The organism is Shewanella sp. MBTL60-007, assembly GCF_019654915.1.
GTDB lineage: Bacteria > Pseudomonadota > Gammaproteobacteria > Enterobacterales > Shewanellaceae > Shewanella.
On record NZ_BPET01000033.1, the window covers coordinates 1 to 57671 of the forward strand.

Sequence of the window (57671 nt, forward strand, 5' to 3'; positions counted from 1 at the left end):
CTCCCTTGTGTTACCGCTCGACTTGCATGTGTTAGGCCTGCCGCCAGCGTTCAATCTGAGCCATGATCAAACTCTTCAATTAAAGTTTTGATGGTCCGAAGACCTGCTCAATGAATTATACTGTTTTTCATCAACCTTAAGGCTAATGAAGTTTACATATTGCTATGGTCACTCAGTGGTTCATCGAGAAAATTTTTGATTACATCTAAGATGTAATTTCGATTAACTCAACACCTGTGAGTGCCCACACAGATTTGCTTGTCATATTGTTAAAGAGCGTTGCTAATTCTATTAAGACTAGGTCTTTCAAACTAGCGCCTTAGACGCTTAGGTCGTTTGGCTGAGGAGGCGTATTCTACACTCTCCGGTGTTGGCGTCAAGCGTTTATTTTAAGAAGTTTTTCAAGCGATGATTCTTTATACAAGGCACATCAAATGAAGCTCTTAAACCGCTTGTTACCAGAGCTAAACCTTCCTAAGAAGTTTAACTCACTAACTCTGCTTGCTAGGCGTGTTGCCTGCTGCGCCGTGTCAGTGGGGTCGCATTATAGGGAGATTCGAAAAGAGCGCAAGCGCTTTTTCCTATAATTTTAGACTTTTTTTAAGGTATTTAGTTAGGCACAATTTAGTCACTAGTTACCCTCAGAGTTATCCACAACCCTCTTCGGAGTTGTCGCTTTTTTTACACTTCCAAGCGATTCTAGCCCTTCATCTAAATGGTAATAGTTCCTCTTAGGCTATAAGCCCCTGGTGACTCTTAACTCTCTAGTCCGCTTTAACCTAGCCAGTATATATAGCTTAACTTTCTCTATACTGCCAAAACTGACAACTTCACTCAATATATATGAGCAATAAAAAAGGGGGACTCATATTAAGTCCCCCTTCTATCTATAGCTCTATTCGGTATAGCACTCTTATCAGCTTAGCTTACCGTGGCATTGTTTATACTTCTTACCAGATCCACATGGGCATGGATCGTTACGGCCAACTTTCTCGCCATCGCGAACAACTGGCTGAGTAGCAGCTAGCGCAGCACTTTCTTCTGCGCCAACTAACGCTTCGGCTTCGGCGTGCTGATAATCACGACGGATCTTTGCGTCTTCTTGACGACGGCGCTCTTCCATCTCTTCTACATCAGATTGTGCCTGTACTTGTACTTTAGACAACACACTAATCACATCGTGCTTTAATGACTCAAGCATTTGCTGGAATAGCTCGAACGACTCGCGCTTATATTCCTGCTTAGGATTCTTCTGTGCATAGCCACGTAAGTGGATCCCTTGACGAAGGTGATCCATCGCCGAAAGGTGTTCTTTCCAAAGGCCATCTAGGGTTTGTAGCATTACCGCTTTTTCGAATTGACGTAGAACTTGCTCGCCTACCATCTCTTCTTTGGCTTTATATGCATTAACCCAAGTCTCAACAATACGCTCACGTAACGTCTCTTCGTGTAGGTCGTCTTCTTTATCTAACCATTCTTGAATAGGCAGACTCATCGCATATTCTTGCTGAAGACGCTTCTCTAGACCTTCTACGTCCCAAAGCTCTTCTACAGACTGACGTGGAATATACTGATCGATTAGGCCATTAACCACATCTTCTTGAATATTAGTAATCGTATCTTTGATGCTTTCAGCATCCATCAATTCATTACGCTGGGCGTAAACAACTTGACGTTGGTCATTGGCAACATCATCGAACTCAAGTAGCTGCTTACGGATATCGAAGTTACGCGCTTCAACTTTACGTTGTGCGTTTTCGATAGCACGTGACACCCATGGATGCTCAATCGCTTCGCCCTCTTCCATACCTAACTTCTTCATCATTGAAGAAACACGGTCAGAAGCGAAGATACGCATTAGGCTATCTTCCATAGATAGGTAGAAACGTGATGAACCCGCATCACCCTGACGGCCCGAACGACCACGTAGCTGGTTATCGATACGGCGAGATTCGTGACGCTCAGTACCAAGAATGTGTAGACCACCCGCCTCAACCACTTCATCATGACGAATTTTCCAGTCGGCCTTAATCTTAGCCTTCTGTTCGTCAGTAGGATTGGTTAATGCGTCAACCTCCATGTTCCAGTTACCACCTAACACGATATCGGTACCACGACCTGCCATGTTAGTGGCAACAGTTACCGCACCAGTGCGACCAGCTTGAGCAACGATGTCTGCTTCACGCTCGTGGAACTTGGCGTTCAAGATCTCATGGGGGATCTTTTCCTTTTTCAGTAAGCTGTGTAGTAGTTCTGATTGCTCAATCGAAACCGTACCCACCAATACTGGCTGGCCGCGTTCACGACAACCAACGATATCTTTTACGATCGCCGCATATTTTTCTTGAGCCGTTAGATAAACCAAGTCCGGATGATCTTTACGCACCATTGGACGGTTTGTAGGAACAACTACTGTATCTAGACCGTAGATGTGTTGGAATTCGAACGCTTCTGTGTCAGCTGTACCCGTCATACCGGCAAGCTTTTCATACTGGCGGAAGAAATTCTGGAAAGTGATCGATGCTAATGTTTGGTTTTCATTTTGAATATGAACGCCTTCTTTAGCCTCAACTGCTTGATGCAGACCTTCAGACCAACGACGGCCTGGCATAGTACGGCCAGTGTGTTCATCGACAATAATGACTTCATTATCTTGAACAATATAGTCTACGTCTTTTTCAAATAGAGTATGTGCGCGCAATGCGGCGTTAACATGGTGCAGCAATGAGATGTTAGCAGCAGAGTATAGTGAATCACCTTCAGCTAGCATGCCACGTTCAGTTAAAAGTACCTCGACCTTCTCTTGGCCGCGCTCCGTCATATGAACTTGCTTTGATTTCTCATCAACAGAGTAATCGCCTTCACCCACATACTCTTCAGTATCTTCTTTCTCTTGAGCGATAAGGTTAGGGATCAATGTATTGATCTTGATATATAGCTCAGAGCTATCTTCAGCTGCACCAGAAATAATTAACGGCGTACGTGCCTCATCGATAAGGATTGAGTCGACTTCATCGATTAGGGCATAGTGAAGCGGACGCTGTACACGTTCAGCTGGTGAGAACGCCATGTTGTCACGCAGGTAATCGAAACCGAATTCGTTGTTTGTACCGTAGGTGATATCGGCATCATAAGCGGCTTTCTTTTCAACTTGACCAAGACCCGCAACGTTAATACCAACTGTTAAGCCTAGGAATTCAAAAAGAGGACGGTTATTTTCAGCATCACGAGCAGCTAGGTAGTCGTTCACTGTAATAACGTGTACGCCTTTACCTGTTAGACCATTTAGATATGCAGGCAGAGTTGCCGTTAGGGTTTTACCTTCACCGGTACGCATTTCAGCGATGCGGTTACTATCCAAAATCATACCACCGATAAGCTGCACATCGAAATGACGCATCTCAAAGACACGCTTCGACGCTTCACGTACTGTAGCAAATGCTTCAGGTAAAACACCTTCTAATGATTCACCACCGTCTAAACGCTCGCGGAAGTGGGCGGTTTTTGCTTTTAATTCTTCATCTGATAGCTTTTCATACTCAGCTTCTAGTGCGTTAATCTTATTAACGACTTTACCAAATGCTTTAAGTGTACGATCGTTGCGACTACCAAATACTTTTGTCAGTAATTTACCAAACATCTGAACCACTTCTATGTTATTGGCCAAGTCCCTTTTAGAGCCTGAAAGCCGATTTTACGATTACCCTGCCTTGCGGTAGACATATTTTTGCGGATCTATCTGTTGTCCACCGCGCAACACTTCATAGTGTACATGAGGCCCAGTTGAGCGCCCAGTACTCCCCATAACTGCGATTTTATCGCCTTTAGCGACCACATCACCCACATTTACTGACAAAGCTTTATTGTGACCATAGCGAGTGCTTAGACCATTTCCATGATCAATTTCGACTAACTCACCATAACCAAACATCTTGTCTGCCCATGTAACCACGCCACCTGCGGTTGCGATTACATCGGAGCCCTCTTTCCCGGCAAAGTCGATGCCTTTATGCATCGTGCGTTTACCGTTAAAAGGATCATTACGTAAACCGTAGGGCGAAGATAACCAACCTTTTTGAATTGGTCGCCCAGATATATAACGTTCTTCATCTATATGGAGATTAGATGCTACTGTTTCAAGTAGTGAAAGCTGAACATTATTATTATCTATTCGAGATACCAGCTCATCCATATCGGCGATAAGCTGATCGAGTTCGATGTTAGTACCTAATTCACTGATACCACCAACACCGACTTCTGAAGAGAAATCAAATTGATCTTCTAATTGATTATTTACTGCAACTTGTTGGCCCAGCGCTTCTAAGCGCGTAAGTTTAGCCTGCATACGAGCAACATGAGTCACCAACATCGAAAGCTGAGTTTCAGTCGCACTCTTCAGTGCAATTAACTCATCTTTTTGTTCTTCACGAGCCATACGCTCACTATCGACATTAGCTTGCTGCTGTGTAAGTTGCTTAGCACTGTGCTGATAAAGGCCTGTACCCGCTGCGATGAGCAGTATAGGTAAAAGCAGCCAACGCTTTCCTGGTTGCCAGCGGGTGGCACCATTTCGACCTTGAATAAAAACTGTTACACTCATAGCCTAATTAAGCCATTTTATTATCATATGAAAAAGCCCCCTCAGGATCTCAGTCAATTACTGCATCAGCAAGGCACTATGCCTAATCTAGCTGAAAAAGCAGAACTGTTACTACACTTAGATCACTACGTGAAACAAGTGCTAACTGGTCCAGTGACAGAGCAACTAAAGGTTGCCAATTTACGTCAAGGGATCTTGGTTATTGAAACAACTACGGCTGCATGGGCGGCAAGAATAAACTTCCAAAAACCCAAAATACTACAATTGCTACAAGCCGAAACGCTACCCATGCTTACCGCAATCGAAGTTAAAGTCAACCCAAGCTTGTTAATGTATGAAACAAAACCCAAGGCCGCTCACAACCTAATTAGTGAAAATGCCGCCGCTCATATAGAGGCGTTAGCTGAACATACAGAGGGGACATTAGCGCTAAAACTAAAACGGCTGGCTGCATTAGCCAGCCGTTCAAGGCAATCTTAGTTCGCAGTTAAGCGAATACAGCCCCAGCGGGAACTGAGAAGCTGACTGGTGCGTCGGCTTCTTTTTCAAAGCTCACGATTTCCCAAGCGTCTTGCTGTGCAAGCATAGCACGCACTAACTGGTTGTTAAGTGCATGTCCTGTTTTATAAGCACAGAACTCACCCACAATTGCATGACCAGCCACATATAGATCACCAAAGGCATCAAGAATCTTGTGCTTAACGAACTCGTCCTCATAACGCAGGCCATCGGGGTTGAGGACGCGATATTCGTCAAGTACAACAGCATTTTCCATGCTGCCGCCTAGTGCAAGATTATTTGCTCTTAGGTATTCAATATCACGCATAAAACCAAAGGTTCTTGCACGGCTGATATCTTTAACAAAAGCAGACGATGAAAAATCCATAACCATATGCTGCTGACTACGAGCGATCTCTGGGTGGTTAAAGTCAATTGCGAAATCGACTCTGAAGCCTTTAAAAGGTTTCAACTCTGCCCATTTATCACCGTCTTCAACGCGGATTGGTTTAGTGATTTTGATGTATTTTTTAGCTGCGCTCTGCTCTTGAATACCAACTGATTGTAGTAGGAAAACAAAAGGACTCGCACTGCCATCCATAATAGGAATTTCAGGCGCGTCAACTTCGATAACTGCGTTATCAATGCCTAGTCCGGCTAGCGCTGCAAATAGATGCTCAATTGTTGAGATACGAACACCATCGTCATTAACCAAAGCGGTACACATAGTTGTCTCACGCACTTGATCGGCAACAGCTGGAATTTCCACTGCTGGCGTCAAATCGGTACGAACTAGCTTAATGCCGGTATTAACTGGTGCGGGCTTAATGATCAAAGTCACCTTGTTGCCGGAATGCAATCCAACACCAGTAGTCTTAACCATTTCTTTCACAGTTCTTTGAAAAATCATGTACTTACCCGTTTATTATCTCAACAAAAAAGCACTAACCACACACTTTTCAGTCGTGCGTAGGCGATGCTGGTCGGATATCTTAGCATATCTTTGCAAATTCACCAAAACTCACTCAGCTTTTCGACAACACTTTAGTATTGCCTTATATTTCTTAACTATTTATTAACACTTAAGTTAATCAGCTTGCTTACGCAAAAATGCTGGGATATCCAAGTAGTCAAGTTCGTTCTTTTTCTCGGTCACAGGTGTCGCCACTTGTGGCTGAGCTGCTGGTGCCGTATTACCATGAGATACAGTCGGTGTAATCGTATCTTCAGGGGTAATGTTTTCAACGCGAGTTTCAGCAGGAACGATTGGTTCTGGACGCGGAGCAGGCTTTGAAACCAACTGAATATCAGGCTTCTTCTCTGCGCCGATACCCGTTGCAACAACCGTTACGCGTAGCTCGTCAGACATTTCTGGATCGATAACCGCACCCACAACGACTGTAGCGTTATCAGACGCATAAGCCTTAACATGGTTACCCACAGTCTCGAACTCTTCGATACTCATATCCATGCCAGCAGTGATGTTCACAAGCACGCCGCGAGCGCCAGCAAGATCGATATCTTCTAATAGCGGGCTAGCCACAGCAGCTTCCGCCGCTTCTTCTGCACGGTCTTCACCACTTGCGACACCTGTGCCCATCATGGCATTACCCATTTCTGACATTACGGTTTTCACGTCGGCGAAGTCGACGTTGATTAGACCTGGGCGAGTAATAAGCTCTGCAATACCTTGAACAGCACCAAGCAATACGTTGTTAGCTGCGGCAAACGCATCTAATAAAGAAGTACCGCGGCCTAGCACTTTAAGTAACTTCTCGTTAGGGATGGTAATTAACGAGTCCACGTGCTTCGCTAACTGCTCAATACCTTGGTCAGCGAAGGTCATGCGCTTCTTACCTTCAAATGGGAAAGGCTTAGTCACAACAGCAACCGTTAGAATGCCTTCTTCACGAGCAATCTCTGCTACCACTGGAGCTGCACCAGTACCAGTGCCACCACCCATACCTGCAGCGATAAAGATCATGTCTGAACCTTTAATCGCATTACGAATGCTTTCTTTGTCTTCTTCTGCCGCTAGACGACCGATTTCAGGGTTTGCGCCAGCCCCTAAACCTTTAGTTACGTCACGACCTAATTGAATTGTGGTTGATGCAGCAGACTTACGCAGCGCCTGTGCGTCAGTATTTGTTGCCACAAACTCAACACCTTCGATGTTGTGTTTAACCATATGCTCGACAGCGTTACCGCCGCCACCACCGACACCGATGACCTTAATCACCGCTTCGTCTGAATGACTATCCATGATCTCAAACATGGTCTTTTCTCCGTTCTGCCTGCGTTATTAACTAAAACTCACCTTTAAACCAACTCTGGACCCGATTCCAAAGACTGGTGACCCCTTGTCGCTCAGGGCGCTCGAACTGACGCTCGATGACTCTGCGCGCACCATAGTGAAGCAACCCAACTCCGGTAGAGTAAATAGGCTGATCCACATATTCATGTAAACCTTTCACTGGTAGCGGCTGCGCCATTCTTACTGGCATGCCAAATGTCGCTTCGGCAATATCTACCGCACCTTCAATCGATGCCGTACCGCCAGTAATAACAATGCCCGCCGCAACTTGATCTTCTAAACCGCTATCGCGTAACTGCTTTAAGATCAGTTCAAATAATTCTTGGTATCTAGGTTCAACCACTTCCGCCAGCGTATGACGCGACATGCTACGAGACGGACGACCACCCACTGAAGGGACTTCGATACTGTCTTCACGGCTCACCATTGAACTACGAGCACTAGCATGCTGTACCTTAATCTGTTCAGCGTGAGATAAGGGGGTACGGAATATCTTAGCGATATCATTGGTCACCTGATTACCCGCAACTGGAACCACTGCGCAATGACGCAGTGCACCGTTGGTATAAACCGCGATATCAGTTGTACCACCGCCCATATCGACCAAGCAGACACCTAAGTCTTTCTCATCGTCGGTCAACACCGAGTCGGCCGAAGCTATCGCTGAGAACACTAGATCATCGACTTTCAATCCACAGCGCTCAACGCTCTTGGTTATGTTCTTAGCCATATCGTTAGCACAAGTCACGATGTGTACCTTGGCTTCCATACGCATACCTGACATGCCTATTGGGCTCTTAATACCATCTTGCACATCGATTGCGTACTCTTGCGGTAACACATGCAAAATACGACGTTCCGTTGGGATCTTTACCGAGCGTGCCGTATGGATGACATTATCAACGTCTTCCTGCGTCACCTCTTCGTCATTGATCGATACCATGCCGTTTTCATTCTGACATTCGATATGTTTACCCGAGATACTCAAGTAAACCGAAGAGACTTGGCAATCTGCCATGAGCTCAGCTTGGTCTAGTGCTCTTTGTACACTACGTACGATAGAGTCGAGATCGTTAACGCCACCTTTATCCATCCCTCTTGAAGGGTGATTTCCAAGGCCGACAATACTGATCTCACCGTCAGGCAACACTTCACCAATGATCACAGCGACCTTCGATGTCCCTATGTCCAATCCCACGATCAGATTTCTATCTAGATTCTTGGTCATTAATTAACGGCTCTCTTTCTTTGCATCATCCCAACCTACGGCCAAACCTGTGTCGTAGCGCAAATCCACAATCGCTACCTGCTTATCCTGCTTAGTAAGCTGCGGGTAGACGTGGATAAATCTTTGTATCCTTGCCATCTTGTCTTCGCGGCCCAATTCCAGCTTTATGCCGTTATTGAGCTGTGCGTGCCAAGCATGCCTTGGGCTCAAACTTAAACTCTGTAAGTTAAAGCCATTAATTCTTAATAATTCACCCAATTGCTGGTAAGTAGTTAGCACCGACTTACTTTGCTCTTCAGGGCCGGTCAAGAAAGGTAAGTTAGGTATACCTTCTTTCGCTGGCGCATCAAACACTTCGCCATAAATATTGAGCCAATCATCACCATTCCAATGTGCGACTGGCTTTTGTTCAACCAGATAGACCTTCAATTTCGCAGGCCACTCTCGTCTCACCGAGGCTTGATACACCCAAGGCAAACCTTCTAACGCATCTTGCACCTGATTAACATCGGCGGAGAAAAAGCTTCGCTGCATTAAATCCTGCAGTGCAACTTGGATCTCCTTGTCGCTGGTATATAACCGCTCTCCGCTAATCGCAACCGCTTCAATAGGTAGCGCATCGGCATCATTTAGCACGGAATTGAGTTTCATTACTGCCATCGACAAACCGATCAATACACACAGTAAAAACACCACTCCGAAACACAGATACCAATCGGCTTGCGAAAGCAAAACCCGAACACGCTGACCTTTATCGCGCCAAGACACCTTTAGGCTTCCTTTTGCAACCGTAAGCCCGAAAAATCGGCCATTATATAGCCCTTATTCCAAGCGTCAAAATTTGATGAGCAAGTTAAGCTATATAGCTCTAAATTACGCATTTTTTTCATCTGTCGATGCAGAATCAAACCCTAAATTCGACTCAGCGAGACTGCGTGACAGCATGCCAATACTGCCTGCCCCTTGGGTCAGCAACAGATCGCCGTCTTGCAAGATTTCCGGTAATACCGTCTCTAACTGCTCGGTGCTGGCAACAAATACCGGTTCAACCTGACCACGTACTCGAATCGAACGACATAGTGCACGGCTATCGGCACCGGGAATAGGCGCTTCGCCCGCAGAATAAACATCGAGCATCAATAAGCAATCGACTTGTGATAAGACTTCAACAAAGTCTTCATACAGATCGCGAGTACGACTATAACGGTGGGGCTGATAGATCATCACTAGACGACGTTCAGGCCAACCCAGTCTGGCTGCCTTAATGGTTGCAGCGACTTCGCTTGGGTGATGGCCATAGTCATCGACCAACTTAATCTCGCCTTTACTTGTCGCGAACTCACCGATCTGCTGGAAGCGACGACCGATACCTTGAAACTCAGCCAAAGCAGCAACAATCGCTTCATCTTCAATATCATCTTCAGTCGCAACCGCAATTGCAGCCAGCGAATTCAATACATTGTGCTCACCAGGCAGGTTGACCGATAACTGCAGATCCTCAAAACCAGCACGTCTAACGGTAAACTCGCAGCTATAGCCTGTCTGCTTGAAATCTAGTGCACGAACATCGGCATCTTCACTGAAACCGTAAGTAACAATGCGGCGACCGATACGCGGAATAAGCTCGCGCACGATAGGGTCGTCGATACACACCACTGCAACACCATAGAAAGGCAGGTTATGCAGGAAATCAACGAAGGTTGTTTTAAGCTTCTCTAGATCGCCTTCATAGGTATCCATATGGTCAGCTTCGATATTAGTCACTACGCTAACCATCGGCTGCAGATGTAAGAAGCTCGCATCACTCTCATCCGCCTCGGCGATAAGATAACGGCTGTGACCTAATCTGGCATTGGTGCCAGCACTATTGAGTAAGCCACCAATAACAAATGTTGGATCGCGTTCAGCCTGCGCATAAACACTGGCAATCAAGCTAGTCGTAGTCGTTTTTCCGTGGGTGCCGGCAACAGCAACGCCATGACGGTAACGCATCAGCTCCGCTAGCATCTCAGCACGGCGTACCACTGGGATCCTTAGCTCTTTTGCTGCCACTAACTCTGGGTTATCTGCACTAATCGCCGTAGAAACCACAACTACATCCACGTCTTTGATCTGACTGGCATCATGCCCAATATAGATAGTCGCGCCAAGTTGAGTTAATCGTTCAGTCACCGCACTTTCGGCGATATCAGAACCACTTAACTTGTAACCTTCATTAACAAGCACTTCCGCTATGCCGCCCATACCGGCACCACCTATTCCAACGAAATAGATGTGCTTAACCCTGCGCATTTCAGGGATCATGGATCTTAGCTGCGAATACTTCTCTGCTTTGTTACTCATCTCAACCCTTCTGTGCTAATCGAATACAGACGTTGGCGACTCTTTGCGTTGCATCTAAAATCGCTACGTCTCGAGCACGTTGGCCCATATTGCATAATTCTTGTTTGTCAGATGCCAGCATCGACAACTTAGTCATCAACTTGCTGGTATCTACGATCGGCTGTGGCAACAGAAAAGCTGCCCCAGCGTTAACTAAAACTTTGGCATTTTTCGTTTGATGGTCATCTACTGCATGTGGGTAAGGCACCAATAAGCTCGGCAAGCCTACGGCGGCCAACTCAGATACAGTTAACGCACCTGACCGGCAAACCACCACATCAGCCCAACGGTATGCCGCTTCCATATCATCGATAAACTCGGCAACACTAACGCTACCATCTTGGCCTAGTCGCTGGTATTCCGCCTTCACCGATGCCAGATTATCACGCCCGACTTGATGCCAAACTGTCATAGAGTGAGTCTTACTCACCCCCTGCAACACACTTGGCATCACATCATTAAAAATCTTCGCCCCTAAACTACCGCCAACAACGAGTACCTTTAGCGAGTCATCATCACAGGAGTGCTCGCGCTTATCTCCAAGGGCAATCAACTCTTTACGGATAGGGTTACCCACCGTTTCCGCCTTAATGTCGGTAAAGGTACCTTCAAAGGCGCACAGCACTTCAGATGCGATGCGCGACAATAACCTATTGGTCATGCCAGGAATGGCATTTTGCTCATGCAACACCAGTGGGATACCGCAAAGCTTGGCAGCGACGCCACCTGGACCACTGGCAAAACCGCCCATTCCCATCACCACATCAGGCTTAAAACTCTTAATGACGGCGCGCGCTTGCATCACTGAGCGCAAGATCTTAAAAGGCGCGGCCAACTTACGCATCAAGCCATTACCACGTACGCCCTTAATATCGATAAAGTCGATATCGAAGCCATGTTGAGGCACAAGCCTCGCTTCCATTCGCTCAGCCGTGCCTAACCAACGTACTTTCCAGCCTTGCTGGCTTAAATACTTAGCGACTGCCAACGCAGGAAACACATGGCCGCCAGTACCGCCTGCCATGATTAAAATGCGTTTTTCTTCAGCTTGGTTAGTCATCATCTCACTCATTATTTGTTTGCCCGGCCTTCGATGGCCTGGATAACACTCAATCTTCTTTCATGGTCAATTCGGATCAGCATCATAGCTGCCGCTGTCATCACCCATAAACTACTACCGCCATAACTAATAAATGGCAGGGTTAATCCTTTGGTTGGCAACATACCGATACTGGCACCGACGTTTACCACCGTCTGGAAACAGATCCAGATGCCGATGCCGTAGGCTAAATAGCCTTCAAATGCACGCTCCAGTGCCAAACACATATTACCCAGCTTAATCGCTCGCAGTGCCACAAACAGCAACACTGACAAAACAGCGATAATGCCGATAAACCCTAGCTCTTCGCCAATCACCGCGAAGATAAAGTCGGTATGTGCCTCAGGCAGATACTCCAACTTCTGAATACTGTTACCTAGCCCCTGACCAAACCAATCGCCGCGACCATAGGCCATCAGTGACTGAGTCAGCTGATAACCGCTGCCAAACGGATCTTGCCATGGGTCAAGAAACGAGGTGACTCGTCGCATACGATAAGGCTCTAGCAGTACAAGCGCCACGAATGCCAGAATCCCGGTTAAGATCAGCGCAAAGAAATCCAGTAATCGCGCCCCTGCTAAAAACAGCAAACCGACCGTGCCAACAAATAGCACCACCACCGTCCCTAAGTCAGGCTGCATCAAAATCAAAAACGCATACACGGCAAAAACAGCAATCGGCTTATAGAAGCCTTTAGCATTTTCCCTAATCTCTTGGTGGCGCCTTACCAAGTAACCCGCCATATAGATAGCAAAAGCAAACTTAGCTATCTCGGCAACCTGAATACGGATAGGCCCGATAGATAACCAACGAGTCGCCCCGTTTACCGTGGTTCCCACAATCAACACCGCCACCAACATGATCCCTACGAGCAACAGCAGCAGCGGGCTAAAATTTTGCCAATGACGCATCTCTACTTGCAAAACCACAGCAGCAATGATTACACAGCCCACAAGGTAAGCGCCATGACGCCAAACAAAATGAAACGGGTTTCCCGTTAAAGTCTGCGCCTCCGGCATAGAGGCTGACATCACCATAACAAAGCCAAAACAGATCAACGACAAAACAGCAAATAATAATGCTCTATCGTACAGCTGCATCCCAGGTGCAGCTCTGTCACTAAACAGATTTGGCAACGACCATTTAATGCGGTTGCCAAACAGGCTTAACTGCTTATCACTACTCGCCATGGATCGCTTCAACTAGGCTACGGAATTCATCTCCACGGGCCATAAAGTTGCAATACATATCTAAACTTGAGCAAGCGGGTGACAAGATCACGATATCACCAGCGGTGGCTAACTCATTAGCCTTCGCCACAGCCTCTGCCATGGTGGAGACTTTTATCGCCTCGGGTTTTAATGCCGCAATTTTGTCAGCATCTTTACCTAAAACAATTAACTGACTGACCTTCTCAAGCACTGGCTCTAGCGGTTTAAAGTCTGCGCCTTTACCATCACCACCGGCGATCAAAATCAATTCACCTAAGTGCTCACTTAAGCCGTCAATGGCGGCAACCGTAGCACCGATATTCGTCGCTTTAGAGTCGTTGACATAAGTCACACCGGCAATATCAGCAACCACTTCACAACGGTGAGCGAGGCCTAAAAATGCCTTAGCAACCTCTATCTGAAAATCACGTTCAATACCTGCCGCTGAGGCTAACGCCATCGCGGCGATAATGTTCGCTTGGTTGTGACTGCCAACAAGTGCAACATCACTCACAGGCATTATCTGGCTAGTGCCTTGTACTATCATGCCAGCAGAGATCCCCCAGTCATCAACTTCTGGAGCATCTAAACCGAAGCTTTGCTGGTTGGTTGGGTTATTAGGGATAGTTAACGCATCTTCGCGATTAAATAGCACCATTTTGCTCTGCTTATAGAGCTTAAGCTTGGCCTGACGGTATGACTCAAGGTCGCTGTAGCGATCCATGTGATCTTCACTAATGTTGAGGCAAGTTGCCGCAACACACTGCAAGCTATGGGTTGTTTCTAACTGGAAACTCGATAGCTCTAGGATATACAGATCTTTAGGCTCGATGAGTAGGTCCAGTGCTGGCACACCGATATTGCCACCGACAGCGTAAGAGCAGCCACTGGCTTTAGCCATCTCACCTACTAAGGTGGTGACAGTCGTCTTGCCGTTAGAGCCCGTGATACCGATAACCTTGGCTGACGTTTCGGCCACAGCGCGGGCAAACAGCTCAACATCACCGATCACCTCTATGCCCATATCAAACGCAACCCTAACCTCTGGGGTTTCGCACGCAATACCAGGACTAATAATGATCTGCTGTGCCTGCACCAAGTAACGACAGTCGAAGCCACCAGTGATAAGAGTCACTTGCGGAAACTCTGTAGCCAAGCTCTCAGCCCCCGGCGGTTGAATTCGACTATCCATGACTAAAGGAATAATTCCTTGCCCACACAGGTAGCGCACAACAGATAAACCTGTTGCACCTAAACCTAAAACTATGTGTGAATATTGCTGCGCCATATCAGACCTATCTACTCTTCTATATAAAATGAGTTAATTAATTTAACTCGATTATCTCAATTTCAAGGTTGCTAGCCCAAGCAAGACTAGGAACAAAGAGATAATCCAAAAACGAACAATGACTCGTGGCTCCGGCCATCCCTTCAGCTCATAATGATGATGAATGGGTGCCATACGGAAGATGCGCTGGCCGCGTAGTTTGTACGAGCCTACCTGCAAGATTACCGACACAGTCTCCATAACGAACACGCCGCCCATAATCACCAATAAGATCTCTTGACGCACTAGTACCGCGATAGCACCTAATGCCGCGCCTAAAGATAACGAGCCTACATCACCCATGAATACTTGTGCCGGATAGGTATTGAACCATAAAAAGCCTAGACCAGCCCCCACAATCGCCGTACAGACAATCACCAGTTCACCCGCTCCTGGCAGATAAGGCAGGTGCAAGTAGTTAGCAAACTGAACGTGACCAGAAAGGTAGGCTATCAAGGCAAATGCCGCAGCAACCATAACCGTTGGCATAATTGCCAAACCGTCCAGACCATCAGTTAGGTTAACCGCATTACTTGAGCCAACAATCGTGAAGTAAACCAATACGATAAAGAGGCCACCAAGCTGTGGCATCACATCTTTAAAGAATGGCACCACTAATTGGGTCTCTCCTGGGCTTTGCGCCGATGCGTAAAGGTAAACGGCAATCACCAGTGCAGCCAAAGACTGCAGCAGATATTTCCACTTAGCGATCAATCCCTTGGTGTCTTTTCTGACCACTTTACGATAATCATCGATAAAGCCAATCAAACCGAAAGTTGCCAGAACGAAGAGCACGACCCACACATAGCGGCTACCCAGATCGCCCCAAAGCAAGACACTGATAAACACACCCGCAAGGATCAGCAAGCCACCCATGGTTGGCGTGCCACGCTTACTGAAATGCGATTCAGGGCCATCGTTACGCACGACTTGACCAATCTGCATCAATTGCAAACGCTCGATCATCTTTGGTCCCCACCAAAGACTAAACACCATTGCCGTCATCAAGCCTAAAATGGCTCGAAACGTCACATATGAAAATACATTAAACCCACTATAAAATTGGGTTAAATACTCAGCCAGGTAAACCAGCATTAAACAAACTCCCCGCGACCAAAGGCCGTTGTTAAAGCTTCGACTACACGTTCCATTCTCGCACTGCGAGAACCTTTCACTAACACGGTAATTTCGGCAGGTAATTCGTTAATGTATTGAATTAACCCCGCAACCAAATCATCTATATCCGTGTAGTGTTTGGAACCAAAAGCGTGACTCGCACCCTCGCTTAGCGTGCCGACACAAAATAGCGCGTTGACGCCTTTCGCCTTGGCTAATTCCCCAAGCTCACGATGCAAAAGGGCGGCATTGTCGCCTAATTCGCCCAAATCGCCCAGTACTAAACAGCGATTTCCTTTAATTTCTTGAAGCCAGTCAATTGCAGCGCCTACAGAAGCCGGGTTTGCGTTATAGCTATCATCGATCACCGTCACCCGCCCAAGAGCGCTTGGTAACATGCGTCCCTTTACTGGCTTTAGCTGGCTAAGTCCTTGGCAAATATGGCTCAAAGATAAACCAAGCGCGAGACAGATGCTGGTTGCCGCTAGGGCATTTGAAACCTGATGACGCCCAGCTAAGGGCAAGGACACCTGTTTCGCATCGTTATGATGGTTAATTGTGAAACTGTAGCGGCCATAGTTATCGCTGCTCAATTCACTCGCCGAAATATCGAGATCTCGGCTAATGTCATTTTCTATGCCAAAACGCAGTTGCTTTAGATGAGCCGAAGCCGCAAGCATCACATCTGCAAATGGATCATCGGCATTGACTACCGCTGTGCCACCATTTGCGACATGATTAAAGATTTCAGATTTCGCCGTAGCAACGCCTTGCAGCGAACCGAACCCTTCAAGGTGAGCCGATGCAACGTTATTCACCATGGCCACGCAAGGTTTGACTAGGCTAGAGGTGTAATCAATTTCCCCAGCATGGTTAGCACCAAGTTCAAACACGCCAAACTCGTCACCTTGCTCTAATCTCAACAGAGTTAATGGCACGCCAATTTCATTATTGAAGTTACCCGCGGTATAGAGAACTTGGTGCTCTTGCGACAAGATAGTCGCTATCATCTCTTTGACGCTGGTTTTACCATTAGAACCAGTTAGTGCCACACAAGTAGGCCCAATCTGCTCGCGCACATAGGCGCCAATGTCACCCATCGCGCGCTGACTATTTGCAACGACAATTTGTGCAGCGTCTATCGGTAACTCTCTTTCTACCAACAATGCATTCGCACCAGCATCGACCGCCGCTTGAGCAAAGTTATGGCCATCAAAATTTTCACCTTTCAACGCCACGAAAAGCGTCTTGCTATCTACCGCTCGACTGTCACTAGAGACACTTTCAATCGGCAGATCGTCGCCAATCAGCTGGCCATTGAGGCGCGCCGCTAACTCGGCTAAAGAAACCCTGATCATGCATCACCTTCGGCAAGCGCTTTTGCGAATGCCCTTTCATCGTAATTCAATTTTTTACCATTAACTTCTTGATAGGTTTCATGGCCCTTGCCTGCCAGTAACACCATATCGCCTGCGTTTGCCTGAGCGATAATCTCTTTAATCGCTAGCTGACGGTCAACCTGCGACAAGGCAGCTTCAGGACGCTGCAAGCCCGTAAAAATATCGGCAATAATTGCCTTCGGATCTTCGCTTCTGCAGTTATCACTGGTGACCATCACACGGTCAGCAAACTGTTCTGCACTCGCCGCCATCATTGGACGCTTACCCTTGTCTCTATCGCCGCCGCAACCGAATAAGCACCACAACTGCCCTTTACAATGCACACGCAACGCTTTTAACGCCTGCTCGATTGCATCCGGCGTATGGGCGTAGTCAACCACAAGTGTGACACCATCTTTACCGGTGAAGCGCTCCATTCGTCCAGCCACAGGCTCAAGCTTGGCCGCAAGTGCTACGAGCACCTGCATATCTTCACCCAGCAGGTAAAGCGCACCGAGCGCCGCAACCAAATTGGACAAGTTAAAATCACCTAGTAGCGGTGAACGAAGCTGAGCTTCGCCAGTTGGCCACACTAAGGTGCAAGAAACGCCGCCATCATGAAAATGGTTGTCTTTGGTATAAATTGCAGCCGTAGCATCTCCTTTGACGCTAAAGCCTAATAACTTGTCAGAGGCTAAATCGGTCAGCCACTCACGACCGACTGGATCATCGGTATTGATTAAACCACCGCGCAGGTTGGCGAACTGGAATAGGCGCTTCTTGGCGATGCCATAAGCTTCCATCGTATGGTGATAATCGAGGTGATCTCGGCTTAAATTGGTAAACACCGCCACATCAAAGGGGACGGCTTCGACTCTGCCTTGCACTAAGCCGTGGCTAGAGACCTCCATCGCACAAGTATCTGCGCCTCTATGTTCAAATTCCTGCAACTGCTTGATAAGCGTGACAGGATCGGCGGTAGTGTTACCGCTATCGACAAGTTCACCCCATAGGCCATTGCCTAGAGTGCCCATCACAGCAGTGTGTTTATTTTGTAATAACTGCAGCTGAGCAATCAGCTGAGTCACCGAGGTTTTACCATTGGTTCCTGTCACACCGACAATCTTCGGCCGCGCTTTAGACAGAGGGTAAGCCTGAGCCGCCAAGGCAGATATTTGCCTGTTCAGCTGAAAAAATAAGATCTGGAGTCCACCGTCGTGAGTCACAGTGCCGTGTTTATCCGGAGAGTCGGTATGCACCAACGCCGCGATTGCCCCGCGCTCCAATGCCCCAGCAATAAACTGTCTGCCATCGACCTGGTAACCTGGAATTGCGACGAACAGGTCGCCTTCTCTTACTGCACGACTATCCAAAGTGATATCCAAGAAATCTTCAGATCCTGAATAATGAAACCATGGTGCCAGCAGATCGCGGATCAACATTACTCTACACTCCTAGAATGTGCAGCTAGACGCACCTTCTCTCGACTTGAAATAGGTTCTACATTGAGCATCTGCAGTGCTCCAGACATCACTGATGCAAATACAGGAGCAGCCACATCGCCGCCGTAATAACGATCGCCTTTAGGCTCGTTAACGACTACAGCAATGGCTAGCTTTGGATTATGTACCGGGGCAACGCCAGCAAATAGCGCGACGTAATCCTCACCATAACCGCCAGCAACCGCCTTACGTGCAGTACCCGTTTTACCTGCAACAGGGTAACCTTCGATATGTGCCTTACGTGCGGTGCCACCTTTCTCGGTAACGCCCACCAGCATCTCCATTACGCCTTGTGCTACCTCAGGTGAAAGCACCTGCGTACCTTGCGGCTCCTGCTTTAGCTTTAAAATTGAAACTGGGTAGAGTACGCCCTTGTTTCCTAAAATTGAGTACATTCTGGCAAGCTGCAATGGTGTTGCCATCAAGCCATAACCAAATGATAGCGTGGCTCGCTCAAACTCAGACCAGCGACGACGGTCGTGAATAAGACCTGCACTTTCACCCTCTAAGTTAATACCCGAATAGTTACCTAGCCCCATTGTCTGGTAGGCACCTAACAGCTCTTGCACTGGCATTGATAACGCAATCTTGGTCATGCCAACGTTACTGGAGTGCACCAAGATGCCGCTTAGGGAAAGATCGCCATAGTTGCGGCCATCACGGACAATTTTACCACCAATGCGCATGCGCCCTGGATTAGTCTTGATGATGTCATCCGCTTTAATGGTGCCCGCTTCAAGCGCGGCAGCCACCACAAATGGCTTAATGGTAGAGCCGGGTTCGTAAGAATCGGTTAATGCACGATTTCGCATGCGATAGCTCTGCAGCCCTTCACGAGAGTTAGGGTTATAGGAGGGCGTATTCGCCATCGCTAACACTTCCCCCGTGTGTACATCTAATACCACGATCGACCCCGATGTCGCTTGGTTGATCTCGGTGGCTTTTTTCAACTCACGATAGGCAAGCTGCTGAATACGCTGATCAATACTCAAAACCAAGTCGTTCGGGCTCTCACCTTCTTGCACCATATCGAGGCGCTCAACAACATGACCGTCTCGGGACTTACGCACTTTTTGCTTGCTTGGGGTTCCCGTGAGCCAATCGTTATAGGTGTTCTCTATCCCTTCGATGCCTTTGTCATCGATATTGGTAATACCGACTAGCTGCGCCGAGATCTCACCCGTTGGGTAGTAACGACGAGACTCTGACTTAAGGTAAACACCAGGCAGCTTTAGCTGCTTGATATAGTCAGCAACGGCTGGGGTCACTTGACGCTTAAGGTAGGTAAAACGCTTACGCGGATTTGATTGGACTCTATCTAGAATTTCATCTTTTGGCTCGTGCAATACATCCGCCAGCGCTTGCCAGCGACGCATATCTGCAAAGCCATTTTTATCATGCACCACTTTAGGGTCGGCATAGACCGCCTTAACCGGTACGCTAACCGCCAGCATCTCGCCATTGCGGTCGGTAATCAATCCACGCTGCACCTCACGACTGGTGGTACGCAGGGTGCGCATATCACTTTCGTGGCGTAATTTTTCAGGCTCAATAATCTGAATATAAGCCGCACGACCAACCAAACTGGTAAACATCAGGCAGACAAAAGCCACAACGACGTATAGACGCCATTGGATTAACTGTGGTTTTTGTTTACGCTTCGCTTGTTTACTCATGGCACTCTTACCACAACCTCATCTTTTGGTAATGGACGGTTCATGTTGAGCTCTTTAGTCGCTATCCGAGTTATTCGGCTATGCTCTGAACGAGACTGCTCTTCGAGTAGCAAGTTACGCCACTCAATATCTAGCCTGTCTCGCTCTTGTAATAACTGCTCCCATTGACTGGTGTACTTTCTGCCTTCATAGCTGGTATACACCACCGCAATCGCATTCATCATGACTAGCACAGCTAGCATCATGATCCATTTGTGGTGCCATAGATCCAGCAACACGATGCGGGTTAAATTCAATTGAGCTTTACTCACCTAAGCCTCTTATCGCTTATGCTTCGTATGGCAAACGCTCGGCTACACGCAGTACAGAACTTCGTGCTCTTGCATTACGTTCAACCTCTTCCGCCGATGGTTTAATCGCCTTACCCACGCCCTTTAGTTTGCGTGACTTATTAATCTCAGCCTCGGTAATTGGTAAGCCATGGGGTACGCTCTCACCTTGACTATTACGGCGAATAAAACGCTTCACCATACGATCTTCAAGTGAGTGGAAGCTGATCACCGATAGTCGTCCTTCCGGCGCTAAGACCGTCAACGCACCTTCTAGGGCTTGGTCGATCTGCTCAAGTTCACTATTGATGTAGATACGAATGGCTTGGAATACGCGTGTCGCTGGATGTTTATTGCGTTCCTTGCTCTTAGTGATCCGAGCAATTAAGTCAGCTAACTCTTTGGTGCGCAAAAATGGCGTCTTATCACGATCGGCCGCGATACAACGAGCGATATGGCGAGCATTCTTCTCTTCGCCATAGGTCTTAAATACCCATGCCATATCTTCAATTTCTGCGCGGGCAAGCCACTGTGCAGCGGTCTCACCTTGAGAGTTATCCATACGCATATCCAGAGGACCGTCACGTAAGAAACTAAAGCCACGCTCGGCATCGTCTAACTGTGGCGATGACACACCAAAGTCCAGTAGCACACCATCGATCTGGCCTTTCAAACCTAAATCTTCAACATACTCAGCTAACTGGCCGAAACCACCATGAACAATCTGAAAACGACTATCGTCTTTAAACTGCTCTGCCGCAGCAATAGCCTGCGGATCGCGGTCGATAGCAATCAGCCTTCCATTCGGTCCAAGCTCTTCAAGAACTTTTCGAGAATGACCACCGCGACCGAATGTGCCATCGATATAGATGCCATCGGGTCTTATGTTTAAGCCTGCAACGGTTTCCGTTAGCAGCACTGATAGGTGTTCAAATTCTTGTGTCATGGTTTCTTCTACTTTTAAGTATCACTGGTTACAGTGAGAAATCTGCCAAACGTTCGTTAGCAGCCAAGTCTTCATTAAGAATCGCTTCGCGACTCTGCTCAATCTGTTGCTGCCATGCAGCTTCGTCCCATAACTCAAACTTATTGAGTTGGCCCACTAACATTGCCCGCTTATCTAAGTTGGCATATTGACGCAATGGGGTCGGCAATAACATACGGCCATTACCGTCTAATTCACACTCATGAGCATATCCGAGCAATAATCTTTTCATCGCTCGTTCGGTAGGCTGTGTGTCGGAAAGAGATGCGAGTTTAGCAGCCACTTGCTCCCACTCATGAATGGGATACAGCAGTAAACAAGAGGATTGAATATCTACAGTGATAACAAGTTGATTATTATGGCGGGCATGCAAGGTCTCACGGTATCGCTTAGGTATTGCGATCCGGCCTTTTGCATCTAGATTAATAGCGCTTGCCCCTGAAAACACCTTATATCATCCCTGTTGCTCTATAAAATATCCCACAAATATCCACATTTCCCCACAACAGCTAAGTTTAGGGATAGAACGCAAGGCTTGTCAAGGAAAGCCGCAGATTTAAAAATCCAGTAACCAAGCGGCCTAGCAGCCAATTTTGTTTCATTTTAACCAAAGCTGTTAAAGGGGATTTATGTGGGGATTTAGGACCCTATAAAGCTTAAAAAGCAGCAAAAACAGACAGAAGAGTGGTGTTAACTGTAATAGTTAAGGCCATATTGTGGACTTTTTTCCCATAATGATAATGTTGTTGAGAGGAAGAATTAACCCGATAGAGCCATTTACCTCTTAGAAGCTGCACTACAAATACAGAAAATATTAAACATAATTAATTAACTAGCCAAATTTACTTCCAGCTCTCGTGAACGACTCCCCCCTCCCTTCACTATAAACGGCTAAACTTTGACCACAAGCGGTCGATATATAGGTAACTCCATAGAAAATGAGGAGCTGAAAATGATTAGCTTAGATAGTGTTTACGCCATGCTCGCTAAGCCTGTTACGTCAAAGCTTAAACCAAAACTGCAAGTTAAAAAGCTCGACAAAAGCGCGCCAATAGCAGCTGACAGCCATGAACAACCACAGTCACAATTGCCACCGCATTTGGAGAGACGCACCTCAACTAGCGATAGACGTAAGAACCAGAGAATTGCTTATCAACTAGATCCAAGGCTTGAGAGAAGAAAAAGCTCAAGGCGAGATAGGCATGCCCAAAAAGAGCCTGAGGAAAAGGTAGAGCAAATGCCACTACGATCGAGTCAAAGCACAGAAGCTTCTGACTCGACTCATACTCGAATCGACATCAATGTCTAACCGAGGCTTCCACTGCTTTAACGAGTTCTTTCAACCGCGCTTTGCCAGCCTTGATATAGACTTTCTCGCTTTTGTGCACTTATCTGTGGTGTAAAGTTACGCTCTATTCCCGCCTTATGTTTTAGCTCATCGGTTGATCTCCAAAATCCGACTGCTAGGCCCGCAAGGAACGCGGCACCCAGCGCAGTGGTTTCAGTCAATTCAGGGCGCATCACCTCAACGTTAGTAATATCTGCCTGAAATTGCATTAAGAAATCGTTGGCCACCGCGCCACCGTCAACCTTGATCTGCTTAAGCTCGACACAGCTATCTTTAGACATGGCGTCTAATAGATCGCGGCTCTGATAGGCGATAGCCTCAAGCGCCGCTCGAATAATATGATTACGATTAGCGCCTCGGGTTAACCCCACTAACGCTCCTCTCGCCTCTGGATCCCAATAGGGCGCTCCCAATCCGACAAATGCAGGGATCAGATACACGCCATTGGTATCTTCCACCTTTTTGGCAAAGTATTCGGTATCTTGCGCATCACGGATCAGTCCCAGTTCATCTCTGAGCCACTGCACCGTTGCTCCCCCCATAAATACCGAACCCTCTAGCGCGTAGTTAACTCCGCCATCGGCTCCGATCGCTATGGTGGTTAATAACCCATGCTGAGACAGAACGGCTTCAGTCCCCGTATTCATCAACAAGAAGCATCCGGTACCGTAGGTGTTTTTTGCCATCCCCTCTTCGATACACAGCTGACCAAATAGTGCCGATTGCTGATCGCCCGCCATTCCCGCTATCGCAATATGACTGCCTTCTCCCGCGATACGGGTATAACCATAAATTGCTGAAGAGGGTTTTACCTCAGGCAGAAGTGAGCGGGGAATATCGAATGCCTGCAACAGCTTCTCATCCCACTCTTGGGTATGAATATTAAATAACAGAGTGCGTGAAGCATTGGTCGGATCCGTGACATGCACCTTGCCCTCGGTAAGTTTCCAAACGAGCCAAGTATCTATGGTGCCAAACAACAGTTCACCTTTCTCAGCTCGCTCGCGCACGCCTTCAACGTTATCTAAAATCCACTTTATTTTTGTGCCAGAGAAATAGGGATCGAGTAATAATCCCGTGGTTTGTTTAACGTAATCCTCTAGCCCCCTCGCCTTGAGTTCATCACAGATGCCACTGCTGCGACGACACTGCCACACAATGGCGTTATAAACGGGCTTGCCTGTCATCTTGTCCCAGACGACCGTTGTTTCACGCTGATTAGTAATGCCGATAGCCGCCACATCTTCGCTGTGAATATCAGCCCGGGCCAAGGCTTCGATAAGTGTCGAGCTTTGAGACGCCCAGATCTCCATCGCATCATGCTCTACCCAGCCAGGTTGGGGATACATTTGACTAAACTCGCGCTGAGAGCTGGCAACCATCTTGGTACCGTGATCAAACACAATCGCTCTAGAACTCGTTGTGCCTTGGTCGAGTGCTATGATGTATTTCTTTGACACTTATACTTTTCCTTATTGGCGGGTTTCTTTTAATAAGCCGATCTCTGGCTGAACAATTTCAGGGCTGGGCACTTCTACCCAAGGCGTCTCATCACAGACATGACTAGGGTAAAACCATACAGCATTAATTTTATCACCTGCTAGCTGATAAATACCTAGGCTACATTGGCTATGCAACTCTCCTTCATGGCTCCAAGTTACCTCTTCCACCGTACTCACATAGTTAGCCGAAACCAAGATCTGCCTTAAGCTAGCCTTAGCATCTGTGAGGCTAGCAAAGTAGTCTGTCATCGCTGCACCAAGCTCTTGCTGAGTTGAGGTCTCGATATCCATCTTATTGCCTGATAAGTTAAACCAGTGCACATTAGGCGTTGTATGCTGTAGTAACTGCTCTACGCTATGATTATTAAAGCCTTGAATAAACTGCTTTACTACCTGCACAGACTTAGGCTGAGCATCTGAGCTTAGTGTCTCATTCGCTGCGACCTGTGACGCTAACGTTAAAAATACAGAACCTACGGCGAGCAACCAAATTTTGGGTTTCATGGTGAACCTCTTGTTTATTTTGATATGTTAAAGCTAATAGATTAGTAATAGCACAGCCATGAATGATTAATACAGAAGCGTCATCCTAGGCAAGCTGTATCTCTTTTATCATGAAACTGGATAGCCAATCCAACTCAAGCGTAGCTCCGCCAAAGAGCAGGCACAACCCCTCTCCGATGCCGTCCATAGCATTCGAGGATTCATAGATAGTTAGTTCCTATACAAAAAAGCCCCGCAAATGCGAGGCTTTTGATTACAAGGGGCAGCGCTAAGGCAGCCCTATCGTACTAATACCGGTCAGTACGAATATTAGAAACGGTAAGTCGCTTGAACACCAACTAGTGCGATGCTACCGCTAGTTGTACCAGAGAAAGTACCGCCAAATGGAGCTGAAGATAGATCTGAGTCAATACCTGGACGAGGCTCAACTACCGGTGACTCGTCAGCAAAGATATAGGTGAAACCTAGATCCATATCGAAGTTGTCACTGAAGGCATAACCCATACCAGCACTTAACCATAAACGATCCATTTCAGGGATAGTTAAAGTACGGTTTGCATCAGATACAGCAGACTTATCGTAAGCTACACCGCCGCGTAGAGAGATCTTCTCATTTAGCTGATATGTCGTGCCAACAGCAAAGCGGTAACTATCTTCCCAATTTTCTTGCTTAACCAACTGAGTTGGGTTTGAAAGCGCAGGGATCTGTGCTTCCAGCTTTTCAAATGAACTCCAATCAGTCCAGTTAACACTTGCATGAATCGCTAACTTTTCTGTTAACTGGTGGAAAGACGCAAGTTCAGCCGTTGCTGGTAAAGATAGTTCCATCGAACCATCTAGTTTCATGCTAGGGTCAAATGGATTAAAGGCTAAACCATTTGCTTCGCCTTCAAGGTTTAGATCAACAGCAGAGCGGTAATTAAGACCGATACGGTTGTTAGCATTAATCTGCCACGCACCACCTAACTGCCAGCCCCATGCCGTGTCATCACCTTCCATGTACTTAAGTGTGGTACCTTTTGGAAGAATAGCGTTACCCAGCTCTGGTGGAAGAGTGACATCAGCAGAGCTCTTAGCGCCAATGCTACCTTCGCCTAGAACGAAGCGAATACCAGCGCCAACACTGAACTGATCGTTAATGCGGTAGGCAACATTTGGGTTGATTTCAACAGTAGTCACAGATGCTTCGTTACCGAACTGAGTTCCACGGAAGTCATCGTCTAGCTCTGTCGCCATACCGAAGTTACTACCAATACCTAAACCTAGGAACCACTGCTCATTTAACTGGTGCGAAACGTAGAAATTAGGCACGACAGCATCACCTGCAATATCTTTTGCAGAAGTAGGGTTAACGCCGTCTACATATGTCACTTCACCATTGATATCGATGTTTGGCATAACCAAAATCGCGCCGGTAGTCATCTGCGTACCTTCAAGGTAAGTCAACATCGCAGGGTTGCGATTTTGTACTGCTGCGCTATCGGCCATCGCCGCTTCACCCGCGTACGCGCGACCTAATCCCGTTGCAGAGTATTCAGCTAATTGAAAACCAGCCGCTTGAACCTGTGTAACTGTCCCCAAAAGTGCTGTACTAACAGCAAGAGTAATTAAACGCTTATTCATCTGTCATCTCTAATTATGTAAAAAAGAAGTAGAGTATTAACTCCACTTTTTAATGACGGCGATTCTACAACTGCAGAATATCTTTACAAGTACTTTATAAAAAACAGCACAAAACACTAGTCAATATAAGAAAAAACAGACTAAAACCGGACAAGATCACATTTCAGTGGAGAAATAGGAGGTACAAACTCAGCACTTTCGTCGCTGAAGCGTTCACAATCAAAAGCAAAAATAAGATTAATAACCATAAAATACAAATAGATATTACAAGCAAATCACTGGGACATGTGTACACCTATTTTTCAGCCAATTTACAGCACAAATCACTAGCACTTCAAATCAAAGCAAATGGAAGTTAAAAGGCAAAAATAAAAATCAATAAAAACAAAAACAAAGATAAGCATTGCACCCAAGATAAGCAAAAGCCACTTAGATAAATATCTAAATGGCTTTTGTAAAACACACGACTGGTACAGCTGTACGCTAAATTTTAACGTATTCTAGCCTCGCCACTGCGGAATGTTTTTTTCGTAATTAGCAATTGTATCTGCATGTGACAAGGTCAAGCCGATCGCATCCAAGCCATTGAGTAGGTTATGCCTCGCAGACTCGGCAATCTCAAAGCTAAATACGCAACCCGAAGGTGAGGTCACCGTTAACGCCTCGAGATCGACATTAATCTCTGCGCCTACTTGCGCTTCTACTTCGACCATAAGCTGCTTCACTTCGGCGTCAGTTAACCTAACAGGCAGCAGTCCATTATTAATTGAGTTGCCATAGAAGATATCGGCAAAACTCGAAGCGATGATCACCTTTAGGCCAAAATCGGCTAACGCCCACGGTGCGTGTTCGCGGCTCGAGCCACAGCCAAAATTTTCCTGTGACACTAAGATAGAAGCGCCCTGATAGCGTGGCTTGTTCAGATTAAAGTCTGGGTTTGGCTTATCACCTGCATCATCTAAATAGCGCCAGTCGTGAAAAAGGTGTACACCAAAGCCGTCACGAGTCACCTTAGAGAGAAATTGCTTAGGGATGATCTGGTCGGTATCCACGTTTGCACTATCAATGATAACCGCAAGCCCTGTGTGTGAGATAAATGGTTGCATGACTTGCTCCTAATACGGTTTGCGAATATCTACAAAGTGACCAGCGACCGCAGCGGCTGCCGCCATAGCTGGGCTCACCAAATGAGTGCGACTACCACGCCCCTGCCTGCCTTCGAAATTACGATTACTGGTCGACGCGCAGCGATCGCCCGCTTCCAACTTATCATCGTTCATCGCCAAACACATAGAGCATCCAGGTAGGCGCCATTCAAAGCCAGCTTCTAAGAAGATCTTATCTAAGCCTTCCGCTTCCGCTTGCTCTTTAACTAGCCCAGAGCCCGGCACCACAATGGCCTTAACGCCATCGGCAACCTTACGGCCTTTGGCATGCACGGCTGCGGCACGCAGATCTTCAATACGGGAGTTAGTGCAGGAACCAATAAAGACCTTATTGATACTGACATCTGTCATCAAGGTGCCTGCGGTTAAGTCAACGTACTCTAGCGCCTTCTCGATACTGTTACGAACTGTGGCATTGGTCGCATCAGCGGGGTTAGGTACTAGCTGATCAATCGCAACAACTTGCCCCGGATTGGTTCCCCAAGTCAGTTGCGGCGCGATGTCTTTAGCATCCAGCACTACTGTGGCATCGAATACTGCCCCCTCGTCAGTTTTTAGCTGTTCCCAAGCTGCAATGGCTTGGCTCCAACTATCACCTTTAGGTGCAAACTCTCGCCCTTCGAGGTATTCGGCTGTTGTCGCATCTGGAGCTATCATGCCCGCCTTCGCGCCCATCTCGATGGCCATGTTACAGACCGTCATGCGCCCTTCCATCGACAAGGCTTCTATCGCCTCACCACAGAACTCGACCACATAGCCTGTGCCGCCATCCATACCTATCTTACCTATAATGGCAAGCACGATATCTTTAGCGGTGATCCCCGGAGCCACATGACCACGAACCTCTATCTTCATCGTCTTGGCTTTTAGCTGACGCAGTGTCTGAGTCGCCATCACATGCTCAACTTCTGAAGTACCAATACCAAATGCTAGCGCGCCAAAGGCGCCATGAGTGGCGGTATGCGAATCACCACACACGATGACAGTACCCGGCAGAGTAATGCCAAGCTCGGGGCCCATCACATGCACAATACCTTGGTTTTTATGGTGGATATCATAAAGACGTACACCAAACTCTTTACAGTTGCGCTCTAGGGTTTCAACCTGAGTACGGGCCATCGGGCTTAGCGCATCTAAACTGGCACTGATGGTTGATGTATTGTGATCCATAGTGGCGAAGGTTTTCTCTGGCGCACGTAACTGACGGCCAGCAACTTTTAATCCACTAAAAGCCTGCGGTGAGGTCACTTCATGCACTAAGTGCCTATCGACATAGATGATCGGTGCCTCACCTTCGGCGGCAACGACCACATGACTGTCCCATACTTTTTCATAAAGTGTCTTAGCCATGATTACGCTCCCTCTCTTACTAACTTAGAGATGTAATCACCCATCTCACTGGTCGATTTGGCATTATGGCGCTCCTCGCTAGGCAACAGTTCTCCTGTTAGATAGCCGTCACTCAAAGCTTGTCCTACTGCATTTTCAATGGCTGTAGCCGCCTCTTCCAACTTAAGGCTATGGCGCAACAACAAGGCTGCCGACAGGATCTGCGCCACAGGGTTGGCGATACCTTGGCCAGCAATATCTGGTGCACTGCCACCCGCAGGCTCATAAAGACCAAAACCTGAACTGTTCATGCTGATTGAAGACAATAACCCCATAGAACCTGTCAACATGGCGATTTCATCGGAAATGATGTCACCGAAAAGGTTTGAGCACAGCATCACATCGAACTCGTCAGGACGACGTAACAGCTGCATGGTCGCATTATCGATATAAATGTGTTCTAGCTCGACTTCGGGGTAGTCTTTAGCGACCTCTTCAACCACTTCGCGCCACAAAACTGAGCAGGCAAGCACGTTAGCTTTATCTACCGAAGTCACTTTCTTACGGCGCCCCAAAGCTGTTTCAAAAGCAATTTTTGCGATGCGACTAATCTCTTTACGGCTGTAACGCATGGTATCGAAGGCTTCTTCATTTTCACCTTCACCTTGGCGCCCTTTAGGCTTACCAAAATAAATACCACTGGTTAGCTCACGTACGCACACCACATCGAACCCCCGAGAAGAGATATCGCTGCGCAGTGGTGACATATGCTCTAAGCCTGAATGTAATTTAGCCGGACGCATATTACAGAAAAGCTCAAAGTGACCGCGAAGAGGCAGCAGCGCACCACGCTCTGGTTGCTCGTTTGGTGCTAAGTGTTCCCACTTAGGACCACCGACCGAGCCAAATAAGATTGCATCTGCAGCTTCACAGCCCTTCAACGTTGCCTCAGGAAGTGGACAACCATGATTATCGATAGCCGCACCGCCTACATCGTACTCTGAATATTCGATAGAAAGTGTAAAACGCTCCTCTACCGCTTTTAACACCTTACGTGCTTCAGCCATCACCTCTGGCCCAATGCCATCTCCGGCCAGTACTGCAATCTGATAACTCATACTTCGGCTCACTCCTGTGGTTTATTCTTCAATTTTATTCTTTAAACTTGTTCTTGCGCTCATAGCCATTAGGGGCAATTCGTCAGCTTACACGCCGCCGAACTCTTGCTGATTCTGTTTAATTCGCTGCTTACAATCGGCGACTTTATCGGCGCGCCAAGTTAGGTTCATCACATGAATTAACGCCTTAGCCGATGCTTCAACCACATCGGTCGCAAGGCCGACACCATGGAAGTTTTGTTGCTGATAGTTAGCGGTGATATCCACCTGACCTAAGGCATTTTGCCCCTCGCCCTTTGCGCTTAACTGATAGCTGGTAATATTGATTTCACAGCCACTTGCACGGGCAACAGCCTTATAGGCCGCATCGACAGGGCCGTTGCCAGTCGCAGCTTCGGTAATGATTTCACCGTCAACCGCAACCTTTACCGTTGCCGTCGCACTGCCCTCTGTAGAGTCGGAGTGCACCACTAACTGCTGCAGCTTAAAGTGATCATCCGCTTCAGCCTGTGCTTCCATAAAGGCTAATGCCTCAAGATCGTAATCAAACACTTGGCCCTTCTTATCTGCTAGTGCAAGGAACTCTTCATACAAGACATCCATATCATAGTCTTGCTCACCGTAACCAAGCTCTGTCATACGATGCTTAATCACATGTCGCCCTGAGCGTGAAGTCATATTCAAGTTATTACGATTTAAGCCAATGCTTTCAGGCGTCATGATCTCGTAAGTGTTTTGCGCTTTTAGCATGCCATCTTGGTGAATCCCCGAAGAGTGGGTGAATGCATTGGCACCAACGATCGCCTTGTTAGCCTGCACCGGCATATTACATAGCTGGCTAACTAGGCTTGATGTGCGGTGGATCTCTTTGGCGTTAATGCCTGTCTCTAATCCTAACTCACCCTTACGGGTCGATAGGATCATGGCAATCTCTTCGAGCGAGCAGTTACCCGCACGTTCACCAATGCCATTTACGGTACACTCAATTTGGCGAGCACCATGCTGCACGGCAGTAATAGAGTTAGCAACAGACAGGCCTAAGTCGTCATGGCAATGCACCGAGATCACCGCCTGATCGATATTGGGTACGCGATTAAACAACGTCTGAATGATGCCGCCAAATTCGCTCGGTACCGTATAGCCTACGGTATCTGGGATATTGATGGTTCGCGCGCCAGCCTTAATGGCTTCCTCCACCATACGACACAAATTATCGATAGGCGTACGCCCAGCATCTTCACATGAAAACTCCACATCATCGGTAAAGCGGCGAGCATACTTCACAGCCCCAACCGCCATATCGAGCACCTGATCGAATGAGCGCTTCAACTTACTCTCAACGTGAATCGTCGAAGTTGAAATAAAAGTATGAATACGGAACTGCTCGGCCACCGATAACGCCTGCGCCGCAGCATCAATGTCTTTTTCTAACGCCCGCGATAGCGCACAAACGCGGCTATTTTTAACTGTCTTAGCAATGGTTTGTACCGACTCAAAATCCCCAGGAGAGGAAACTGGAAAGCCTACTTCCATCACATCGACACCAAGACGCTCTAGCGCGAGTGCAATCTGAAGTTTTTCCTTAACCGTTAAGCTTGCCGCTAATGCTTGTTCACCATCACGTAGGGTGGTATCAAATATAATCACTCGGTTAGACATCTATCTCTCCATTGAACATCACTGTTCCGTTATGTGTTCACTCTGCTTGTTACGATTAAAATACAAAAAACCCCGCTCTATATGCGGGGTTTATTAATGCAGGCTTATTTTAAAGCGTATAGCACTAAGTCCTCCGCGCAGGGGCTGCGAGAATGAGAATAAGGAGTCCTAGTAGTGCATTGGAATACATCTTCACTTTTATTCAACCTAATTAAATAAATATGCTCAACAACGCTGTTGAGTCGGTTAATTTTTAACTTGCATAGACATCGGTGTCAACCATAAATTCGCTTACTAAAGTTATTTTCAAGCTTATTATTGCTCATAAAAACCACAAAAAAGATGGATAATTGCGCAAAAATAAACTTATACGCCTTTTATTATCAATAGAGCATGCATTGTTCAGGTATATCGCAATATTCTCGCGCCTCAAGCTTTTTATGCATCTTTTATTTAGATTAGTTATAATGCGGCTTAAGTTGGAGAAAGCGGATAAGGATTCCCTCTGAAGCGTTTCAAAATGGACTTACGCCTCATAAGCCTCAGCTTTATGCTGTGGCTTTCGCCTGCGCATTCCTTAACACTAGAGCAGCTAGACCAACTTAATATCTCAGTATTTCAATATCCCAGCGAAGCGTTAAATAGCATTAATGATATTGAACAAGACCTCCATGCTAATTTGAACCCGAACGCCATCGCACTACGCATAAATGCATTTAAGTGCGAGGCCTATCTGCAACTTGGCGAGAATGCGGCAGCATTAAACTTAGCTCGACTCAATCAAGCAAAAGCGAAGCAGTTAAGACTTGATGAAGCTCGCCCCTACTTTCTCAACTGTATGGCTCAAGCCTATCTTAACTATGGCAACTACCAACAAGCATTACCGCTAATTCACTCGGCTATTGCTATGTCACGTCGCTTAGAGCAGCCACAAGCACTTATTAATGGGTTATGGATCAGAAGCCAGCTTGACGCACAGGTACAACACAATGACACCGCAATTGAAGATCTGCGTCTAGCGCTGGATCTCTACCCACAAGTTAGCAAGCAAAATGAGCACTGGCTGTTAACACCCCTTCCCTATTTAAATATTGCCATGGCGAAATTGATGATAAAGGAGGGTGAACCTAAAGAGGCAAGACTCTTCTTAGATAAAGCGCTTAGCGATCCACTATCAGGGGGGAAAATAGCCCTCAATCTTTCGATCGATGCCGCTAAGATCGCGCAACTCAACCAGCAAGCTGAGCTGAGAGAAGAGTACATTCAAGCTGCACGCACCATGCTGGCCGAGTTAGGTAGCTCATTTGAACTGGCCAACGCCTATAAACAGATCGCTTTTATCGATTTTAGCAGTGGCAAATACAGCAGCGCAGAACAGTTATTACATCTGAGCATCAATACTTTCAAGAAAGAGGCTAATACCAATGCAACCATAGGAGCGTTGCATTTACTGGCACAAGTAAACCTAGCTCAAAGTGAGGAGCGACTAGGTCTTGAACAAATGAGCGAAGCAATTGGGATAGCAAAACAAAAAAAACTATATACTGATCTTAAGCTTTGTTATGCCGTACTAGCAAAATACTTCGCTTCTAAGCAGAACTATGAGCTGGCCTATGATTATCAGTTGAAACAGTTCCAAGCAGCTGAAAATGAAACCCTCTTTATACAAAGAATTTGGCTCTCCTATTTAAAATCAGATCTAAGCCGTCAAAAGCAGCTCTCCTACGAACAAAAAAATGCCACCGCAGCGGTAATCCCCACCTCGGTTTTGCCCGCCTCAGTGCTACCCGTTCTACTGATTCTGTGTAGCTTTGCTATCTTTATATTCTGGAGTCGTAAGCGCTCACCTAGAACTGCTAAAGCGCTCGATAGGCCGATTTCAATAAAACCTAATGCGACTGGCGTGCAGAAACTCGAAGATATGCTCAATATCAGTAAACAGGTGAACTATCCCCTATCATTACTGGTTCTCGATACTAGCGGAATGTTAAGCAGCGAGCTGCCAGCAATAGTTGAGCAGTTAAAGACAAAGCTTAGGGAGCAAGATCTAACCCTGCTGGGGGCTGATAAACAACTTCTCATCATGTTGCCTCACACGTCAGAGGCGAGGGCTAAAAAAGTCATCGAGCAGTTAACCGGAACAGTCGCACTTTGGAAAAGTGATAGTAAAGTGAATATTGGCCTTGCCAGCATGCAGCAATTTGACAGCTTACAATCGATGATTAAGCGTGCCAGAGTTAGCCAATTAAGAAGGCAAAAGCCCGCCAACCTTAATTAATAACGAACTAACCTTCGGCAAGGTAGTCGGCGATTTCATCTAAAAACTCACCACCAAATCGCTCAAGCTTACGCTCACCCACACCATTTACCGCAAGCATTTCACCAGGGCTGGTTGGCAATATGGCAGCCATTTCCGCTAACGTTGCATCGTTAAAGACTAAGTAAGGTGGCACATCTAGCTCCTCAGCTAGCGTACGGCGCAACAACTTAAGCCTTGCAAATAGCTTACGATCATAATTGAGTGGAGCACGAGGATTGGCACTTCTGCGCTTAGTGGTTTGAATCACGATTCTCGGCTCCGCAAGCAGCAACTCAACTTCACCTTTTAGTACCGCTCTGGCCGATGGGTTTAGCGTCACCGAGGAGCCACGGGTAATATCCTGATTAGCGAGGCCTAAATGGATCAGCTGACGAATAACACTAAGCCAATGCTCATGACTCTTCTCCTTGCCAATCCCCCAAGTCGATAACTTGTCATGACCACGTTCAATCACACTGGCAGATTTAGAGCCTCGTAGCACCTCGATTAGGTGATTGATGCCAAAACGCTGACCCATACGGTAGATACAGGACAAGACCTTTTGTGCATCTTGAATACCATTGTATTTCTTCGGCGGATCTAGGCAGATATCACAGTTACCACAGGCCTTTTGCGCACTCTCATCAAAGTAGTGGAGTAACACTTGGCGGCGACATGTCTGCGCCTCGGCAAAGGCTGCCATAGTATTAAGCTTATGAAATTCCACCTGTTGCTGTGGCCCCGGCTCTGATTGCTCAATTAAGTGTCTCACTCTGCCGATATCCGCAGGATCGAACAACATTAATGCCTCAGAGTCTAAGCCGTCTCGACCTGCCCGGCCGGTTTCTTGGTAGTAAGCCTCTACGCTCTTAGGGATGTCGTAATGCACCACATAACGCACATTCGACTTGTTAATCCCCATACCAAATGCCACGGTAGCGACCACTATATCCAGCTGATCTTTTAGGAATTTATCTTGTACTTCTGCACGTTCTTCCTGAGTCTTCCCTGCATGATAGGCCTCAGCTTGGTAGCCCTGTAGACGAAGACGCTCGGCAACCTCATCCACTCTGCGGCGACTACTGCAATATACGATGCCACTACTGCCATTTTGCGCAGCGATAAACTGGCGCAACTGATTAGCCGCATTCAACTTTTCAGCCACGGTATAACGAATATTGGGTCGGTCGAAGCTCGTCAGTAAAGAGTGCGGCGTTATGGTTAAACGCTCACAAATATCATGCCGTGTCGCTTTATCAGCGGTCGCGGTTAGCGCCATGATCGGCACCTGAGGAAACTGCTGACGTAAACGCCCTAGCGCCGCATATTCAGGCCTAAAGTCATGACCCCACTGGGAGATACAGTGCGCCTCATCAATAGCAAACAAAGAGACATTAAGCTCATGTAGTCTGTCGATAAAACTTGCTTGCAGCAGTCGCTCTGGTGACACATACAAAAGCTTCAATTCGCCATAACGCATCTTTTGCAGCACCTGTAGGCTCTCTTCTCTTGGTTGAGATGAGTTCAGGTAAGCTGCAGATACGCCAGTTTGAATAAGGCTGTCCACTTGATCTTTCATCAATGAGATCAAGGGAGAAACCACCACCGTCAAGCCCGGCAAAACGAGAGCAGGCAGTTGATAACACAGGCTCTTACCGCCACCAGTAGGCATGATCACTAAGCAATCCTGTCCCGCACAGATCTGTTCAATCACCTCCCTCTGACCCTCTCTAAAAGTACGGTAACCAAATACCGACTGAAGGGTGGAAGCTAACTGATCGACTGAATTATCGAGCACGGCCTGATCCATAGTGAACCTGTGTTAAAAATAGGGTCGACTATTCTAATTGAGCGTGAGGCTATTGTCTCTCTAGATTATCGTTACTGGATAAATTTTGAGCTTGCATCCAGCTATCCATTAGAGATAGATTAAATACTCTAAAGTGGCTAGTAAGATTACCTATCGAAGAAAAGGAAGCGAGATGAGTCAGCTTATTCAGCAAGAAACATTACGTAGAGTCGCCGAGATTTTTGACCAGCACGTCCCGTTTCATAATCTACTGGGTATGGATATTAAGCGTTACGATATGGATGGTGTCGAAATTCAGGTGACCATGAAACCTGAGCTCATTGGTAATATCCATCAGCAGATCCTCCATGGCGGAGTCACCGCAACGGTATTAGATGTTGTTGGCGGCCTCACCGCCTTTTCAGGCCTAGTCGCAAGCCGCGATGATTGGACAATTGAAGAGTTGGAACACCGCATTAAAACACTGGGTACCATAGATCTACGAGTGGACTATTTGCGCCCAGGTCGTGGCGAAATTTTTACAGGCACTGGTACTGTGATAAGAGCGGGGAACCGAGTATCGGTATCGCGGATGGAACTCCACAACGAAAAGGGAGATCATATTGCATTTGGTACAGGTACTTACATGGTGGGCTAACCATCGGCTTTCAAGCTGATACTGATAGTAGCCATAGTGGCAGAGAAAGTTTCCTCACTGTCACTTTCAAATAACAGCAACTCGCCAGACTAAAGCGCTTGGCTAGCTTGAGTCTGTTGCTCCGGAGGACTACAATCTGCGGCTACTTCCCTATTTAGCACATTCCAATGCAAGAAATTGAATACCGTAAAGGCATAGTCTATGCGCTTTGCGCCTATACCCTTTGGGGATTTGCCCCTATTTATTTTAAATTGCTTGATAGCGTCTCTGCTGCCGAGATCTTGCTACACCGAGTGATCTGGTCATTTTTCTTTGTCACTATTTTAATTGCACTATTTGGTGGCTTTGCTCGTCTGCGCCATCTGCTTAAACAGCCCAAGCAACTTGCCGTACTGTGCGTAACATCACTGCTGATCGCTGGCAACTGGCTACTATTCATCTGGGCGGTCAACAACGACCATATGCTCGATGCCAGTTTAGGCTACTTCATCAATCCTTTAGTTAACGTTAGCTTAGCAATGCTCTTCCTCGGGGAACGCCTACGTAAGCTGCAATGGGCTGCAGTCGCACTTGCCGCAACAGGCGTAATGATCCAGCTGATCTCGTTTGGCTCCATTCCACTCGTGTCACTCGGCCTTGCCTGCTCATTTGCCTTCTACGGTTTATTGCGTAAAAAAGTGAACGTTGACGCCAAGACTGGCCTATTGGTTGAGACGGCAATCTTGTTACCTATTGCACTTGTTTACTTATTTGCTAACGTTGGCGACTCACTCACCCACTTAATGAACAATGATCTGCAGCTTAACCTATTACTTATGGCGGCTGGGGTTGTAACTACGGTGCCGCTGATCTGTTTTGCCTCTGCGGCAGTTAGGATCCCGTTTTCAATGTTGGGCTTCTTCCAATATATCGGCCCAAGTATTATGTTTATCCTCGCCATCGCCTTGTTTAATGAGCCGTTTGATGCAGAAAAAGGAATTACATTCGCCTTTATCTGGGCAGCCTTATTCCTCTTTACACTAGACATGCTGTACAAGCGAAAAGCGAAAAAATAACTCCTAATTTGGTTATTTAGCCCAACAAAAAAGCGAACCTAAGGTTCGCTTTTTTTGTGCCCGATATCAGCCTAATTTAAGAAGATTATCGCTCAAGTAGTTCATCTGGTTCATCAAGGCTCACAATCAGAGGATAGCCAAGCAAAGTTGGGATTAAAACCATCTTGTCGGTATCGGTAGTGGCAACAAACGCTTTTTGCTCATTGGCGAGTCGAAACCAACCTAACTGAAATCCCGGCATCCCCATGCCATTAGCACGAAAATTGGGCTTAAAATCAGGCTCATGTTTGAGATCTAGGCGTTTAATCTCCGCTCTATCGATTTCACTAAGCGGCAGGCTAAAGCCGTAAAAAGGCACCTCAAGCGTGAAGGTGTCTGAACTAACAATCAGTTTAGAATCATTGACCTTATAAAACATCCAGCTAAAAGCCAGCACCATAGGCAGCAATACTCCTATGCTCACCGCCTTACTGACTTTAGGCATCTTCTTGAAGTAGATGAACACTGCTAAGCCGATCAATATGGCCAGCAAGGCGACAAAACTCCAGTGACCAGTCGTAGTGAGTGGCGCTAATGAATAAACCTGAGACATAGAAGTTCCTTATCGTCTAAGTGACCCCTATTGTTTCACAGCGACATAATATGTCAACTTGCAAAATGGCCGCAAAGTTATAGATCCAGCGCTAAAATCTTCGATTTACGTTGATAGTTATACAGCTGCTTTTTCTTTTCTGGTAGCGCTTCAACCTCGACCATATTAAACCCGTGCTCTAAGAACCAATGAATACTGCGAGTCGTGAGTGCAAACAGACGGGAATAGCCCCTTACTCGTGCCTGACCAATAATATTTTGCAGTAGCAAGCTGCCTCTGTCGGCATCTCGGTAATCAGGATGTACCACAAGGCAGGCAAACTCACCCGCGTTATCCTCTTCAAATGGGTAGAATGCCGCACAGCCAATGACCAAGCTATCACGCTCGATCAGCATGAATTGCTCTATCTCCATCTCTAGCTGCTCACGTGAACGCCGCACTAAGATCCCTTTCTGCTCTAGCGGACGAATAAGATCTAATATGCCGCCGATATCGCCAATCGTCGCTCTACGTAGTCGCTCGGCACTTTCGGTCACAATCTGGGTACCAATACCATCGCGGGAGAAGAGCTCTTGCAGCAGTGCACCATCATCGAGGTAGCTAACAAAATGGCAGCGACTGACGCCATTGCGGCAGGCATCGATACTCGCCTCCAAGAAAGCCTTAGTACCAACGCATAAGGGAGAGACTTCGGGGAACTCATTTAAGATTTTTTGCGCTTCGGTGGGCATCAACTCCGCGATAACCTGGCCATCACTCTCCAAAATACCTTTCTGAGCGCTAAAGCCTATCATCTTGTCTGCTTTGAGTTTTATTGCAATCTGGGTGGCAACCTCTTCAGCGGTAAGATTAAAGCTCTCACCCGTTACTGAGGCCGCTACAGGCCCCAATAATACGATGCCACCACTGTCGAGCTGACGCTTTAGCCCCTGACTATCAATACGACGCACCTTACCGCTAAGACAGTAATCGACACCATCCTCGACTCCTAAAGGCTGAGCAATCACAAAATTACCGCTGACCACGTTGATCTGTGCCCCCTGCATAGGGGTATTGCTTAGGCTCATTGACAGCCGTGCCGTGATATCAAGATGCAAGGCCCCAACCACTTGCTTAATCACTTTAAGAGCATCTTCCTCAGTCACCCTCACGCCATTGTAATATTCGGCAGCTAAACTGCGCTCGGCCAGTGCTTCATCAATTTGCGGTCTAGCACCATGAACAAGGACTATTTTGATCCCAAGGCTGTGCAATAGCGCAATATCATTGATGATGGCTCGGAACTGTTGCTGTGCGATGGCCTCGCCGGCCAACATCACGACGAAAGTTTTGCCCCTATGGGCATTTACATAGGAAGCGGAATGACGAAATCCATCAACAAGTTCTGTGGTACGCACGCTAAAATCACCTTTAAATAAATAGATATTCACTTGAACAGCTAACCTTCACAGACTGAGTCAGCAACTTTAAGTAATACTATTGCATTTAAATTCACTTAAAAAGCATTTATTTTCATTTCAATCTATTTTTAATTCAGTTTTGATGACTGCACGAGTGAAACGAAAAAGGGAAAGCAGGGTTGGGCAGAGAAGCTAACAGAGGATAGTGCACGTAAACATAGGTCATAAAGATGATAAAGCAGGAATTGCAGGCAAAAAAAAGCCTCTATAAATAGAGGCTTTTTCCAGATGCTTAAACAAGTAATTACTTGATTTTAGCTTCTTTGTACATAACGTGCTGACGTACAACTGGATCAAATTTCTTGATTTCCATCTTTTCAGGCATGTTACGCTTGTTTTTTTCAGTCGTGTAGAAATGACCAGTGTTAGCGCTAGAAACTAGCTTGATCTTCTCACGGTTACCTTTAGCTTTAGCCATGGTCTATTATACCTTCTCGCCGCGGGCACGAAGTTCTGCAACAACAACTTCAATACCTTTCTTATCGATGATACGCATACCTTTAGTAGATACACGTAGCTGTACGAAACGCTTCTCGTCTTCTAACCAGAAACGGTGGTTCTGTAGGTTAGGTAAAAAACGACGACGCGTAGCATTCTTCGCGTGCGAACGGTTGTTACCAACCATTGGTCGCTTGCCAGTTACTTGGCATACTCTTGACATGTCAATCTCTCCAAAACAATATTTAACGCTCGAGCATTAATGCACCTCGAACACGGCCGTCGCCTGAGGCACACAACAGAGGGCGCATTTTATACAGGATCTAAAATCAAAGATCAAGGGATAGTTAATCTATCCATCCCCTTTCAGCAAAAGAAACTATCTCACGATCGCCTACAACCATATGGTCCAACAAGGAAACATCGATAGTTTGTAGGGCTTGTTTCAATCGCTCAGTAATTCGTCTATCGGCAGTACTAGGCTCTGCAATTCCAGAGGGGTGGTTGTGACACACGATCACAGCCGCAGCCTTTCTTTCAAGCACCAAGCTCACCACATCACGTGGATAAACCGATGCCGAATTGATGGTCCCCCTAAATAATTCAACGAATTGAATCACTCTATGCTGACTATCTAACAGTAAAATAGCGAACACTTCGTAGGCACGATCAGACAATTGTCTCATTAAATAGTCCCGAGTTAAATCAGGATCAGATAAAATTTTTCCTCTTTGCAGTTTTTCTTGCGAAATTCGCGTGCCTAGCTCTACTGCAGCCTGCATTTGGGCGAACTTCACCGGACCTATTCCATCTAGTCGACAAACTTGTGCCTGAGACGCACTAAGCAGGCCCCTAAGGCCGCCAAACTCATTTATCATGGTTCTCGCCAGCTCTACTGCAGTTAAGCCTTTTAACCCCACTCTAAGCAAAACCGCTAACAATTCTGCATCAGATAACTGTTTTACCCCTTGGGTCAATAATTTTTCTCGCGGCGCTTCTCCTTCTGGCCAATCCTTTATCGCCATAACAACCTCCTTGTTGTTTGTGTATCCATGAGTATGGTCTAGATTTTTGGAACTTGTGCATCACCATTTTGCAGTTTGTGATATCTTAGCCCAACCTCTGCGGCGTAATGAAAAACATCATCGCCAACATGATTATGAAAATGAGTTAAGTATGGGTCTCAATAACAAAAAGGTACTACTGGGAATTGGCGGCGGCATTGCCGCATATAAATCGGCCGACCTAGTACGCAAGTTAAAAGAACGCGGCGCCGATGTCCGTGTTGTTATGAGTCAAAGTGCGCAGGAATTCATCACTCCGCTAACTTTGCAGGCACTTTCTGGCCATCCGGTAGCAACCGATCTGCTTGATCCTACTGCCGAAGCCTCGATGGGGCATATCGAGTTAGCACGCTGGGCAGACTTAGTCATCATTGCACCAGCAACGGCTAACCTTATCGCCCGTGTTAATGCGGGGATGGCCGATGAGCTGATCACCACGACCTGTTTAGCTACCGAAGCCCCTGTTGTTATTTGCCCAGCCATGAACCAACAGATGTATCGCAATGTCGCAACGCAAGCCAATTTAAAGCAAGTGGCCGAACGTGGTATTCACATTTGGGGACCAGATTCAGGCTCACAGGCCTGTGGTGAAGTCGGTCCTGGTAGAATGCTTGAGCCTGTGGCGATTGCAGACAAAGCAGTGAACTTCTTTGGTCCTAAACTGCTGCAAGGTATGTCGCTACTACTCACAGCAGGCCCAACTCGCGAAGCCATTGACCCAGTGCGTTACATCTCCAACCATAGCTCTGGCAAGATGGGCTTTGCGCTCGCCAAAGCTGCAGCAGAGATGGGCGCAAAAGTCACACTCGTCGCCGGTCCCGTCAACCTAGCGACCCCTAACGGCGTTAATAGAGTCAACGTTGAGTCGGCTCAAGAGATGCTAGATGCGGTGATGCCACAGGTTGAGAAGCACCAGATATTTATTGGCTGCGCCGCCGTTGCCGATTACCGCATCGCAGAAGTTGCTGAGAGTAAAATTAAGAAATCGGCCGAACAGATGCAACTTGCGCTAGTGCGAAATCCTGATATCTTAGCCAGCGTTGCCAGCCATGCTAACCGACCTTTTACCGTCGGATTTGCAGCTGAAACCAATGATGTAGAGCAATATGCACGCGGAAAGCTAACTCGCAAGAAGCTCGATATGATTGCCGCTAATGACGTATCAAATAGCGCCATTGGCTTTAACAGTGACGCTAACGCACTCAGTGTATTTTGGAGTGATGGCAGCACCGATTTACCCGCTGTCGATAAGGACACTTTAGCCAAGCAATTGCTTACTCTAATAGCGAACAAAATAAAAAACTGATGAAAACACCAATCGAATTAAAGATTTTAGACTCACGCATCGGCACCGAATTTCCATTACCAGCTTATGCTACACCAGGCAGTGCAGGCATGGATCTTCGCGCCATCACAGATACTCAACTGGTTATTCAGCCGGGTGAAACTGTGCTTATTCCTACAGGAATCGCCATTCATGTGGCAGACCCAAGTCTAGCGGCGGTGATTTTACCGCGCTCAGGTTTAGGCCATAAGCACGGCATCGTTCTCGGTAACTTAGTTGGACTTATCGATTCAGACTATCAAGGACCATTAATGGTCTCTTGCTGGAACCGTGGCAGTGAGCCTTTTACAATCGAAATCGGTGATAGACTCGCGCAGCTGGTATTTGTACCGGTTGTTCAGGCTGAATTTAAACTTGTCGATGAGTTTGATCAGTCGGATCGCGGCGCAGGTGGATTTGGCCACTCAGGAACCAAATAACTGATTGGCTAATTTTTTACCCAATCACTTTTAATGGATAGCATGGAGCAATGTTTCCTTGCCGTCTCGCTCAGTAGTAATCGAGTGAAGGACAGATAAATGGCTGCAAGCCCGAAAATAAATCGTCGTGAGCATATCTTACAGTGCTTAGCGACCATGCTAGAAACAAGCCCAGGACAACGCATCACCACAGCTAAATTAGCCGCTGAAGTTGGCGTTTCAGAAGCGGCACTTTACCGCCACTTTCCAAGTAAGGCACGCATGTTTGAAGGTCTTATCGAGTTTATCGAAGAGTCCTTACTATCACGTATCAACCTGATCATGGATGAAGAAAAAGACACCATGAAGCGTTGTCAGCAACTTCTGCAATTACTGCTAGTGTTTGCCGAACGCAACCCTGGGATCTCTCGAGTATTAAACGGTGATGCACTGTTAGGTGAGAACGAGCGACTACGCAGCCGTATTAGCCAGCTGTTTTCAAAAATCGAGACTCACTTAAAGCAGATTCTGCGTGAAAAAAGCCTACGTGAAGGTAAGGCTTTTAACCTTGACGAAGCCGTCCTAGCTAACCTACTGCTAGCCGTAGCCGAAGGCCGAATCGCTCAGTTTGTCCGTAGCGAGTTCAAGCTAAAGCCAACAAAACATTTCAATGAGCAGTGGACTTTTATCCAGCAACAACTGCTTCAAAGTTAATACCAACAAGTATTAAATTAGTTTATTAGTCTACAAAAATGGCAGCAACCCACATATGCTGCCATTTCCTCCAATGTCTATTGTTTCCGCCCTACTTTTAGTTTACTTTTTACACCGAAATAACTACAAAAATTAACATTTGTTTCCACAAGGAAGTTGTATGAAACTCATCAAAGTTGTTGGCCTAGCATGCTTTGCTTGGCTAAGTTCTAACGTGTCCGCAAAAACAGATGACGCAGCAAGCCTGTTCAGCCGCTCTGCGGAATTTTCACAGGTAAAGATCTCTCCAGGTGGAGACTATCTAAGCGCCATCACCATGAAAGATGGCAAAGCCACGCTGCTAATCTTAAACGCTGCAGACAAAAACCCCGTTCACGCGGTGTTTTTTGATAGCAACGCTCAAGTGGGTCATTACGAGTGGGTCAATGATGAACGCATAGTATTACAAAAAGAATACCTTAAAGGTTGGAGTGACCATCCTCTCTATTATGGTGAGCTGATGGCCGTCAATGCCGACGGCTCAAAGGCAACTTACCTAATTGGTTACCAAGGCGGTCAGCAGCAAGTCGGCTCAAACATTAAAAAGAACACCGCCATTCGCGCCACGGCATATATCTTAGATCCAATGCCTGAAGACGAGCGCTATATGCTCGTTCAGGCACTCCCTTGGGGAGGCGGTGGTAGTAACATGGCAGAGAACACGCAGAAAGTTTATCGTGTCGATGTTTATAATGGTAAGCGCAGAAAAGTCGCCACAGCACCGATTCCCTACGCCAACTTCCTAACCGATCATGACGGTAATGTACGCTTTGTTAGTGGTACCCGAGATTACGTCAATACTAAGCTTTATTATCGAGACGATAGCAGCTGGGTTGATACCGAAAAGCTCAATCTTAACTTAGATGCCATGACCCCGATTGCATTTGGCAACGACAAGAACAGCGTTTATGTTACTGCAAGTGAGTCAGGTAAACCCTCTGGCGTCTACCTAGTCAATATTAAAACTGGTGACAAAAAGCTGGTTAGCCAAGATAAAGTCGTTAACCCGAGTAATGTATGGATTAATAAAACCACCAAGAAACTCTACGCCGTAGAGTATGAAAACGGTTATCCAACCTATGAGTTCGTTGACGCCAAAGACCCCTCGGCAAAATATATCAAACAGCTATTAGCATCGCTACCGGGCCACCAAATTCACCTAATGAGCCAAACAACCGATGCCGACAAGATCATTATTAAAGCCTTTAATGATCGTAATCCTGGTGATTACTACATCTTTGACACAAAAGCGGTCAAACTCGAATACCTTGCATCGCAAAAGAAATGGATCGATCCAAATAAGATGGCCGAGATTAAACCGATCCACTTCACCAGTCGAGATGGGATAGAGATCCATGGTTATCTCACCCTACCTAATGGCAAGGAAGCGAAAAACCTACCATTAGTCGTAAACCCACACGGTGGCCCACATGGTCCACGAGACTGGTGGGGCTTCGACTCGCAGAACCAGATGATTGCCAGCCAAGGCGCCGCGGTTCTGCAAGTTAACTTCCGCGGCTCTGGCGGCTATGGAAATGCATTTGAAAATGCGGGTCACCAAAAGTGGGGAACCGAGATCCAATATGACATTATCGATGCCACTAAATATGTCATTGAACAGGGAATCGTCGATAAAGACCGTATCTGTATCGTCGGTGGCAGTTTTGGCGGCTACTCAGCCATTCAAAGCTCAGCGATAGAGCCAGATCTATTTAAATGTGCTATCGGTTTTGCTGGTGTCTACGATCTTCAGCTGATGTTCGATGAAGGAGATGTACAGGGACGCCGCGCAGGTAAACGCTACCTAAAAGAAGTACTAGGTGAAGATGAAGCCGTGCTCAAGGCTATGTCTCCAACCCACAATGTCGATAAGCTTAAAACCAACATCATGCTAGTCCACGGCGGAGAAGATGAGCGCGCCCCTATCGAGCAGTTCGAAGCGCTTGAAGATGCCCTCAAAGAACAGAAATACCCCTTTAAAAAGCTGGTAATGGACGATGAAGGCCACGGTTTCTATGACGATGCTCATAGAGCCAAGTATTACAGTGAAATGCTTAGTTTCTTAAAAACCAATCTGAAATTGTAATATTCTCAACAGAAAAACCGACTAATTTAGTCGGTTTTTCTTATCTTCCATGCGGTTTTCGGTGTATATTTACAGCAAATAGCGGTATCCTCCCGTCCTCTCTTAATACAATGCGTATAGTTACCGCTTTTTATGAGATAAGCCTGTCTCTCAGTGAGTCTGGCAACCCTAGTACCAAGGATACGAATATCACCACTCATTGTTATGGTGGAGGAACTTATGACATCAAAACACGCAATCCTCAGTGAATCAGCTCAGATAGTACAATCTGCATTAATTGAGCGTGGCCTCGAAACGCCGATGCTGCCGAGTGAGCTAACTGCTGAAGAACGTAAAGACAAGATTGAGCATCATATGCGAGAGATCTTGACCTTAATGTCACTGGATTTGAGCGATGATAGCCTAGCCGATACACCGCGCCGTATCGCCAAGATGTATGTCGACGAAATATTCTCAGGCCTAGACTACGCTAACTTCCCCAAGATCACCGTTATCGAAAATAAGATGGGCTTCGATGAAATGGTTAAAGTGAATGATATTAGCCTCACCAGCACCTGTGAGCATCATTTAGTTACTATCGACGGACTAGCCAGAGTGGCTTATCTGCCGCGCAAGAATATTATCGGCCTGTCTAAGATTAACCGTATCGTGCGTTTCTTTGCCCAGCGCCCACAGGTACAAGAGCGCCTGACTCAACAGGTACTGGTAGCGCTACAAGCCCTGCTAGGCACTAAAGACGTTGCCGTTAAGATGGATGCGGTGCATTACTGCGTGAAATCTCGCGGCGTGATGGACTCAACCAGTACCACCACCACCACGGCACTGGGCGGCATCTTTAAGTCTAACCCTGCGACAAGGGCAGAGTTCTTAAGCAACTAAGGTAAAAGAACGTCCTAGGTTGTAGGACGCTTCGCTTCGAGGACGGCCTTCGGCCTGCTAGGAAAAGCAAAAGAACGAAAACGGAACGTTCGTAGACTCGCTCGCGGATAACAGAACGGCCTTCGGCCTCACCGAAATTCAAAGCAGACTCGAGAGCGATCCTTCGGCTCTTCTAGAACGCGGCAAGCCGCTGCGAGAAACTGAAAATAAAAAAGCAAAAGCTAAACTAATAGCTTTTGCTTTTTTCTAGAAGCGAACTTGTGAGCGCTCTCGCAGTGAGCCTGCGAACGCTCTAGCAATCTGGACTTATCTTTTAAATCCCGTACTGATCGCGGTAAGCACTAACAGATGCTAGTTGCGCTTCCATACCCGGCTTATCAGATAAGTAGTTGATCAAGTCTTCAAGCTTGATGATAGACACGATGTCACAACCAAAGTCACGCTCAACTTCTTGAATTGCAGAAAGCTCGCCCTTGCCCTTCTCTTGGCGATCAAGTGCAATCAACACACCAGCCAATGCTGCTTTATGCGCTTCGATGATCTCCATTGATTCACGAATCGCTGTACCAGCTGTGATCACATCATCAACCAACATTACGCGGCCTTGTAGCTCGCTACCTACTAGGCTACCACCTTCACCGTGGTCTTTCTTCTCTTTACGGTTAAAGCAGTAAGGCATATCGATATCGTGGTGATCGCACAGTGCTACCGCAGTAGTGGTTGCGATTGGAATACCTTTGTATGCAGGGCCAAATAGCAAGTCATACTCAATACCAGAGTCAACAAGCGCCGCAGCATAAAAACGACCTAGACGCGCTAAATCACGGCCAGTGTTAAACAGGCCAGCGTTAAAGAAATAAGGGCTAGTGCGGCCTGACTTTAACGTAAATTCGCCAAATCGAAGTACCTGACGCTCTAGGGCAAATTCAATAAACTCACGTTGATAGGCTTTCACAATCTCTCCTTAAAAATGTAGTGGTAATACTCAATCTACTATTTAGTATTATTGGTATTTTTTAATTTTACTTCACTTACAAAAAGGACCCCGTAGGGCCCTAATAACAAAAACAATAATTAGCTTAACGCCGCTTTCTGTGTATCGACGATTTCACGAATACCGTGCTTAGCTAACTCAAGTAAACTCATTAGCTCTTCATGGCTAAACGGCTCACCTTCTGCAGTACCTTGGATCTCAATGATCTTACCGGTTTCAGTCATTACCACGTTCATGTCAGTTTCAGCAGCGCTGTCTTCTACATACTCTAAGTCGCAGATAGGCTCGCCTTTATAAATACCAACACTGACCGCAGCGATCAGGAACTTAAGCGGGTTAGTCTTTAAAATACCTTTACCACGTGCCCAGTTTAGTGCGTCAACTAACGCAACACATGCGCCAGTAATCGCAGCAGTACGAGTACCACCGTCCGCTTGGATCACGTCACAGTCGATAACGATAGTGTTTTCGCCTAGAAGCTTCATGTCTACAGCAGCGCGTAGTGAACGGCCGATTAGACGCTGGATTTCTTGAGTACGACCAGACTGCTTACCGCGAGCGGCTTCACGCTGCATACGGCTATGAGTCGAACGTGGCAACATGCCATATTCAGCAGTAACCCAACCTTGGCCTTGGCCTTTAAGGAAACGTGGTACGCCTTCTTCAAAACTAGCTGTACACAGTACTTTGGTGTCACCAAATTCTACTAAAACCGAACCTTCGGCATGAGCAGTAAACTGGCGAGTAATAGTCACAGGGCGAGACTGTGCTGGAGTTCTGTTGCTTGGGCGCATGATGAATTCCTGTATTTAAGGGCATGGGGTAATTTGGGTGCATATTATAGGGATATGTGCGCCAGTATGCTATCTGAATCAATCAACTCAGCCGAAAACAGCCTTCTGATTTTGCACATAAGCGTGCAATAACAACAATCCATGCCCAACAGCCTAGCGCAGCGCCTTGTCATCACGGCTGCATGAGCAAATTAAATGCACCTACAATTTGTTTGGGTATATAATCACTACTCACTTAGACGAATCACACTGGAAATCATCAATGATCCAAAGCATGACAGCCTACGCTCGCATTGAGCACAAAGCAGATTGGGGCACAGCCTCTTGGGAAATCCGTTCAGTTAACCAGCGCTACCTAGAGACTTACCTGCGCCTACCAGAACATTTCCGCAGCTTGGAGCCTGTTCTTAGAGATCGTCTACGTAAACGCCTTAACCGCGGTAAAGTTGAAGTAAATCTACGTTACGACTTAGCCGAAAAGAGCGATAACGAACTGCAACTAAACCAAGACCTAGCCAAACAGATCATCAATGCCGCTAACTGGGTAAAAAACGAAGCAGGCCAAGGCGAGCTGAACGTGGTTGACGTACTACGCTGGCCGGGTGTGATGTCAGGCTCAGAGCAAGACATGGACGCCCTTGGTAAAGAGTTACTAGTGGCTTTTGATTCGGCAATCGATCAGTTTATCGAAGCCCGTGGCCGTGAAGGTGACGCAATCAACAGCATGCTGCAAACCCGTCTTGACCAAATCGTTGAGCAAGTCGCTATCGTTCGTGAGCACATGCCACAAGTGATGCAGTGGCAGCGTGATAAGCTAACTAACCGTTTGGCAGAAATCACCGGTGAACTTGACCCTGCTCGTATGGAGCAAGAGATGGTATTGCTAGCGCAGAAGATGGATGTTGCCGAAGAGATGGATCGTCTTGACGCCCACGTAGCAGAAACCCGCCGTATTCTTAAAAAAGGTGGCGCACAAGGCCGCCGTCTAGACTTTATGATGCAAGAGTTTAACCGTGAGTCAAACACCCTAGCATCTAAGTCAATCAGCGCCGAAGTGACTGCCGCAGCGGTAGAGCTAAAAGTATTGATTGAACAAATGCGCGAGCAAATTCAGAACGTAGAGTAATTACTTCTGAACTTGTGAAAGTCGATGTAAAAGACAAGCAGTAAAATATATGAAGAGCCCAGCTAAATGCTGGGCTTTTTTGTTGTCTGTGAAATCAGTTCTTGCAGCTTCCAAGAATAAGCTTGAATGACACTACTCATTTCTATTACTCAATTCATTTATTCTTAGCTAACTTCAAATGATAAAAGCATTTTTCATGAACCAAACCGGCATATACGAGCAACTGATAAGTCAAGAGAGTACTCTGACGACATTACTCGACAAGCAAATTCAATATCATCAGATTTCAAAAATACATTGACGGTATCATGCTGATAACTGGAGCACACAAAGCGAGTTATTTTACGGAAGTAATGCATAAATTGTCCTTACTCCCCAACTTGATTGCTTCATCGGCTGCATCGTCTATGAAAATAATTATCAGCCTTAAGCAATTTTTTATTAAGGTTAAGTAAATATTACGGTCATATTGTCAGCTAAAGCATCAAGCAACCTCTATGGCAGTCCATAGAGCAAAAGTTGAGTGTAGATGCAACTAAGGCCTTACCAAGTGCTATTACTCCAGAGTAAACTTATTCAAGCAACGCCATAACAACTTTACCTATCTGATGTGCCAAGAACGGTGGCACAGCATTTCCAACCTGAACATATTGCTGAGTTCTTGTTCCTTCAAATATATAGTTATCCGGAAAAGTTTGTAGCCTTGCAGCTTCTCGTACAGTTAAGCTTCTACACTGCTGTGGGTCATAGTGAATAAAGTAGTGACCATCTTTAGAAATATGGCTAGTAACTGTAGTCGCACACTTGTTTGCCGCTTGAGTTCGGAATCGGTCTGCATGTGAGCCTGAATTCCAATTATCATGTTCAGGAGCAAGTTCTGTCGGGTAATCTCTCGCTTTAGGTGATGTACCGCTACTTAACTTAGTAAACGCAGCACTAAAAGCATAGCGAAGTAAATCTGATGTCATATGCCCGCGCGTCGCATGGTTTAACACACAACCTGGATGACTATCCAAATACCAGTCCTTTAGATGCGGAGGTATACTCTGGCCTAATTCTGCTAATAGAAAACTTTGACGCTCTAACCCTAACATTGGCTCAAGATTTAATTTATCGACAGCCTCACTATCGAATCGCATTTTCAAAATACGTTGTAACTTTTTTGCATTTATTTGTACTTGTTTTTCCCAATCTTCTTGAATATCTTTCTGCTTAGATAAACCACTTCTTAATGGAGGTAAATCAGACAATACTTGTTCAACAGTTACAGTTTGTTTCATTGGATAAATGGTATCTGGTACATGGGTTATATCTTGTCGAACTCCCAACAAAATTACACGATGCCGTGCTTGAGGGACACCGTAATTTTCAGAACGAATAAGAAAGTCTGAAGAGTCTGGGTATTGAGGATCTTCAGGGTCATTTGCCTCTACAACAAGTGAAAAAACTCTATATTTAGCAACACCACTAACTTCTGTTACTAGGCTAGGATCTCTCAAATCTTCCAATATCTGAGGAAACATAACATTACCATTAATTTTGGCAGATAAAATACCACGTACATTTTCCATAACAAATACATCTGGTTGCGCTATAGATAATACTTTAAGGTATTCCTTGTATAGGAAATTTCTGTGGTCATCTTCAGCCTTATAGTTTTTAATTCCCGCATTACGAGAACGTCCAGCTAAAGAATATGCTTGGCAAGGCGGTCCCCCAATGACAACTTTGGGACCTTGATGAGTTGTAATTAATTCACGAATGCGAGAATGAATTAATTCGTTGTCTTCACCCAAAGCTCTAGGTTCTCCTAACGTTTCACAAATAGCTTCTTGAGCTTGCTGAGGATATAACTCGAAAATTTCATCCCGAGTTAACTTCCCACGAACATAATTGAAGTAGTCTTCTAATCCGCCATCTAATTCTTTAATTTTTCTGAAGAACGCTCGCGTTGTTAATGTTTTATGTGCCGAAGGCTCTTTCTCGACCGATACACCGATCTGAAACGGTTTGTTACCATTGCCATCAACTACAGAAGATACACCCTCTCCAAGCCCGCCGGGCCCCGCAAAAAGGTCGATTACAAGAACTTCACCAGTTTCCATTTAACTACTTACTATCAATAAAATTTCCAGGCAATCATACCAGGTTGAGACTGTCGAGCAATGGGTTTCTTTACTTTTAGGTATAGTAGAACTAATAAGTCATGTTTATGGTGGCCTACCATGCATATCAATCCTTTAAGCCTAAATAATAAGCCTAGAAGTCGACATCTCCAAAAAATGAGTCCACCCTAGCATTACATTGTTCTATCTGGCAGCGATATGAGGGCACTATTTAATTGTTAATACAACCAATTAGCTGTATTTGAACCATATCGTATTGAGCCACGAGATGGTCCGTAATATTTAGCCAATTCAAAAAGCTTAATGTTCTATTTGGGTCCTTCATCTTTTAATTAGTCAATTTATTACGTTACATGCCCTAACAGAGCCTCTGACGCACAAGTTGAGACTTTGAATATTTGTGTTAAATAAAATCAAAGCCTTCGCTGTATGCTTTTTGCCTTATTCTTAGCGCCTCCGTGCTTTGCTTATCCGAAGGCAACCCCCCTCCAATATACATCTTATAGCACTTTTCCGGCAGCGATATATTCTTGTGATAAGTGGGGTAACCCTTAGATTTATAAAAAACTACGATAGCATTCCATTCTTCAGGCTTGACATCCATTATGCCTGTTTGAGCTTCAATTTGAGATCCTGCTTCATTTATATCCTTGTTATTTTCTTTCTTTTCTTTGATCTCGCTACTATTGAGAACGTCAGAAATATCAAGATAGTCCAAATCAAAACTCAAAGCTTTAAAAGCTTCCCAGCCTTTTGGTGATTTACAAAACTCAGAGGGGTTACCTTGCCCACCTCTGAATGATGGGTCTAATATTTTTTCTCTTACAAATTCACCCAAAACTTCAATTTGCTTTGATAAAGTTAGTGAAATACCTTGATTTTGGAAAATCCTAGAAAGATTAATATCTTTCTTTTGTTGGATTAGTAAGTGCCTCAAGAACGCCAAAGTATAAGTTACTGTTTCTGCTTTAAAACCACTCTCACTCTTGTACCAATTTGATTTGAAAATACTTGAATCAGCACTTTTAAACAAAATTGCTTTTGCTATCAGCTCTCTATAAAAAGCATGCTTAAACTGTGTTTCATCCTTATCATACTCATCAGAGATAACTTCGCCGAGTAACTTCAAGTTAGCTTGCGCGCCCTTTTTAACTTCATGAGGTTTCATTCGCCAAGTATTCTCGAACTTAGCCATATCTGTTTTTGAAAACTTTTGACTCGTTGGAAACTCAAGCATGAAACGGTCTTTTTGAGCTTTAGTTAGAGCTCGAATTCTAGTCGTATACTGCCCCCTAGCACGCTCATAAAACCATTTAGTAGAAAGCCCTGTTTCACCAGCTGGCATAGGAATAGAAAGTGCAAGTTTTTCTATATTTCTATGGAATGGGTGATTTGAAACTAAGTCAGACTTTTGAATAGAGTTTTGAGTATTCGCATACTGACTTATCCGTGATTTTAAGTTTTCAATTTTTTCTTCATCACGAATGACTGTGAGCTTCATTTGAACAAAAACCTTATCGAGGTCTATGTCCTTATACAGCTTATCACCAATCCCTCCTTTTTCTCTTGGAGCAAAATAAATCGAAGCGGTTGTCTGCCCTCCATTCACTATTTGAAGATTGTCGAGCTTAGAAATAACCTGAACACCACCAACATTAGTAAATTCAACATGAGTTGCTGTACAAGTTAAACCATTGTTATAAGCAAAGAAGTTTTCAGGCTCTGTCAGCAATGCTTTTCTAATACCGTTGTTTACAGAAGATCTAAAATCTAAGAATGTTCGGACATTCGCCTCAAGCAAACGCTGTCCAAATTCATCATATATTTCACTTAGAACTTTTCCTGGCATTACACACAAATAAGTAAGAGTATTCTCGTCTTCAGTATTTGCCGGCAAATTATTAAGCCCATTACAAATATTTAGAAAATCTATCGAGTAGGGTTCGTTTTCTGTACCTGATTCAGACAAGGTCTTTAGCCTATCTAAATCCCAAATTTCTATTGACGTAGGCTTTTCTCTTATTGGCTCAATAGCAACTTTTTTAACACGATCACTCAGCTTTCTGGTACTAAGAACAACTACCCTAAACTTCAATGCATTTGGCAAATAAGAACTCATAGAGCTTGCGATCACTCTATCTGTTGACTCCTCAAGTGAATCTAAAAAGTTCTCATCATCAATTTTTTCGAGAAATCTAGATACATTCTTTCCCAACTTAACCAAGTCCGTTTTGGTAATAATTTGAATATCTTCATTATCCTCATAATCTGTAATGATCCCACTAAGTGTCCTTTCTAATGGGTTCCAGCTATACCCATCTATCTTCATATATTTATTTGAGTTTCGGTATGGGTGGTACTCAATGTTATCCAAAATCCCTGCCTCTGAAATAGACTCAGAGATCAGCTCAAAGAATTTTTCCTCTTCAAAACAAAGATCCTTTTCCGCTGACAGCTTCACTCCATTTATAAGCTCGCTTTTAAACTGTAGTAGCGGTTCCATCATCAACTATCTCCCTTAATGTTTTTGAAGTTTTATATTTCTCAAGCGAGTTTCCATCAATTGTGTATTTCACTTTCAATATTTTTTCATGAGGTATATTTTCCGGCACAATCCTCGGAAAACCATCAGACACCTCATAAGCTGTCACGCTGATATCAACAAACTTTCTGACCAACTCAGTATCATTTGCTTTACCATATTTTTCAGATATTTTGTGCAAAAACTCAGCTTTTAGGGCATCGTCCCCCTCAATCGAAGAAATACATCTATCGACTAAATCAGCTACTGTCAGCCCTGATAACTCTATACTTTCATTTATCCTTAGAGCAACTAGATAAAGAGAACTCGTAACCTTTTGAAGTTGCTCCATTGAAGATATCTTGAGGTCATTATTATCCCCCACAATACTTGTTTTGATCTCGAAGGCAGAGTCGTCGAATGTGAAGTCCTGCTTTTTGTTTTCAGGCCCAACCCAAGCTTTAAGTGCATCTTCAAAACCGAAACCTTCAACGAAATGACTATGGAATATGAATAGCTCTCCCCAAAAACCAACCAGCTCCCGAAAACCTAATCCAGATCTAGACGGCTTTAAGAACTCACTCCATGAATAAATTCTCGATATAACACTACGAAATAGGTTTAATCCACTATATTCTGACGAATATGCAGCGATATCCTTAGCAATAGTGCGGAACTTATCAAACATCTCTGCATCCGTGAGAGTACATACAAGCCGCGTTTTATCTGAAATTTGATCTAATTGAATACTTAGACAATCTAATCTATTAACAATATCAAAATTGAAGCTTCCATTTTCTTCTACAAAGAATAAGAAATTTCCTTCTGCATTAACAGAAACCCAAAACCTAGAATCCTCTTTATACAACCGTCTAGCTGATGACGGGTATGAACCTACATCAATCCCTTCCCAAGGATTATCTTTGAAAAACTCTTGATATCTATTCGTCATCTTCTTCGAACTCCATGACCAGCTCTTTATTTAAAGCCTTCCATACCTGGTTCACCACATAAGAAACTTTTGTATCTCTAGATATTCGATCAATTTCCCTCTTCGATTTACCTTTTAGATTTTCAAGCACCGGAAAGGAAATGGAGTAACTTATAGTTGGATCTTTATGGGGAACGCCCAAAATAACATCGTCATCTTTTTTGGCATTTTTTGGTAACGTCCCTACTGCTAAAGTGTAAATAATCAGTCCTGGCTGATTACGCTCTGGATTCCTAATGTAATAAAATGAGTCCGACTCTTTCGTTGCATTATCAGGATCATATAAGAAATATTTTTCGTCATGCTTGTCGCCGATCTCCTGCCTCTCCCAGCAAACAGTATTACCGCTAGTAGATTTCAATAGCTTTCTTTTTGAGGGTTTTATTTCCGGCAGTCTTGGATCTAAAGAAATTACACTTGGCAATTCAGGATCGCCTTCTTGGATGGGTTTCTGCGACCACCACGTTTGTATTTCTTTATTAATATTCTTAATGCATACGGTGAATTTAGGGAGGTCTTGTTTTTCCAATTTTGAAATATATTGTAGTAATAAATCATCGGATACCTCACCTTCTACGTACTTTGTATTAGAAATAAACTCTCTAATGAGTCCGTGTTCAACATCGTAGAATACTGTTGAACCGTCTTCGGAATTATATCGATTTAGACCTTTCTCAATTAACTGCCTTATTAAGTTTTGTGTAATATCCATGTTTTTCAAATTATTCTCATCTGAAACATAGAATTCATACTTCCTCAGTCTCCGCCCTGCTAAATCTAAAGATCGCGTATGGCTATGAGCGGCATTCATTTTTTGTTTTGCTGTAATTAACAACGCACCAGGGTGCTCTCTTACCTTCAACCCAAACTCACCTGGAGTTTTCTTTTGCTCTGACATTCTTTCAAGTTCAAGGTAAAGTTCGTCAATTGCGCCAGAGATAAACTCATACCACTCATAAGACTCTTCAGTAATGAACAACTTACATAAATCTTTGTATCCAGGTCTATATCCAAACCAACGGCACATTTGCATTAACGTATCATAGGCTTTTGAGTTTCTAGTGAAATATGAAACCGTAAGACCTTCTAGGGTTAACCCCCTAGAAAGCTTATGCCCTCCAATCACAATGGCCGACAAGCCATTCGCTTTGTATGCTGCATAATCTAAGCTTTCGGTGGATTTGCCGTGGACTGCAAATACCTTAGTCTTTCCGATTGCCCTTTTAAAATGCGGGTAAACATCCTCAAAAGTTTCATTAATTTCGAAGAACTTGTTAAAACTGTGTTTAATTTCTGAAATGGATTTACTCTTTCTTAGAGCTGTCTCCAGAGGATATCCAAGTGCATAATCGGCTGCGTTACGTATTTCATCCATATACTCATCAACTATTTCGGCAATTTTATCTTGCAGTACGGTTAAGTGAGTCATGTTTATCAGCATTGTATTATGAGCTTTTGGCGCTCCTCTAAGAGACCTTACAGCCACCGAGATTAAGTAACACCTAACTGATTCTTTTAACGATTCAGGCAAAATACCCACTGGTGTATCTTTCTTACTTTTTACTGGTAGGAGCTTTTCATTATCGTCAACTATGACTACCGGATCTCCTTTTGTGTCGTTATTAGACTGGAAAAAGTGCTTTTGTCCCACATAGCTATCAGGAGTGGGGATTCTGATCATAAAATCAGCTGGAAAGAGATCGTCACCGATATTTATATGTTCTTCGTCTGGGTCAATAAATATATTTGCAAATGGAGTTGCGGTATAACCAATATATGTTGACCGATTAAAGAGAGATAAAATCTTCCTTATATTGTTATTGATAGCAGTAATATCACCTTTTTCATGCTTGGTATTTATTGACGCATAGTCAGCTTCATCATCAATAAACAATAGTTGAGTGTTTAATTTTTGCCCTACCGCTACATCTAGACCATGCTTTTCTGCGATCCATTCATACAAGTTGTTTAGTACCGAAGCCCACTTTTTAATAACAAAAACTATGGGACCTCCAACTGTGGAAAAATGAATACCAAAACTATTGGCTACAGATTTTTTGAAGTCGCCTTCTGTCGTTGTTAAGAATGAAGCTCTGAGATTCTCATCTCTATATTTTCCAACACCAATAGGAAGGCCACTTTCGTAACGCTTTTTAGATTCTTTACCGATTACCCCCTCATCTAACCGCTCTTGTGTCTGCGTTCTGAGCTCGTTGAGGTGGCCGCCTAATACGACAATAACTTTGTATCCAGAGTCTATAGCTTTGTTAATTAAACCTAGATAGTTTTGTGTCTTACCAGACTGCACATTACCCATTACTAGTCCTCGGCGATTCCACTTTCCCTCTTTATGTGGATCTCCTGAGCAATCTAGTATTTCATCAATAGTTCTTTCAGTTTCCTTGATA

At 45.5% G+C, this 57671-nt stretch carries 47 protein-coding genes and 1 rRNA gene (1 of these 48 running past the window's edge); 11 read left to right on the forward strand and 37 right to left on the reverse strand.

Annotated features, from left to right (window positions below):
* The 3 genes from K5Q92_RS13535 to K5Q92_RS13545 all read right to left on the reverse strand — a co-directional run.
* Positions 1-82, reverse strand: a 16S ribosomal RNA gene (locus K5Q92_RS13535); the annotation flags it as partial.
* A gap of 834 nt (positions 83-916) precedes the next feature.
* Positions 917-3640, reverse strand: coding sequence for a preprotein translocase subunit SecA (gene secA / locus K5Q92_RS13540; RefSeq protein ID WP_220769531.1), 2724 nt, complete (start codon positions 3638-3640; stop codon positions 917-919).
* 60 nt (positions 3641-3700) lie between these two features.
* The gene (locus K5Q92_RS13545; protein ID WP_220769532.1) at positions 3701-4600 is read right to left on the reverse strand and encodes a M23 family metallopeptidase; all 900 of its coding nucleotides are present in this window, start codon (positions 4598-4600) and stop codon (positions 3701-3703) included.
* A gap of 27 nt (positions 4601-4627) precedes the next feature.
* Here K5Q92_RS13545 and K5Q92_RS13550 point away from each other — a divergent pair, with 27 nt between their 5' ends.
* Positions 4628-5080 carry a DUF721 domain-containing protein gene (locus K5Q92_RS13550; protein WP_220769533.1) on the forward strand — a complete coding sequence of 151 codons (453 nt, stop codon included), beginning with the start codon at positions 4628-4630 and terminating at the stop codon, positions 5078-5080.
* Positions 5081-5087: 7 nt separating this feature from the next.
* Here K5Q92_RS13550 and lpxC read toward each other — a convergent pair whose 3' ends face one another.
* The 15 genes from lpxC to mraZ all read right to left on the reverse strand — a co-directional run bounded on the left by lpxC (position 5088) and on the right by mraZ (position 22094).
* Positions 5088-6008: a UDP-3-O-acyl-N-acetylglucosamine deacetylase gene (gene lpxC / locus K5Q92_RS13555; RefSeq protein WP_220769534.1), complete on the reverse strand. Its 921-nt coding sequence runs from the start codon at positions 6006-6008 to the stop codon at positions 5088-5090.
* A gap of 177 nt (positions 6009-6185) precedes the next feature.
* Positions 6186-7373: a cell division protein FtsZ gene (ftsZ, locus tag K5Q92_RS13560; protein WP_220769535.1), complete on the reverse strand. Its 1188-nt coding sequence runs from the start codon at positions 7371-7373 to the stop codon at positions 6186-6188.
* Positions 7374-7404: 31 nt separating this feature from the next.
* A complete protein-coding gene (ftsA, locus tag K5Q92_RS13565; protein ID WP_220769536.1) occupies positions 7405-8640 on the reverse strand; it encodes a cell division protein FtsA in 1236 nt (411 codons plus the stop codon).
* Positions 8641-8643: 3 nt separating this feature from the next.
* Positions 8644-9408: a cell division protein FtsQ/DivIB gene (locus tag K5Q92_RS13570; RefSeq protein WP_220769537.1), complete on the reverse strand. Its 765-nt coding sequence runs from the start codon at positions 9406-9408 to the stop codon at positions 8644-8646.
* Between the two features lie 105 nt (positions 9409-9513).
* A complete protein-coding gene (murC, locus tag K5Q92_RS13575) occupies positions 9514-10983 on the reverse strand; it encodes a UDP-N-acetylmuramate--L-alanine ligase (protein WP_220769538.1) in 1470 nt (489 codons plus the stop codon).
* Between the two features lies 1 nt (position 10984).
* The gene (gene murG, locus K5Q92_RS13580; protein WP_220769573.1) at positions 10985-12082 is read right to left on the reverse strand and encodes an undecaprenyldiphospho-muramoylpentapeptide beta-N-acetylglucosaminyltransferase; all 1098 of its coding nucleotides are present in this window, start codon (positions 12080-12082) and stop codon (positions 10985-10987) included.
* A gap of 11 nt (positions 12083-12093) precedes the next feature.
* Positions 12094-13311 carry a cell division protein FtsW gene (ftsW, locus tag K5Q92_RS13585; protein ID WP_220769539.1) on the reverse strand — a complete coding sequence of 406 codons (1218 nt, stop codon included), beginning with the start codon at positions 13309-13311 and terminating at the stop codon, positions 12094-12096.
* Positions 13301-14620: a UDP-N-acetylmuramoyl-L-alanine--D-glutamate ligase gene (gene murD, locus K5Q92_RS13590; RefSeq protein ID WP_220769540.1), complete on the reverse strand. Its 1320-nt coding sequence runs from the start codon at positions 14618-14620 to the stop codon at positions 13301-13303. The genes ftsW and murD overlap by 11 nt, the downstream gene beginning before the upstream one ends.
* A gap of 51 nt (positions 14621-14671) precedes the next feature.
* The gene (gene mraY, locus K5Q92_RS13595) at positions 14672-15754 is read right to left on the reverse strand and encodes a phospho-N-acetylmuramoyl-pentapeptide-transferase (protein ID WP_220769541.1); all 1083 of its coding nucleotides are present in this window, start codon (positions 15752-15754) and stop codon (positions 14672-14674) included.
* A complete protein-coding gene (gene murF, locus K5Q92_RS13600; protein WP_220769542.1) occupies positions 15754-17133 on the reverse strand; it encodes a UDP-N-acetylmuramoyl-tripeptide--D-alanyl-D-alanine ligase in 1380 nt (459 codons plus the stop codon). Before murF ends, mraY begins: the two co-directional genes overlap by 1 nt.
* Positions 17130-18596 carry a UDP-N-acetylmuramoyl-L-alanyl-D-glutamate--2,6-diaminopimelate ligase gene (murE, locus tag K5Q92_RS13605; RefSeq protein ID WP_220769543.1) on the reverse strand — a complete coding sequence of 489 codons (1467 nt, stop codon included), beginning with the start codon at positions 18594-18596 and terminating at the stop codon, positions 17130-17132. The genes murF and murE overlap by 4 nt, the downstream gene beginning before the upstream one ends.
* Positions 18596-20332, reverse strand: a complete 1737-nt coding sequence (locus K5Q92_RS13610) for a penicillin-binding protein 2 (RefSeq protein ID WP_220769544.1) — start codon at positions 20330-20332, stop codon at positions 18596-18598. Before K5Q92_RS13610 ends, murE begins: the two co-directional genes overlap by 1 nt.
* Entirely contained in the window at positions 20329-20643 is a 315-nt protein-coding gene (gene ftsL, locus K5Q92_RS13615) for a cell division protein FtsL (protein ID WP_220769545.1), read from the reverse strand. Before ftsL ends, K5Q92_RS13610 begins: the two co-directional genes overlap by 4 nt.
* A 16-nt stretch (positions 20644-20659) precedes the next feature.
* A complete protein-coding gene (gene rsmH, locus K5Q92_RS13620; RefSeq protein ID WP_220769546.1) occupies positions 20660-21607 on the reverse strand; it encodes a 16S rRNA (cytosine(1402)-N(4))-methyltransferase RsmH in 948 nt (315 codons plus the stop codon).
* 28 nt (positions 21608-21635) lie between these two features.
* Positions 21636-22094, reverse strand: coding sequence for a division/cell wall cluster transcriptional repressor MraZ (gene mraZ, locus K5Q92_RS13625; RefSeq protein ID WP_220769547.1), 459 nt, complete (start codon positions 22092-22094; stop codon positions 21636-21638).
* A gap of 504 nt (positions 22095-22598) precedes the next feature.
* Here mraZ and K5Q92_RS13630 point away from each other — a divergent pair.
* Positions 22599-22955, forward strand: coding sequence for a hypothetical protein (locus tag K5Q92_RS13630; protein WP_220769548.1), 357 nt, complete (start codon positions 22599-22601; stop codon positions 22953-22955).
* 17 nt (positions 22956-22972) lie between these two features.
* On the opposite strand, the gene glpK is transcribed toward K5Q92_RS13630, so the two are convergent.
* The 7 genes from glpK to leuA all read right to left on the reverse strand — a co-directional run bounded on the left by glpK (position 22973) and on the right by leuA (position 31895).
* Positions 22973-24454 carry a glycerol kinase GlpK gene (gene glpK / locus K5Q92_RS13635; protein ID WP_220769549.1) on the reverse strand — a complete coding sequence of 494 codons (1482 nt, stop codon included), beginning with the start codon at positions 24452-24454 and terminating at the stop codon, positions 22973-22975.
* Between the two features lie 12 nt (positions 24455-24466).
* Positions 24467-25000, reverse strand: coding sequence for a nuclear transport factor 2 family protein (locus tag K5Q92_RS13640; RefSeq protein ID WP_220769550.1), 534 nt, complete (start codon positions 24998-25000; stop codon positions 24467-24469).
* 309 nt (positions 25001-25309) lie between these two features.
* Positions 25310-26623, reverse strand: a complete 1314-nt coding sequence (locus tag K5Q92_RS13645) for an outer membrane protein transport protein (RefSeq protein WP_220769551.1) — start codon at positions 26621-26623, stop codon at positions 25310-25312.
* A gap of 500 nt (positions 26624-27123) precedes the next feature.
* Positions 27124-27729 (reverse strand): 3-isopropylmalate dehydratase small subunit, encoded by a 606-nt coding sequence (gene leuD, locus K5Q92_RS13650; RefSeq protein WP_220769552.1) that lies wholly within the window; start codon positions 27727-27729, stop codon positions 27124-27126.
* Between the two features lie 9 nt (positions 27730-27738).
* The gene (gene leuC, locus K5Q92_RS13655) at positions 27739-29139 is read right to left on the reverse strand and encodes a 3-isopropylmalate dehydratase large subunit (RefSeq protein WP_220769553.1); all 1401 of its coding nucleotides are present in this window, start codon (positions 29137-29139) and stop codon (positions 27739-27741) included.
* A 2-nt stretch (positions 29140-29141) separates the two neighbouring features.
* Positions 29142-30236: a 3-isopropylmalate dehydrogenase gene (gene leuB, locus K5Q92_RS13660; protein ID WP_220769554.1), complete on the reverse strand. Its 1095-nt coding sequence runs from the start codon at positions 30234-30236 to the stop codon at positions 29142-29144.
* Between the two features lie 87 nt (positions 30237-30323).
* Complete coding sequence (leuA, locus tag K5Q92_RS13665; protein WP_220769555.1) at positions 30324-31895, reverse strand: 2-isopropylmalate synthase; 1572 nt, start codon at positions 31893-31895, stop codon at positions 30324-30326.
* Between the two features lie 520 nt (positions 31896-32415).
* On the opposite strand from leuA, the gene K5Q92_RS13670 reads away from it, so the two are divergent.
* Positions 32416-34173: a histidine kinase gene (locus K5Q92_RS13670; RefSeq protein ID WP_220769556.1), complete on the forward strand. Its 1758-nt coding sequence runs from the start codon at positions 32416-32418 to the stop codon at positions 34171-34173.
* A gap of 7 nt (positions 34174-34180) precedes the next feature.
* Here the strand turns inward: K5Q92_RS13670 and recQ are convergent, their stop codons facing one another.
* Positions 34181-36004: a DNA helicase RecQ gene (gene recQ, locus K5Q92_RS13675; RefSeq protein ID WP_220769557.1), complete on the reverse strand. Its 1824-nt coding sequence runs from the start codon at positions 36002-36004 to the stop codon at positions 34181-34183.
* A gap of 172 nt (positions 36005-36176) precedes the next feature.
* Here recQ and K5Q92_RS13680 point away from each other — a divergent pair, with 172 nt between their 5' ends.
* Together K5Q92_RS13680 and rarD are read left to right on the forward strand one after the other, a co-directional pair.
* A complete protein-coding gene (locus K5Q92_RS13680) occupies positions 36177-36641 on the forward strand; it encodes a thioesterase family protein (RefSeq protein WP_220769558.1) in 465 nt (154 codons plus the stop codon).
* A gap of 167 nt (positions 36642-36808) precedes the next feature.
* Complete coding sequence (gene rarD, locus K5Q92_RS13685) at positions 36809-37696, forward strand: EamA family transporter RarD (protein WP_220769559.1); 888 nt, start codon at positions 36809-36811, stop codon at positions 37694-37696.
* A gap of 85 nt (positions 37697-37781) precedes the next feature.
* Here rarD and K5Q92_RS13690 read toward each other — a convergent pair whose 3' ends face one another.
* The 5 genes from K5Q92_RS13690 to radC form a co-directional block, all read right to left on the reverse strand.
* Positions 37782-38288, reverse strand: coding sequence for a PH domain-containing protein (locus K5Q92_RS13690; RefSeq protein ID WP_220769560.1), 507 nt, complete (start codon positions 38286-38288; stop codon positions 37782-37784).
* A 77-nt stretch (positions 38289-38365) separates the two neighbouring features.
* Entirely contained in the window at positions 38366-39685 is a 1320-nt protein-coding gene (gene argA, locus K5Q92_RS13695; RefSeq protein ID WP_220769561.1) for an amino-acid N-acetyltransferase, read from the reverse strand.
* A 307-nt stretch (positions 39686-39992) separates the two neighbouring features.
* A complete protein-coding gene (rpmG, locus tag K5Q92_RS13700) occupies positions 39993-40166 on the reverse strand; it encodes a 50S ribosomal protein L33 (RefSeq protein WP_012275560.1) in 174 nt (57 codons plus the stop codon).
* 6 nt (positions 40167-40172) lie between these two features.
* Positions 40173-40409, reverse strand: a complete 237-nt coding sequence (gene rpmB / locus K5Q92_RS13705; protein ID WP_028769274.1) for a 50S ribosomal protein L28 — start codon at positions 40407-40409, stop codon at positions 40173-40175.
* A gap of 124 nt (positions 40410-40533) precedes the next feature.
* Positions 40534-41211 (reverse strand): DNA repair protein RadC, encoded by a 678-nt coding sequence (gene radC / locus K5Q92_RS13710; RefSeq protein WP_220769562.1) that lies wholly within the window; start codon positions 41209-41211, stop codon positions 40534-40536.
* A 151-nt stretch (positions 41212-41362) separates the two neighbouring features.
* Here radC and coaBC point away from each other — a divergent pair, with 151 nt between their 5' ends.
* The 5 genes from coaBC (at position 41363) to folE (ending at position 46711) form a co-directional block, all read left to right on the forward strand.
* The gene (gene coaBC, locus K5Q92_RS13715; RefSeq protein WP_220769563.1) at positions 41363-42556 is read left to right on the forward strand and encodes a bifunctional phosphopantothenoylcysteine decarboxylase/phosphopantothenate--cysteine ligase CoaBC; all 1194 of its coding nucleotides are present in this window, start codon (positions 41363-41365) and stop codon (positions 42554-42556) included.
* Positions 42556-43014, forward strand: a complete 459-nt coding sequence (dut, locus tag K5Q92_RS13720; RefSeq protein ID WP_220769564.1) for a dUTP diphosphatase — start codon at positions 42556-42558, stop codon at positions 43012-43014. Before coaBC ends, dut begins: the two co-directional genes overlap by 1 nt.
* A gap of 99 nt (positions 43015-43113) precedes the next feature.
* Positions 43114-43707, forward strand: coding sequence for a nucleoid occlusion factor SlmA (gene slmA / locus K5Q92_RS13725; RefSeq protein ID WP_220769565.1), 594 nt, complete (start codon positions 43114-43116; stop codon positions 43705-43707).
* A 160-nt stretch (positions 43708-43867) separates the two neighbouring features.
* Complete coding sequence (locus K5Q92_RS13730) at positions 43868-45832, forward strand: S9 family peptidase (protein WP_220769566.1); 1965 nt, start codon at positions 43868-43870, stop codon at positions 45830-45832.
* Positions 45833-46051: 219 nt separating this feature from the next.
* Positions 46052-46711, forward strand: a complete 660-nt coding sequence (gene folE, locus K5Q92_RS13735) for a GTP cyclohydrolase I FolE (RefSeq protein ID WP_220769567.1) — start codon at positions 46052-46054, stop codon at positions 46709-46711.
* A 313-nt stretch (positions 46712-47024) separates the two neighbouring features.
* Here the strand turns inward: folE and pyrE are convergent, their stop codons facing one another.
* Both pyrE and rph read right to left on the reverse strand, forming a co-directional pair.
* Positions 47025-47666 (reverse strand): orotate phosphoribosyltransferase, encoded by a 642-nt coding sequence (pyrE, locus tag K5Q92_RS13740; protein ID WP_108944777.1) that lies wholly within the window; start codon positions 47664-47666, stop codon positions 47025-47027.
* Positions 47667-47785: 119 nt separating this feature from the next.
* The gene (gene rph, locus K5Q92_RS13745) at positions 47786-48499 is read right to left on the reverse strand and encodes a ribonuclease PH (RefSeq protein WP_028769282.1); all 714 of its coding nucleotides are present in this window, start codon (positions 48497-48499) and stop codon (positions 47786-47788) included.
* Positions 48500-48761: 262 nt separating this feature from the next.
* Between rph and K5Q92_RS13750 the strand changes: the two genes are divergently transcribed.
* Positions 48762-49625, forward strand: a complete 864-nt coding sequence (locus tag K5Q92_RS13750; protein ID WP_220769568.1) for a YicC/YloC family endoribonuclease — start codon at positions 48762-48764, stop codon at positions 49623-49625.
* Between the two features lie 572 nt (positions 49626-50197).
* Here K5Q92_RS13750 and K5Q92_RS13755 read toward each other — a convergent pair.
* From K5Q92_RS13755 to K5Q92_RS13770, 4 genes are all read right to left on the reverse strand, one after another.
* Positions 50198-51730, reverse strand: a complete 1533-nt coding sequence (locus K5Q92_RS13755; RefSeq protein ID WP_220769569.1) for a DNA cytosine methyltransferase — start codon at positions 51728-51730, stop codon at positions 50198-50200.
* Between the two features lie 424 nt (positions 51731-52154).
* Positions 52155-54257 carry an AIPR family protein gene (locus K5Q92_RS13760; protein WP_220769570.1) on the reverse strand — a complete coding sequence of 701 codons (2103 nt, stop codon included), beginning with the start codon at positions 54255-54257 and terminating at the stop codon, positions 52155-52157.
* Positions 54232-55224, reverse strand: a complete 993-nt coding sequence (locus K5Q92_RS13765; protein WP_220769571.1) for a PD-(D/E)XK motif protein — start codon at positions 55222-55224, stop codon at positions 54232-54234. The genes K5Q92_RS13760 and K5Q92_RS13765 overlap by 26 nt, the downstream gene beginning before the upstream one ends.
* The coding region annotated (locus K5Q92_RS13770) for a Z1 domain-containing protein (protein WP_220769572.1) crosses the window boundary (this coding region is incomplete at its 5' end): on the reverse strand, positions 55214-57671 show 2458 of its 2613 nt. Its footprint extends 155 nt past the window's final position. The genes K5Q92_RS13770 and K5Q92_RS13765, both read right to left, overlap by 11 nt.

Excerpts from the sequence above, each read along its gene's own strand:
- K5Q92_RS13760 (WP_220769570.1), bottom strand. The coding sequence starts at position 54,257 with ATGATGGAACCGCTACTACAGTTTAAAAGCGAGCTTATAAATGGAGTG.
- murC (WP_220769538.1), bottom strand. The coding sequence starts at position 10,983 with ATGAGTAACAAAGCAGAGAAGTATTCGCAGCTAAGATCCATGATCCCT.
- mraY (WP_220769541.1), bottom strand. The coding sequence starts at position 15,754 with ATGCTGGTTTACCTGGCTGAGTATTTAACCCAATTTTATAGTGGGTTT.
- K5Q92_RS13640 (WP_220769550.1), bottom strand. The coding sequence starts at position 25,000 with ATGAAACCCAAAATTTGGTTGCTCGCCGTAGGTTCTGTATTTTTAACG.
- ftsW (WP_220769539.1), bottom strand. The coding sequence starts at position 13,311 with ATGGCGAGTAGTGATAAGCAGTTAAGCCTGTTTGGCAACCGCATTAAA.
- secA (WP_220769531.1), bottom strand. The coding sequence starts at position 3,640 with ATGTTTGGTAAATTACTGACAAAAGTATTTGGTAGTCGCAACGATCGT.
- radC (WP_220769562.1), bottom strand. The coding sequence starts at position 41,211 with ATGGCGATAAAGGATTGGCCAGAAGGAGAAGCGCCGCGAGAAAAATTA.
- leuA (WP_220769555.1), bottom strand. The coding sequence starts at position 31,895 with ATGTCTAACCGAGTGATTATATTTGATACCACCCTACGTGATGGTGAA.
- K5Q92_RS13755 (WP_220769569.1), bottom strand. The coding sequence starts at position 51,730 with ATGGAAACTGGTGAAGTTCTTGTAATCGACCTTTTTGCGGGGCCCGGC.
- K5Q92_RS13765 (WP_220769571.1), bottom strand. The coding sequence starts at position 55,224 with ATGACGAATAGATATCAAGAGTTTTTCAAAGATAATCCTTGGGAAGGG.
- murD (WP_220769540.1), bottom strand. The coding sequence starts at position 14,620 with ATGGCGCAGCAATATTCACACATAGTTTTAGGTTTAGGTGCAACAGGT.
- rpmG (WP_012275560.1), bottom strand. The coding sequence starts at position 40,166 with ATGGCTAAAGCTAAAGGTAACCGTGAGAAGATCAAGCTAGTTTCTAGC.
- K5Q92_RS13690 (WP_220769560.1), bottom strand. The coding sequence starts at position 38,288 with ATGTCTCAGGTTTATTCATTAGCGCCACTCACTACGACTGGTCACTGG.
- K5Q92_RS13680 (WP_220769558.1), top strand. The coding sequence starts at position 36,177 with ATGAGTCAGCTTATTCAGCAAGAAACATTACGTAGAGTCGCCGAGATT.
- rpmB (WP_028769274.1), bottom strand. The coding sequence starts at position 40,409 with ATGTCAAGAGTATGCCAAGTAACTGGCAAGCGACCAATGGTTGGTAAC.
- leuD (WP_220769552.1), bottom strand. The coding sequence starts at position 27,729 with ATGCAACCATTTATCTCACACACAGGGCTTGCGGTTATCATTGATAGT.
- K5Q92_RS13750 (WP_220769568.1), top strand. The coding sequence starts at position 48,762 with ATGATCCAAAGCATGACAGCCTACGCTCGCATTGAGCACAAAGCAGAT.
- lpxC (WP_220769534.1), bottom strand. The coding sequence starts at position 6,008 with ATGATTTTTCAAAGAACTGTGAAAGAAATGGTTAAGACTACTGGTGTT.
- K5Q92_RS13610 (WP_220769544.1), bottom strand. The coding sequence starts at position 20,332 with ATGAGTAAACAAGCGAAGCGTAAACAAAAACCACAGTTAATCCAATGG.
- recQ (WP_220769557.1), bottom strand. The coding sequence starts at position 36,004 with ATGGATCAGGCCGTGCTCGATAATTCAGTCGATCAGTTAGCTTCCACC.
- K5Q92_RS13545 (WP_220769532.1), bottom strand. The coding sequence starts at position 4,600 with ATGAGTGTAACAGTTTTTATTCAAGGTCGAAATGGTGCCACCCGCTGG.
- leuC (WP_220769553.1), bottom strand. The coding sequence starts at position 29,139 with ATGGCTAAGACACTTTATGAAAAAGTATGGGACAGTCATGTGGTCGTT.
- murF (WP_220769542.1), bottom strand. The coding sequence starts at position 17,133 with ATGATCAGGGTTTCTTTAGCCGAGTTAGCGGCGCGCCTCAATGGCCAG.
- folE (WP_220769567.1), top strand. The coding sequence starts at position 46,052 with ATGACATCAAAACACGCAATCCTCAGTGAATCAGCTCAGATAGTACAA.
- leuB (WP_220769554.1), bottom strand. The coding sequence starts at position 30,236 with ATGAGTTATCAGATTGCAGTACTGGCCGGAGATGGCATTGGGCCAGAG.
- K5Q92_RS13730 (WP_220769566.1), top strand. The coding sequence starts at position 43,868 with ATGAAACTCATCAAAGTTGTTGGCCTAGCATGCTTTGCTTGGCTAAGT.
- rarD (WP_220769559.1), top strand. The coding sequence starts at position 36,809 with ATGCAAGAAATTGAATACCGTAAAGGCATAGTCTATGCGCTTTGCGCC.
- rsmH (WP_220769546.1), bottom strand. The coding sequence starts at position 21,607 with ATGACACAAGAATTTGAACACCTATCAGTGCTGCTAACGGAAACCGTT.
- ftsA (WP_220769536.1), bottom strand. The coding sequence starts at position 8,640 with ATGACCAAGAATCTAGATAGAAATCTGATCGTGGGATTGGACATAGGG.
- K5Q92_RS13645 (WP_220769551.1), bottom strand. The coding sequence starts at position 26,623 with ATGAATAAGCGTTTAATTACTCTTGCTGTTAGTACAGCACTTTTGGGG.
- K5Q92_RS13670 (WP_220769556.1), top strand. The coding sequence starts at position 32,416 with ATGGACTTACGCCTCATAAGCCTCAGCTTTATGCTGTGGCTTTCGCCT.
- rph (WP_028769282.1), bottom strand. The coding sequence starts at position 48,499 with ATGCGCCCAAGCAACAGAACTCCAGCACAGTCTCGCCCTGTGACTATT.
- murG (WP_220769573.1), bottom strand. The coding sequence starts at position 12,082 with ATGACTAACCAAGCTGAAGAAAAACGCATTTTAATCATGGCAGGCGGT.
- K5Q92_RS13630 (WP_220769548.1), top strand. The coding sequence starts at position 22,599 with ATGATTAGCTTAGATAGTGTTTACGCCATGCTCGCTAAGCCTGTTACG.
- ftsZ (WP_220769535.1), bottom strand. The coding sequence starts at position 7,373 with ATGTTTGAGATCATGGATAGTCATTCAGACGAAGCGGTGATTAAGGTC.
- coaBC (WP_220769563.1), top strand. The coding sequence starts at position 41,363 with ATGGGTCTCAATAACAAAAAGGTACTACTGGGAATTGGCGGCGGCATT.
- slmA (WP_220769565.1), top strand. The coding sequence starts at position 43,114 with ATGGCTGCAAGCCCGAAAATAAATCGTCGTGAGCATATCTTACAGTGC.
- dut (WP_220769564.1), top strand. The coding sequence starts at position 42,556 with ATGAAAACACCAATCGAATTAAAGATTTTAGACTCACGCATCGGCACC.
- murE (WP_220769543.1), bottom strand. The coding sequence starts at position 18,596 with ATGTTGATCCGCGATCTGCTGGCACCATGGTTTCATTATTCAGGATCT.
- K5Q92_RS13550 (WP_220769533.1), top strand. The coding sequence starts at position 4,628 with ATGAAAAAGCCCCCTCAGGATCTCAGTCAATTACTGCATCAGCAAGGC.